Here is a 57671-nt window from a genome sequence, read left to right as displayed (position 1 = left end):
CACGAACTTGATGAACTGCTGGCCGAGCGCGAACGGCTGAACATCGACATACAGCAAGTACTCGACGCCCAGACCGACGCCTGGGGCATCAAAGTCGCCAATGTCGAAATCAAGCACGTGGACCTCAACGAATCGATGGTCCGCGCCATTGCCAAACAGGCAGAAGCGGAACGCGAACGCCGGGCCAAAGTGATCCACGCTGAAGGCGAATTGCAGGCTTCGGAAAAACTCATGCAGGCCGCCGAAATGCTCGGCCGCCAGCCCGGCGCCATGCAGCTGCGCTATATGCAGACGCTGAGTTCGATCGCCGGGGACAAGAGTTCGACCATCGTCTTTCCGTTACCGATCGAATTGCTCAAGGGCATGGCGGATCTATCGGCCAAACCGTGAGTCGGGGCGACACTACAACAGGGCGTAGAAAACCAGAATCGCCACGCCCCAACAACACAAGCCAAATGTAAACCAGACACCATTGGCACAAGTCAGTGTCGAGTTCGCCGTCCCGGCCACATCGTTCTCCAGATAATTGATTGCTTCTTGTACACGCAGAAAGGAGCAGACCTGCAAGAGTAGTATCAGAAGACTCAGCGCAAAGCTGATGTGCACATCCGGCAACCACATCAGCCCCATGCTCGCTGCAGCAGCCATGATCACGCTAATCGCCAGCAAGCGTGGGTACCAACGATAGTCCCGACCTGAAGCGCGTAATCGCCGATCAATGCTGGTGAACAGCGAGTACATAAAAAACACGCCCAAAAGTGCTCGGGCTATAGGTATCACTTTGTTGCCCGTAGCGGCGCGGTAAAGCTTCCAGTTTTTATACAGCCAATACGTGACGTACAAACCAAAGGTCGAAACAATCATCAGCGCGAACTTGCTTGTACCCACAACAAAAAAGACCCCGCGGGGTGGTTCCGTGCGATCCAGTTCGGCCACTGGAGGCTCATAGGGATTGGCATTCATAGCGATGCATAACCAGGGTCATGAAGTGGACCAAAATGCTAACCCCTGATGGACATCGTGAGTGCCCACACAAATAAATCAGGACGCGTCCTACATCCAGCTTCACGATTTCACTCAATGTTTCGCCGTCAGCGGATACACCGACTCCCATCCGCCACCCAGCGCCTTGTACAACCCGACCGCTGCCAGCGAAACGCCGGTGGAACTCTCCACCCATTGCTCCTGGGTCGCCAGCAATGCGCCTTGCACGGTGAGTACGTTAACGAAGTCCACCACGCCCTCGACGTATTGCTGTTGTGCGGTTTGCAGGGCAATCCGGTTCTGCCGCACCGCTTCGGCGAGACTGTCGCGGCGTAGTTGGCTGGCGTTGTAGGCGCTCAATTGGTCGTCGATTTCATGCCAGGCGCGCAACACGGTTTGCTGGTAGGCGATGGCCGCTTCCTGTTGCTGGGCTTCGCGCAGGTTCAGCACACCGCGCAGGCGGCCGCCGTCGAACAGTGGCAGGCTGAACTGCGGACCGATGCCGAACGTGCGTGAACCCCAGGAACCGAAATCGCTCAGTTGCATGGCTTGCGAACCGACACTGCCTGACAGGGTAATCCGTGGATAAAAATCACCCTTGGCCACGCCGATGCTCGCGGTTGCGGCATGCAGGCGGGCTTCGGCCTGGCGGATGTCCGGGCGGCGCTCGGCCAGATGCGACGGCAGGCCGATGGCGACCTGGCGCGGGGTTTGCGGCACCGGCGCGTCGGTGGACAACTCGGCTGTCAGCGCCTGGGGCGGCTCGCCCATCAACAGGCTCAAGGCGTTGATCAGCCGGGCCTGGCGTTGCTCCAGTGCTGGCAGGCGTGATTCGATGGCCGCGACCTGGGCGGCGGCTTCGGCGACATCAAGGTCCGTTGCGACACCGTCAGCCAGGCGCAGCTGCGAAAGCTTCAGACTGTGCCGGGCGACGTCGAGGTTCTGCTCGGTGACTGCGCGGGTGTTCTGCACTCCGCGCAGTTGAATGTAGTCCTGGGCGGTTTCGGCAAGCACCGACAACAGCACACCGCGACGGTCGTCTTCCGCCACTTCCAGAGTGGCATCGGCGGCTTCGGTTTCGCGGCGTACGCGGCCCCAGAAATCCAGCTCCCAGGAGGCAGAGAAGCCGGCATCCCAGAGATTGAACGCCGAATTGCCGTTGTGCCCCGACGGGTCGCTCAGGCCTTCGCCGCTGTTGCGTTTGCGTGAGTAACTGCCGCCGACGGCGGTGGAAGGATAACGATCAGCTGTTATCACCTGACGCACCGCACGGCTTTGTTGCAAGCGGCTGCTGGCGAGCTTCAGGTCGAGGTTGTCGGTCAGGGTACGTTGAGTGAGGGCCGAGAGTTTCGGATCGTTGAACACTTGCCACCAGCGTTCGTTCATCGCTTCGGCGCTGGCCTGGCTGGTGGCTGCTTTTGCTGGTTTCGACCATTCGGCGATTGGCTGTGCCTCAGGTTTCTGGAAATCGGGGCCGACGGTGCAGGCTGACAGGCCCATGACAAGCAAGGCGCAAAAAGTAAGTTGAGGCAAGCACCCTCTTCGCGAGCAGGCTCGCACCCACAGGGGATTTTTTCTGAAACTGAAACTTTGAAAAGACCTCAATTCCCTTGTGGGAGCGAGCCTGCTCGCGAAGACGTCGGCACGATCAACAAATATCTTCATCGCTGCGCAACCTCATGCGCGCCAGCACCAACCGTATCGATACTCGCCTCCACCGACATCCCCACCCGCAACCGCTCCGCCAACGGCTGACCCGGCTCCAGCACAATTTTCACCGGAATCCGCTGTACCACCTTGGTGAAATTGCCAGTCGCGTTATCCGGCTTGATTGAAGCAAAGGTCACGCCGGTGGCCGGTGCGATGCTCTCGACCCGCCCGTTCAACGCTGCGCCGCCAAAGGTGTCGACACGCACCTGCACGTCCTGCCCCGGTTGCACATTTGTCAGTTGGGTTTCCTGGAAGTTGGCCACCACATAGGCCTGCGCCAAAGGCACCACTGCCAGCAACTTGCTGCCCGGCGTGACATACGCGCCGACCCGCACCGCGCGCTCACCGACCATGCCGTCCTGCGGCGCGGTGATCCGTGTGTAAGACAGCTCGTAACTGGCGATTTCCAGCTTCGCCTGCGCCCGTTTCAAACCACCTTCGGCCCCGTCACGCTGGGCTGCGAGTATGTCCACCTGCTTGCGCTCCGCCGCCAGCACGGCCGTCACATTGGTCAACTGGGCACTGGCCTGGTCGATGCGCGTGCGCGCTTGCTGAGCCTTCTGCACCGTGCCGGCACCGACCCCGGCCAAGTGGTCGTAGCGGTTCAGTTCATGTTGAGCGAAGGCCATTTCAGCCTTGGCGGACACCACCTGCGCCTGTGCCTGAGCGATTACCGAGACCTGACGCTCAAGCATCGCCCGGGCATTTTGCAGTTGTGCCTGGGCCACCAGGGCCTCGGCGGCGGCCGCTTCGGCGGCGGCGCGCAGGTCGCGGTCATCGATCAGGGCGAGCAGTTGCCCGGCCTTGACCTGTTGGTTGTCTTCCACCAGTACTTGCTTGATGAACCCGGCAACGCGGGGCACCACCAGCGTGTAGTCGGCCGAGACATAGGCATCATTGGTGCTCTGCTGCGTGCGCTGGCCGAACAGGCCGGGCGCCAGCAGATAAATCAGTACGCCCATCGCCATCACGACGCAGACGCCAACGGCTACTTTTTGCTTGGATTGAGTCGTCATGAAAACCTTCTGTTTCATTGATGCATTCAAGTCGGTGCACGTGGCGGATAGATCCGCGTCGGCAGCCAGAAAATCAGCAGGATCAGCGCCAATGCGACGCCGGCCATGCACAGGTAAAGATCCGATGCGGCCAGCACCACGGCCTGCTCATGCAAGCGGTGGGCAAGGCCCGGGGTATCGCTGTCGACCAGGGGAGAATTGCCGAGGCGGTCCACCAGCATGGTCGAGTGAAAGTGCAGGCGCTGCGTGGTCATGGCTTCCAGCACGCCGGTGGCGATCACCGCCGCCAGGCCTTTCACGGTGTTGAACCAGGACGACGCGAACGGTCCGTCCATGGGGTTGATGCTGCCGGTCGAGAGCATCAGCAACGGCAAGACAGACATGGGTTGACCGAAGATCTGCAGCAGTTGCAGGGCATAGAATTCATCGCGAATCCACACCGAGGTCAGCTGCGAACCGCCGATGCAGGACAACACCAGCATGCTCAGGCCGATCCCCAGCACCCAGCGGCAATCGACCCAGCGCAGATTGCACAGCGCCGCCACCAACGGCAGCGCTATCAACTGCGGGAGCGCCGCCAACAGGGTGATGGGTGCGGTCTGCACCGGGCGATAGCCCTGGACCTGCGCCAGATAGCTGGACGGAATAATCACCACCGCCAGCAACACCACCAGCACGCCGGCCAGGGTGATCAGCGCGAACGACAGGTTGCGGATGCCGAGCATCTGCATCTTGAAAAACGGAATCGGCTGCGACCACTCGTTGATCAGAAACAGCATCAGCAACAGCGTACCGCCCACCAGCAATCCACAAATCAGGCTCGACTCGAACCAGTCCAGCCGATTGCCCTGCAGGATGCCGATCACCAGCATGCAGATCGCCGGAAAACCCAACAGCAAACCACGCCAGTTGAACTGTTTGAAACGCTCCAGCCGCAGCGGGTCCTGAGGAATGCCGTAGCTCACCGCGACCATTGCAATCAGGCACGGCACGACGATCTGCCAGAAGGTCCACTGCCAGCCGACATACTCGGTCCAGAGCCCGGCCAGCGGCGTGCCCAGGCCCGGACCAAAGGTGGCGGTCAGGGCATAACCGGCCAGGCCGTAGAGTTTTACGTTGGCCGGGAGAAAACGCAGGGCGACGGTCATCAGCATTGGGGGCAGCGCGCCACCGGCCAGGCCTTGCAGGGTGCGCAGGACCAGCAGGCTTTCGTAGTTCGGCGCCAACGGGCACAACACCCCCAGCAGGGTGAAGGCACTGATGGCGCAAAGGGTGAAGCGCCGCAACGAGAACGTCACCGCACACCAGGGCGCAAACGCCATGGCAGCCACCGAGGTCGCGGCGTAGCTGGCGACCAGCCAGGTGCCTTCGTCGTAACCGATGGCCAACCCGCCACGGATATCGGCCAGGGCCACCTTGGTCACCATCTCGTTCAGGCCCGACACCAGCACCGCCAGCAACACGCCTACCAGGCCGATAATGATCCGCGGGCCGAAGACCGGGGGTGCGGCGGCCGTCGGGCTGGCCGCGGCGAGAGGTGCCGTGACCGTGAGGGAAGTCATTGCTGCAAGCTCCGGGATTTGAAGACCGAAGCATTCTAGGAAGGTCCAGACGTGACGAAAACTGACTTATCGTCAGGTTATAAGTGCGTTATACGCAACGATGCAAAAAACTGTGGGAGCGGGCCTTGTGGCGAGGGGATTTAGCGAAACGTCGCACCGCCCCGTTGGGTCGCGAAGCGGCCCCTAAAAATGGGACTGCTGCGCAGTCCAGCGGGGATAAATCCCCTCGCCACAAGGCCCACAGGTTCATTCGTTCAACCCAAGACCGGTTGCGCTGCCAGCCACGTCTCGTCACAACAGGTTTTCAGGGTTTCACGCAGCCAGCGGTGTGCGGGGTCATTGTCGAAACGAGGGTGCCAGGCCTGGCTGAGCACGATGGTCGGCAATGGAATGGGCAGGGTGAACGAGCGCAACTTCAGTCCCAGTCGGCGAACGCTCAATAGCGTCTCCCTGGGCACCGGCAGAATCAGGTCGGAATCGGGCAAGGCGAACATCGCCGCGTGGAAACTCGGCGCGATCACCGCTACTCGCCGCTCCAGGCCCAAGGCGTTGAGTGCCGCATCGATTGGCCCGCGAGCGATCCCGCGACGGGACATGCTGATATGCGAATACCCTGCAAAGCGTTCAGCGGTGATCTCTTGATCGAGCAAGGGATGATCCTCGCGCACCAGGCCGACAAACTGGGTGGAGAACAGATTCTGCACCTTCACTTCCGGCATCAGCGGCCGGTTGTTGCTGACGCTCAGATCGATGCGGCCCTCTCGCAACGCCTCATCATCGCCATCGCCCTCTGGCGCAAAACGCAATTCACAATGCGGGGCCTGACGCTCCATGGTGGCGAACAGCTTGCCGCCGTAGATGCCGATGAAAAAATCGTTGGCCCGGATACTGAAGCGTCGTCGCAAGCTGCCCAGATCCACAACACCGGCCGAGTGGAACAACTGCGCGGCCTGCTCCACCACGTCGCGCACCTGTTCACGCAACTCCAGAGCCTTCGGCGTCGGTACCAGACCACGGCCGGCCCGTACCAGGATCGGATCGCCGATGGCTTCGCGGATGCGCGTCAACGTGCGGCTCATGGCCGCCGGACTGAGGTTCATCCGCCGCGCAGCACCGACCACACTACCCTCGTCGAGTAAAGCGTCGAGGGCGACCAATAGGTTCATGTCCGGTAGTTGCATGGCGAGCACTCGTGCCTGATCAGGATTGATTCAGGCGCAATGCTAGCAGAACAAAAGATCGTCCGGACGCGATCCCAGGCGTGATGCGATGACCCTAGCAGTTCTGATAGTTCTCGATAGAGGACCTGAAGTGTAAAACTAAATCTCTCGTCCATACTTCAGTGAAGCCATTGGCATGACTCAACTCAAACCTGTTGATCAGAAATCTTCCACTTGGCAACGCACGACGCTGCTGGCAACCGACAATAGCCAGTCAATCATCGGCGAAATCGTCGATGGCAAACATAACTCCATCGCGTACAGCGCTTACGGCGAGCAATTCGCGAAGCAGGAAGACAAGATCCGACTGGGCTTCAATGGCCAATTACGCGAAGCGAAGGTCGGCTGGTATTTGCTGGGTAACGGCTACCGTGCTTACAACCCGAGATTGATGCGCTTCCACAGCCCCGATAGCTGGAGCCCATTTGGTCGGGGTGGTTTGAATGCATACATGTATTGCATTGGAGATCCGGTGAATCGCTCCGATCCAACGGGGCATGTTAATTGGCTGCGTTTTTTTGGATTTAATCAACACAAGAGTTGGAACGCTTGGAACCTGCCTGATGTGCCTGAGACAGCTTTAGATATAGAGAGAGGCATGCGACCTGAAAATTCTGGCGGGTTCGCATCATTAATGGGTGCAGGAGCGGTGATGGCTCCCAGGGCACCCGGGCCGGGGGGACTCAGTTCAACTCCCATTGGCAATAGCCCGGCAATAGGTGGCCCAGGGAGCGCGAGCTTAAGGAACTATCCGGCATTTGAAGGCGCCGCAACGATCACGACAACTGCCATCCTCTCATCACCTTCACCGGTAGAGGCTCGCAGGTTCAGTATTGACGAGAATATCTTTAGGCCACGTTCAAATACGTCGGATAGCTTCCACCAACGTAACTCATTGCCTAGTTATAACCAGGCAGTGCCACCTAATTATGAGCAAGCACAACGAAATGTAATAAAAGCACAGGAGCTTGTTGAATATACAATTCAATTTCGCAGTCGTTAGACTGAGTTAATTCGGTTCCTGCTTGTTCCAGTCCACAATACCAAGTCAGGTAATAACGATTTTGGATGCTGCTCCATCCCTAACGCTGCATCCCCCACCGTTTCACCGTCACCCGCTCCAACGAATCAAACACCAGATTTTCCACCAGCAACCCAATCAGAATCACCACCGCCAACCCGGCAAACACCTTGTCGGTGTACAGCTCATTGCGGTTCTGGAAGATGTACCACCCCAACCCGCCCTTGCCACTGGTCGCACCAAACACCAGCTCGGCAGCGATCAGCGTGCGCCACGCGAAAGCCCAGCCGATTTTCAATCCGGCGAGGATCGACGGCAGTGCCGCCGGGATCAGGATGAACAACACGAAGCGCATGCCCTTGAGGCCGTAATTGCGTCCGGCCATGCGCAGGGTTTCCGATACGCCGAGAAAGCCTGCGTAAGTATTGAGCGCCAAGGCCCAGAGCACCGAATGCACCAGCACGAAGATCAGGCTGTTCTGCCCGAGGCCGAACCACAGCAGCGCCAGCGGCAGCAGGGCAATCGCCGGCAATGGGTTGAACATCGAGGTCAGGGTGCTGAGCAGGTCGCGACCGAATCGCGTCGACACTGCCAAGGTCGTCAGGGTAAACGCCAGGACGATCCCGATCAGGTAGCCCTTGAGCAGCACCACCAGGGAAATCCACACCTTGCCCAACAATTCGCCGCTGAGCAGACCGTCGTACAGCGCATGAGTGGTCTGCACAAAACTCGGCAGCAGCAGGTCGTTGTTCTGATAACGGGCAACGGCTTCCCAGAGAACGGCGAGCAAAATCAGGATCACGCTTTTGCGCAGCCAACCCTGTTGCCACAGGCGTTGGCCAAGCGGTAATTCACGCTCCAGCGGAACGCTGGTCAGTGGCTGCAAAACGGTTTCGAATTCTTCACGCGGGGATGATAAATGGCTCATCGGGCCCTCCTCTCAAACTGGCTCAATAAGCGATGCGGATGTCGGCGAAATCCAGCTCGCGTTCGGTTTCCGGCGACTGGCCTTCATCGAACAACAACCGATGGATGCGCCGCGCCGACTCCTGGAACGCCACGCCGCCCAGGCTGTGCAAATCGTATTGATGACTGTGGACTTCGGCGCGCACCCGCCCCGGATGGGGCGACAACAACAAGATGCGATTGCCCACCACCAACGCCTCTTCGATGGAGTGCGTGACGAACAGCAGCGTGAAGCGCACCTCCTCCCAGAGCAGCAGCAATTCTTCCTGCATCTTGCGTCGGGTCAGGGCGTCGAGCGCGGCGAAGGGTTCGTCCATCAGGAGGATTTTCGGCTGCATCGCCAACGCCCGGGCGATGGCGACCCGCGCCTTCATGCCGCCCGACAGGGTATGCGGATAGGCATCGGCAAACGCCGCCAGACCGACCTTCTCCAGGTAGTGCAACGCTCGCTCTTCGGCCTCTTTACGCTTGAGGGTTTTCGAAGCCAGCAGCGGAAACATCACGTTCTGCTTGACGGTTTTCCACGGCGGCAGTTGATCGAACTCCTGGAACACCACGATCCGGTCAGGCCCTGGCGCATGGACGCGCTGATTTTGCAGTCGGATCTCGCCTTCGACTGGCTGGATGAATCCGGCGGCGGCCTTGAGCAATGTCGATTTGCCGCAACCGGACGGCCCGAGCAGGACAAAGCGATCCGCCGGATCGATCTCGAAGCTGACCTGGTGGGTGGCCCGCACCACCCGCTGGGGTGTGCGGTATTCCAGGCTGACGTTATCGACCGACAGTAGCGCTTGGGCTGCGACGATCGGTTTGCTGACCGTGTGGCCTTGCAAAGGGGCGTTCATGTCGGTCAGCTCCCTTGCAGCGGTTTGGCGTCCTGGAAGAAGTAGTCCTTCCAGGAATCCGGTTTGTTTTTGATCGCGCCCACACGGTAGAGGAACTCGGCCAGCGGGTAGGTATTTTTCGGCGTGACGCTGAATTCGAACTGCGGGTTGTCGATGATTTTCAGCAGCTCGGCGCGGTCGATCTTGGCCTTGGTAACGCGAATGTAAGTGTCCGCCGCCGCACCTTTATCGTTCTGCGCAAATTGCGCAGCTTCGGTCAGCGCGTCGATGAAGGCCTTGTAGGTTTTCGGGTTTTCGTCACGGAATTTCTCGGTAGCAAACAGCACCGTCGGCGAGTTCGGGCCGAGCAGGTCATAGGTGTTGAGCACCACATGCACGTTTGGATTGGCCAGCGCCTGATTCTGGAACGGCGGGTTGGAGAAGTGCCCGCTCAACTCGGTGCCGCCGGCGATCAACGCTGCCGTGGCATCCGGGTGCGGCACGGCGATGGTGTACTTGTCGAGACGATTGAATTCCTTGTCGCCCCACTGCTTGGCGGCCGCGTATTGCAGGAAGCGCGACTGCACCGACACGCCCACGGCCGGCACCGCAATGCGGTCCTTCTCGGTGAAATCGGCGATGGTCTTGACCTTGGGATTGTTGCTCACCAGGTAGTATGGGAAGTTACCCAGGGAAGCCACGGCCTTGACGTTCTGCTTGCCGTGGGTGCGGTCCCAGATGGTCAGCAGCGGACCGACGCCGGCACCGGCAATGTCGATTGAGCCTGCGAGCAGCGCATCGTTGACCGCCGCACCGCCGGAGAGCTGGGTCCAGTCGACCTTGATGTCGATGCCTTCCTGCTTGCCGTACTTCTCGATCAGGTTCTGATCGCGCACCACGTTGAGCAGCAGGTAAACGATGCCGAACTGTTCGGCGATGCGAATTTCACCTTCGGCCTGGGCCACGGTTGGGGCGACCAGGCTGCCGGCGATCAGGCTGAAACCCAGGCCGATAGCCGCGGCCAGCGGTGCAAAAGGAAGACGTTTGGACATGGTCAAATCTCCGACAAATCAGTAAGGCGCGTCGCCCTGGATGGTGGTGCGATACAGCTTGCGGCGCAGATGGCTGGGGCATCCGGCGGCGAGGTGGATCAGTGATCGGTTGTCCCAGAACACCAGGTCATGGGGCTGCCACTGATGGCGGTAGATGTTTTGCGGCAACACGCTGTGGGCGTAGAGCTCGTCGAGCAATTGTTTGCTCTCGTCTTCCGGCAAGCCAACGATGCGGGTGGTGAAACCCTCGCTGACGAACAACGCCTTACGCCCGTTTTCCGGGTGGGTGCGTACCACCAGGTGAATGACTTCGGCGACTTGCGCCAGTTGTTCCGGGGTCAGGGTCGGGCGCCAGTTTCCTTCGAATTTGGTCTCGCTGTAGCGCGCCGTGTAGGAGTGCGCCGCCGAGCGACCTTCGACGGCTTTACGCAACGCCTCAGGCAGGTTGTCCCAGGCTTTGTGCATGTCGGCGAACAGGGTATCGCCGCCTTCGGACGGCAGTTCCTGGGCATGCAGCATCGAGCCCAGGCTTGGCAGTTCTTTATAGGAAAGATCGGAGTGCCAGAACTTGCCGGCGTCACCCAGGCCGATGGATTGGCCGTTTTCGATGATGTTGGAAACGATGAGGATTTCCGGGTGCCCGGCCAGCAGGAATTGCTTGAGCACATGGATCTGCAACACGCCAAAACGGCGGCTGAAATCGATTTGCTGCTCGGGGATAATGCGTTGGTCGCGGAACACCACCACGTGATGATCCAGGTGTGCACGGTGAATGCGGGCGAAGTCCTGATCATTGATCGGGCGGGACAAATCGAGGCCGATGATTTCGGCACCGACGGCGCCACTGAACGGGCGGATTTCGAAAAATTGTGGCGCGATGCTTGGCGATGCTGAAGCTGCAGACATAAATCACTCCCACGCACGGCACGCTCAAGGGCGCGCGCGTCGATCAGAAACTCACGGAGGTCCCGTGTTGGTTCGTGTCGTGCGGCGCGCCGATTGGTCGGCAGGTACGCAGGGGTGACTTTATAGGTATAAGAATTGAAATTTAAATACCGTTAGCGAATAACGATATGGCTTTTGAGATTGGGTGAATTTCAGGCCTCTTCGCGAGCCGGCTCGCGAAGAGGCTATCAGCCTCACAAACGAATCACCGCTCGTGCAACGCCTCGGCGCGAGCCCGGATGATCGGCTTGAGCAGGTAGCTCAGAACGGTCTTCTTGCCCGTGATGATATCCACCGACGCCACCATGCCCGGGATGATCAGCAGTGGCTTTTCATCTGTTCCCAGGTGGCTGCGATCCGTGCGCAGCTTGATGATGTAGTAGGTGGTCTTCTTGTCTTCGTCGGTGATGGTGTCGGCACCGATCTGCTCGAGCCTGGCTTTGAGCCCACCGTAGATGGTGTAGTCATAGGCGGTGAATTTCACTATCGCTTCCTGTCCCGGGTGCAGGAAGGCGATGTCTTGCGGGCGGATTTTGGCTTCCACCAGCAGGGTGTCGTCCAGCGGCACGATTTCCACCAGGTCGCTGCCTGGCTGAATCACGCCACCAATGGTGTTCACCAGCAGCTTATTGACGATGCCACGAACCGGCGATGTCACCATTGTCCGGCTGACGCGATCCTCCAGCGCCTTGCCGGTGGCCTGGGCCTTGTTCAGGTCGGTGCGCGCTTCATTGAGCTGGGTCAGGGCCTCGCTGCGGAATTTTCCACGGGTCTCGTCGATCTTGCGCGCCACTTCCTTGATCGCCGACTCCGCACGCGGGATCGCCAGGGTGGTGGCATCCAGTTGCCCACGGGTTTCAACTTCGGCGCGCTTGAGTCGCAGCACTTCCACGGGCGAAACGGCACCCTGGGCCACCAGCGGCTCGGACATGTTGATTTCCTGGCGCTGCAACCCCAGCGCGGTGCGGTACTGGGACTGTTTGGAGGTAAATTCGCGCAGCTCTTGCTGACGCTGGATCAACTGCTCCTGCAACCCGCCGATTTCATCGTGCAGTTGCTGACGACGGCTGATGTACAGGGATTCTTCGCTCGCGGCCTGACCGGGGACCGCTTTCAAGACATCATCCGGGAAATTCAGCGGACGGTCATCGACTTCAGCACTCAAGCGCTCCACCCGAAGCAGCATCGACAGCCGGTCGGCTTCGGTTTCGCCGACGTTGGAGGCGAACCGCGTATCGTCCAGGCGAATCAGTGGCGCGCCGGCCTCGACGATCTGCCCTTCACTGACGAACATCTCGGCGACGATACCGCCTTCGAGGTTCTGGATCTTTTGAATCTTGGAGGAAGGAATCGCCTTGCCGTCGCCCTTGGTGACTTCGTCGATCACCGCAAAGTTGGCCCAGAGCATCAGGAAGACGAAGAAGCCGATAATTGCCCAGATGGTCAGCCGCACCACACGCGGGGCGTCTTCGATAAGCGCCTTGTTGACCTCGGGCAGGGGCTGGTCCCTGAGCGAGTCGGAGCCTTTGAAGTAACGGCGGATGGAGCCTTTGAGGCCGGACTTAAGCAACACTGATCTGCCCCTTCTTCAACGCTTCCATCACGACAGCTTTCGGGCCATCGGCGAGTATTTGCCCACGGTCGATGACGATCAGGCGATCGACCAGCGACAGCAGCGAAGCACGGTGCGTAACCAGCACCACGGTCTTGCTTTCAATTACCGCGGCGAGGCGTTGCTTGAGGCGTTCTTCACCGGTGTTGTCCATGGCGCTGGTCGGCTCATCGAGCAGCAGGACCGGCGGGTTGAGCAGCAATGCACGGGCCAGCGCCACGTTCTGGCGCTGACCGCCGGACAGGTTCTGCCCACGCTCGCCGACTTGCAGTTCGTAGCCTTGCGGGTGCAGACGGGCGAACTCATGGACGCCAGCCAGTTCTGCAGCTTGCAGCACCATTTCGTCTTCTACATAGCGTGCGCCCGAGACGAGGTTGTCGCGCAGCGTACCCGCGAGCAGCTGGATATCCTGAGGCACGTAGCCGATGTTGTGGCGCAGTTCGCTGACGTCGATCTGACGGATGTCGACACCGTCTACCAACAGCGCGCCGTCGTCCGGCTGATAGAGGCCCACGACCAGCTTGGCCAGGGAGCTCTTGCCCGAGCCGCTGCGGCCGATGATGCCAATCTTCTCGCCCGGCTTGATCGTGAGATTGATGTTTTTCAGCGCCGGGTTTTGCTGGTCGGGGTAGGTAAAATTCAGCTGGCGGCATTCGATGGCACCTTGCAGCACCTTGCGACTCAAGGGGCGCTCTTCGAAATTGCGCTCCTGGGGCAACTCCATCATCTGGTCGACCGAGGTCATGGTGACACGCGCCTGCTGGTAGCGGGTCAGCAGGCCGGACAACGAGGCCAGCGGACTGAGCGCGCGACCGCTGAGCATGTAGCAGGCAATCAGGCCGCCCATGCTCAGGTTGCCCGCGATGATCTGGTACACACCAAAGACGATCATGATCACCCCGGCCAGCTGCTGGATCAGCAAGGTGATATTCATCGCCAGGCCGGACAGCATTTTCACCCGCAGCTCGAGGCGGCTGAGGGTGCCGATGGTCTGCTCCCACTGATACTGGCGCTCGCTCTCCGCGTTGTTGACCTTCACCGCGTCAAGGCCTGCGAGGGTTTCGATCAGGCTCGACTGACGCTCGGCGCCCAGCGCCATGGTGCGCTCCATGGTTGCCACCAAGGGTTTCTGCAAGGCATAGCCGATCAACAAGGCAATCGGGAACGCCAATACCGGAATCCACACCAAGTGCCCGCCAATAATAGCGATGACCAGGAAGATCAGCAGCGTGAACGGCAGGTCGATCAGGCTGGTCAGGGTCAGCGACGCAAGAAAATCGCGCAGGCTCTGGAACTCATGGATGTTCTGGGCAAAGCTGCCGACCCGGGCCGGGCGATACTTCATGGCCATGCCGACGATGCGCTCGAACAACGTCGCCGAGATGATCAGGTCGGTTTTCTTGCCCGCCAGGTCCAGGCAGAGGCTGCGCAGGCTCTTGAGAATCAGGTCGAACACGTAGGCGCCGGTGATGCCGATGGCCAATACCCACAGGGTCGATTCGGCCTGGTTCGGTACCACGCGATCGTAGACGTTCATCACGAACAACGGCGCGGCCATGGCGATGATGTTGATCAGGAAGCTGGCGGCGATGGCATCGGCGTAAAGCCAGCGCGAGCGCATCAGTGTGTCGCGGAACCACGAGCGCGCGCGAGGGATCAGGGTGCCGTGATTGACGTCGAATTTATGCTGGGGTTGAGCGAAGAACACCTTGCCGCTGTAGTCGTCGTTCAGCAGTTCGCTACTGACCAGGCTTTCGCCGCCGTCACTTTCACTGAGCAACAGCCGAGCCTGGTCGTCGCCTTGCCAGCCAAGCAGCACGGCACTGCGACCGTCCTTGAGCAGCAGCAGCGCCGGCATCGCGATCGCCGGGATCTGTTCCAGCTTGCGCACCAGCACCCGCCCCTGCAGTCCGGCGCGAGCCGCTGCGCGTGGCAACAATTCGACGCTCAGGCGCTGCTTGGGTAGCGGCAGGCCCGTGGTCAACATCGCTGCGCTGGCGGGCTTTTGATGCAGCGTACAAAGGGTCAGCAAGCCGTCCAGCAATGGATCGTCATGCAACGTGCGTGGGTCATGGATGAGATGAACTCGACTGGCTTCTGATTCCACGCTCGGCACTCTTGGCTAACGGATGAACGATAAGATCCTGCTCAGTTCATACCGGGCAGTTGGACCTTTGGCTTCACGTCGTTCTGCACGACGGATGCCATCGGTGCGACTACACCTTGGCTCTTGAGCAACTCGCCCATGGTCGCCTTGATTCGATACTGAGTAAATAACTGAATGTTCTTGATCTCCGCCAACCGGCGCGAAGCGTTGAACAATTCGTTTTCACTGTCGAGCAAGTCCAGCAGGGTTCGTTCACCGAGGCTGAACTGGCGCTGATACGCCGTGCGTACGCTGGTGCTGTGGTCTACATATTGCTGGGCAATGGGCACTTGGGCATTGGCATTGTTCAGCGCGTTCCAGGCCAGGCCCAGTTCTTCGTTCAACTGGCGCAACGCGTTGTTGCGGATATCCAGTGCCTGGTTGGACAGGTACGACTTCGATTCCATGTCGGCCTTGTTGCTGCCGCCGGCATACAGGTTGAAACGCATGCGCAGCATGGCCTGCCATTCGTTGTTGTGGCCGTTCTGGCCATCGATGTCATTGTCGGCGGAACGACCCAATTCAGCATCGAAACGTGGGTAGAAGCTCGACTTGGCGGCTTCATACTGTTTTTCCGCCGCAGCGATATCGGACTCGGCGGAGCGCAGGATCGGGCTGTTGTCCAGCATCTGCGCACGGGCTTCGTTCAGGTTGGCTGGCAGCAGCGCCAGGAACGGGGCGGGACGCTCCAGTTGGTCCGGCATCTGCCCGACAGCGCTGAGGAAGTTGGTCTCGGCATCGGCCAGATTGGTCTGTTCGGTGATCAGGTTGTTGCGCGCCTGAGCCATGCGCGCCTCAGCCTGGTCCAGGTCCGCACCGCTGCCGACACCGCGCTGGGTGCGTAACTGGATCTGGTCGTAAATCCGTTGGTGGCTCTTGAGGTTCTCCTCGGCCAGGCGCACGAATTCGCGGCGCGTCAGCACATCCAGGTACACCTGCGCCACAGTGAGTGCAGTGCGCTCCGAGGTGCCCAGCAGGGAATAGGCGCGAGCATTCACGGTGGCTTGTTGACGCCCCACTTCGTTGGACGTCGCATAACCGTCAAAAACCATTTGCGAGAGGCGCAGGCTCGACTCGCTGCGGTTCATGGTTTCCCAGTGGTTGTTGCTGCCGTCACCTCGAGTGGTGACGCTGTCAGTGCCTTCGCGGCCATAACCGCCCAGCAGGTCGACCCGTGGCAGGTATCCCCCCTGGGCCGCTTTTAACTGATAATCCGCAGCCAATCGACTGTTAACACCTGCCTGGATTTCCGGATGGACATCCAGCGCCTGTTGCATGGCCTGCGGAAGGGTCTGAGCCTGAACAAAAGTAGCGGCAACGGCGAAGGGTAAAGCCTTGAACAGGTGCAAACGCATAGTTGGAATTTCCCGGGGAATGCTTGTCTTGAATCACTGCAGAACGCGGCGCTGCATCGGATGATGGCAACGGGAATGGCCGTATGTCGGAAAGTCAAAATCCAGAACTGGGGTCACATCCTGTGGGGGCACTCACCGCTTGAATATCAATGTGACATTAATGGGACGATTGTTTAGGATGCCCCCAGGAAGGTCAATAGTTTGGCATAAAGTTAATAGCGAAAAAATATAGTCAATAAATTGACCTTCCATTGCGTCAATATTTCACTCAAGTAGTTTTAAAAGTACGACCAGGCTGACTCGGCGATTGCCCCTCAGGTCATGGAAGTCAACAGAACGTGTCACCCGGAGAGTCTTCAATGAGCAGCGTTGTGGCCATCGTCAAAAGCATTGTTGGTCAGGTTTTCGTGGTGTCCCCAGAGGGCATCCGTCGTGTACTCGTTGAAGGCGACCGTTTGTTTGTCGGCGATCAGGTAGACACGGGAGCGGCCGGGGCCGTTACGCTCGAGCTGGCGGATGGCCGGACCATTGACCTGGGCCGCGACACTCAGTGGAGCGGCAGTGCTCCGGACTCCAGCACCGACCTGGCAGAAACCACCGCACAGGCCGCGCCCTCGGTTGAAGAACTGCAGCAAGCCATCGCCGCCGGCGCAGACCCGACCAAGGACCTTGAACCCACCGCGGCCGGCCCGGCGGCGGCAGGCACTGGCGGCGCGGCTGGCGGTGGCCATAGCTTCGTGATGCTGGACGCCACCGCTGGCCGGGTAGACCCGACCATTGGTTTCCCGACTGAAGGTCTCAATTTCGCGGCCCAGGTCACCCGGGAGACCACGGGCGGCCAGTCGACCAACAACAATGCCAATGCCGGCGACCCGCTCGAATCGACACTGAGCCTGAGCGCCACGCCGACCATCACCGAAGCCGGCGGCATGCTGGTCTACACCGCGACCCTGAGCCAGGCGCCACTGACCGACCTGACCGTCACGCTGTCCAATGGCGCAGTGATCATCATCGCCGCGGGTCAAACCACCGGCACCGTGAACGTTCCGCTCGCGCCGAACGACACTGTCTATAAGGATGCGACCCAGATCGCGGTCACTGTCACCGGCACCACCGGCGGCGCAGTAGTGGTCATACCTCCAACCGCTCCAGCCGTGACTCAAGTCACCGATACCGTCGACACGACCTCTATCAAGCTGACCGCGACCGGTGCTGTGGTTGAAGGCGGTTTGATCACTTATACCGCTACCTTGACCAACCCGGCCGGCACCCCGGTGACCGTGACCTTGAGCAATGGCTCGGTCATCACCATCGAAGCGGGTAAGACCAGCGGCACCGTGGTCGTTGATACGCCGGTCAATGATGTTTATGTGAATGGCAGTACTGTCAGCACAACGATTACCGGCGCTAGCGGCGGCAACTTTGAAAACCTGGTGCCAAGCACCGCGCCAGCCGTGACCACCATCACCGATTCGCCAGACACCACCGGCCTGACGCTCACCGCGACCGGTGCTGTGGTTGAAGGCGGTTTGATCACTTATACCGCTACCTTGACCAACCCGGCCGGCACCCCGGTGACCGTGACCTTGAGCAATGGCTCGGTCATCACCATCGAAGCGGGCAAGACCAGCGGCAGCGTGGTCGTTGATACGCCAGCCAATGATGTCTACGTAAATGGCAGCACTGTCAGCACAACGATTACCGGCGCTACCGGCGGCAATTTTGAGAACCTGGTGCCAAGCACCACGCCAGCCGTGACCACCATCACCGATTCGCCAGACAGCACTGGCCTGACGCTCACCGCGACCGGCACCGTGGTTGAAGGCGGTTCGATCACCTACACCGCGACCTTGACCAACCCGGCCGGCACCCCGGTGACCGTGACCTTGAGCAATGGCTCGGTCATCACCATCGAAGCGGGCAAGACCAGCGGCACCGTGGTCGTTGCTACACCGGTCAATGATGTTTACGTGAATGGCAGTACGGTCACTACCACCATCACGGGTGCTACCGGCGGCAATTTTGAAAACCTGGTGCCAAGCACCACGCCAGCCATGACCACCATCACCGATTCGCCAGACTCCACCGGCCTGACGCTCACCGCGACCGGCACCGTGGTTGAAGGCGGCTCGATCACCTACACCGCGACTTTGACCAACCCGGCCGGTACCCAGGTGACCGTGACCTTGAGCAATGGCTCGGTCATCACCATCGAAGCAGGTAAGACCAGCGGCACCGTCGTCGTTGATACGCCGGCCAATGATGTTTATGTAGATGGCAGCACTGTCAGCACCACCATCACGAGTGCTACCGGCGGCAACTTTGAAAACCTGGTGCCAAGCACCGCGCCAGCCGTGACCACCATCACCGATTCGCCAGACAGCACTGGCCTGACGCTCACCGCGACCGGCACCGTGGTTGAAGGCGGTTCGATCACCTACACCGCGACCTTGACCAACCCGGCCGGCACCCCGGTGACCGTGACCTTGAGCAATGGCTCGGTCATTACCATCGAAGCGGGCAAGACCAGCGGCACCGTGGTCGTTGCTACACCGGTCAATGATGTTTACGTGAATGGCAGCACTGTCACTACCACCATCACGGGCGCTACCGGCGGCAACTTTGAGAACGTGGTGCCAAATCCTGAGTCCGCTGTCACCCAGATTAACGACAGCGTTGACACGGTCACCGTCACCATCGAAAGCGCTGGCAATGTGCTGGAAAATGCCGCTCCGACCTTCATTATCAAAGTCGATCAGAAGCTTGATCATGATCTGACGGTGACATTGAGCAACGGCAAAGCCGTGACCATCGCGGCCGGCTCGACACAAATCACCTACACCCTGCCGGCTCAGGGTGATGATGTCTATAAAGATGGCGAGACCATCAAGCTGGGTATCACCAACGCCGCTGTGGATGGTCAAACGCTTGAAAACCTGGTGATTGGCAACGAAGCCGAAGTCAACGTCGGCGACATCACCAGCGAAGTGATCGCAACCCTGACCGTCGACAAGACGTCGGTCGTTGAGGGCGGCTCCGTCACTTACACCGTGACGCTGAGCAACGCTGCCGGCATGCCAATGGCGAGCCATGGTCCTCTGGAGTTCACGCTCACCGACGGCACCGTGGTGAAAATCCCGGCCAATGGCACCAGCGGTACTGCAGTCGTTACCGCCAAAGACGACATCTTCACTGGCGGTCAGGATGCCATCGTCAACAAACTCGAGTCGGTCTCCTCGAACAACTTCGAGAAGCTGACCCTCGGCCAGGACCAATACACCACCACCGTCACCGACGAACCAGGTTCGGGCGATCCAAAAGACCCAGCCAACCAAGGCGACAAGATCACCGTCACCATCGAAAGCAACGGCGACGTGTTGGAAAACGCCGCACCGAAATTCACGGTAAAAGTGGATCAGGAGCTGAAACAAGACCTGACCGTGACCTTGAGCAATGGCGATACCGTGGTGATCAAGGCCGGTACCACCAGCGCTCCGTACGAGCTGAAAGCCCAAGGCGACGACGTCTACAAAGACGGTCAGGTCGTGGAAGTCGGTGTCAGCAACGCCACCGTCGACGGCAAGTCGTTCGAAAATCTGGTGCTGGGCGACAAAGCCCCAGTCACCATCGACGACACCCTCACCGAAGTGAAGGCCACCCTGACTGTGGATAAAACCACCGTCGCCGAAGGCGGCTCGGTCACTTACACCGTGACGCTGACCAACGCTGCCGGCATGCCGATGGCGAGCCATGGTCCTCTGCAGTTCACGCTCACCGACGGCACCGTGGTGAAAATCCCGGCTAACGGCACCAGCGGTACTGCAGTCGTCACCGCCAAAAACGACATCTTCACCGGTGGCCAGGATGCCATCGTCAACAAACTGGAGTCGGTCTCCTCGAACAACTTCGAGAAACTGACCCTCGGCCAGGACCAATACACCACCACCGTCACCGACGAACCAGCGGGCCAAGGCGACAAGATCACCGTCACCATCGAAAGCAACGGCGACGTACTGGAAAACGCTGCACCGAAGTTCACGGTGAAAGTCGATCAGGAACTGAAACAGGACCTGACCGTGACCTTGAGCAACGGCGATACCGTGGTGATCAAGGCTGGCACCACCAGCGTGCCATACGAGCTGAAAGCCCAAGGTGACGACGTCTATAAAGACGGTCAGATCGTGGAAGTCGGTGTCAGCAACGCCACCGTCGACGGCAAGTCGTTCGAGAACCTGGTGCTGGGCGACAAAGCCCAAGTCACCATCGACGACACCCTCACCGAAGTGAAGGCCACTCTGACTGTGGATAAAACCACTGTCGCCGAAGGCGGCTCCGTCACCTACACCGTCACCCTGAGCAACGCCGCCGGCATGCCAATGGCGAGCCATGGTCCTCTGGAGTTCACGCTCACCGACGGCACCGTGGTGAAAATCCCGGCTAACGGCACCACCGGCTCTGCGGTCGTCACCGCCAAAAACGACATCTTCACCGGTGGCCAGGATGCCATCGTCAACAAACTGGAGTCGGTCTCGGCCAACAACTTCGAGAAACTGACCCTCGGCCAGGACCAATACACCACCACCGTCACCGACGAACCAGCGGGCCAAGGCGACAAGATCACCGTCACCATCGAAAGCAACGGCGATGTCTTGGAAAACGCCGCTCCGAAGTTCACCGTCAAGGTCGATCAGGAGCTCAAGCAAGACCTGACCGTCACCCTGAGCAACGGTGCGACCGTCGTGATCAAGGCCGGTACCACCAGCGTGCCATACGAGCTGAAAGCCCAAGGCGACGACGTCTACAAAGACGGTCAAGTTGTGGAAGTGGGTGTCAGCAACGCCACCGTCGATGGCCAGTCGTTCGAAAACCTGGTCCTGGGCGACAAAGCCCCAGTCACCATCGACGACACCCTCACCGAAGTGAAGGCCACTCTGACTGTGGATAAAACCACTGTCGCCGAAGGCGGCTCGGTCACCTACACCGTGACCCTGACCAACGCCGCCGGCCTGCCAATGGCGAGCCATGGTCCTCTGGAGTTCACGCTGACCGACGGCACCGTGGTGAAAATCCCGGCCAACGGCACCAGCGGCTCTGCGGTCGTTACCGCCAAAAACGACATCTTCACCGGTGGCCAGGATGCCATCGTCAACAAACTGGAGTCGGTCTCGGCCAACAACTTCGAGAAACTGACCCTCGGCCAGGACCAATACACCACCACCGTCACCGACGAACCAGCGGGCCAAGGCGACAAGATCACCGTCACCATCGAAAGCAACGGCGACGTACTGGAAAACGCTGCACCGAAGTTCACGGTAAAAGTGGATCAGGAGCTGAAACAAGACCTGACCGTAACCCTGAGCAACGGTGCGACCGTCGTGATCAAGGCCGGCACCACCAGCGTGCCGTACGAGCTGAAAGCCCAAGGCGACGACGTCTACAAAGACGGCGAAACCATCAAACTCAGCGTCACCGGCGCTTCGGTTCCGGGCAAGTCGTTCGAGAACCTGGCGCTCGGCGGCGAAGCCGTGGTGAAAGTTGGCGACACCCTCACTGAGGTGAAGGCCACCCTGAGCGTGGATAAAACCACCGTCGCCGAAGGCGGCCAGATCACCTACACCGTGACCCTGACCAACGCCGCCGGCATGCCAATGGCCAGCCACGGCGAGTTGACCTTCAAACTCACCGACGGTACCGAGATCAAGATCCCGGCCAACGGCACCAGCGGCACTGCAGTCGTTACCGCCAAAGACGACATCTTCACTGGCGGTCAGGATGCAATCGTCAACAAACTCGAGTCGGTCTCCTCGAACAACTTCGAGAAGCTGACCCTCGGCCAGGACCAATACACCACCACCGTCACCGACGAACCATCGGGCCAAGGCGACAAGATCACCGTCACCATCGAAAGCAACGGCGACGTGCTGGAAAACGCTGCACCGAAGTTCACGGTGAAAGTCGATCAGGAACTGAAACAGGACCTGACCGTCACCCTGAGCAACGGTGCGATCGTCGTGATCAAAGCCGGCACCACCAGCGCTCCATACGAACTGAAAGCCCAAGGCGACGACGTCTACAAAGACGGCGAAACCATCAAGCTCAGCGTGACTGACGCCACTGTGGACGGTAAGTCGTTCGAAAACCTCGCTCTCGGCAACGAAGCTGTGGTGAAAATCGACGACACCCTCACCGAAGTAAAGGCCACCCTGACCGTGGATAAAACCACCGTCGCCGAAGGCGGCTCCGTCACCTACACCGTGACCCTGACCAACGCCGCCGGCATGCCAATGGCCAGCCACGGCGAGTTGACCTTCAAACTCACCGACGGTACCGAGATCAAGATCCCGGCCAATGGCACCAGCGGCTCTGCTGTGGTGGTGGCCAAGGACGACATCTTCACCGGTGGCCAGGATGCGATCATCAACAAGCTCGAGTCGGTCTCGGCCAACAACTTCGAGAAGCTGACTCTCGGCCAGGACCAATACACCACCACCGTCACCGACGAACCAGGCTCGGGCGATCCTAAAGACCCAGCCAACCAAGGCGACAAGATCACTGTCACCATCGAAAGTAACGGCGATGTCCTGGAAAACGCCGCTCCGAAGTTCACCGTCAAGGTCGATCAGGTACTCAAGCAAGACCTGACCGTCACCCTGAGCAACGGTGCGATCGTCGTGATCAAGGCCGGCACCACCAGCGTGCCATACGAGCTGAAAGCCCAAGGCGACGACGTCTATAAAGACGGTCAGATCGTGGAAGTCGGTGTCAGCAACGCCACCGTCGACGGCCAGTCGTTCGAGAACCTGGTGCTGGGCGACAAAGCCCAAGTCACCATCGACGACACCCTCACCGAAGTGAAGGCCACCCTGACTGTGGATAAAACCACTGTCGCCGAAGGCGGCTCCGTCACCTACACCGTCACCCTGACCAACGCCGCCGGCATGCCGATGGCCAGCCACGGCGAGCTGACCTTCAAGCTCACCGACGGCACCGAGATCAAGATCCCGGCCAATGGCACCAGCGGCTCTGCTGTGGTGGTTGCCAAGGACGACATCTTCACCGGCGGCCAGGATGCAATCGTCAACAAACTCGAGTCGGTCTCCTCGAACAACTTCGAGAAGCTGACCCTCGGCCAGGACCAATACACCACCACCGTCACCGACGAACCAGGTTCGGGCGATCCAAAAGACCCAGCCAACCAAGGCGACAAGATCACCGTCACCATCGAAAGCAACGGCGACGTACTGGAAAACGCTGCACCGACGTTCACCGTCAAGGTCGATCAGGTACTCAAGCAAGACCTGACCGTCACCCTGAGCAACGGCGATACCGTCGTGATCAAGGCTGGCACCACCAGCGTGCCGTACGAGCTGAAAGCCCAAGGTGACGACGTCTATAAAGACGGTCAGATCGTGGAAGTCGGTGTCAGCAACGCCACCGTCGACGGCAAGTCGTTCGAAAACCTGGTGCTAGGCGACAAAGCCCAAGTCACCATCGACGACACCCTCACCGAAGTGAAGGCCACCCTGACCGTGGATAAAACCACCGTCGCCGAAGGCGGCTCGGTCACCTACACCGTCACCCTGAGCAACGCCGCCGGCATGCCAATGGCGAGCCATGGTCCTCTGGAGTTCACGCTGACCGACGGCACCGTGGTGAAAATCCCGGCTAACGGCACCAGCGGTACTGCAGTCGTCACCGCCAAAGACGACATCTTCACTGGCGGTCAGGATGCCATCGTCAACAAGCTGGAGTCGGTCTCGGCCAACAACTTCGAGAAACTGACTCTCGGCCAAGACCAATACACCACCACCGTCACCGACGAACCAGCGGGCCAAGGCGACAAGATCACCGTCACCATCGAAAGCAACGGCGACGTACTGGAAAACGCCGCTCCGAGGTTCACCGTCAAGGTCGATCAGGAGCTCAAGCAAGACCTGACCGTCACCCTGAGCAACGGTGCGACCGTCGTGATCAAGGCCGGTACCACCAGCGTGCCATACGAGCTGAAAGCCCAAGGCGACGACGTCTACAAAGACGGTCAAGTTGTGGAAGTGGGTGTCAGCAACGCCACCGTCGATGGCCAGTCGTTCGAAAACCTGGTCCTGGGCGACAAAGCCCCAGTCACCATCGACGACACCCTCACCGAAGTGAAGGCCACTCTGACTGTGGATAAAACCACTGTCGCCGAAGGCGGCTCGGTCACCTACACCGTGACCCTGACCAACGCCGCCGGCCTGCCAATGGCGAGCCATGGTCCTCTGGAGTTCACGCTGACCGACGGCACCGTGGTGAAAATCCCGGCCAACGGCACCAGCGGCTCTGCGGTCGTCACCGCCAAAAACGACATCTTCACCGGTGGCCAGGATGCCATCGTCAACAAACTGGAGTCGGTCTCGGCCAACAACTTCGAGAAACTGACCCTCGGCCAGGACCAATACACCACCACCGTCACCGACGAACCAGCGGGCCAAGGCGACAAGATCACCGTCACCATCGAAAGTAACGGCGATGTCCTGGAAAACGCCGCTCCGAAGTTCACCGTCAAGGTCGATCAGGTACTCAAGCAAGACCTGACCGTCACCCTGAGCAACGGTGCGATCGTCGTGATCAAGGCCGGCACCACCAGCGCTCCGTACGAGCTGAAAGCCCAAGGTGACGACGTCTATAAAGACGGCCAGGTCGTTGAAGTCGGTGTCAGCAACGCCACCGTCGACGGTAAGTCGTTCGAAAACCTGGTCCTGGGCGACAAAGCCCCAGTCACCATCGACGACACCCTCACCGAAGTGAAGGCCACTCTGACTGTGGATAAAACCACTGTCGCCGAAGGCGGTTCCGTCACTTACACCGTGACCCTGACCAACGCCGCCGGCATGCCAATGGCGAGCCATGGTCCTCTGGAGTTCACGCTGACCGACGGCACCGTGGTGAAAATCCCGGCCAACGGCACCAGCGGCACTGCAGTCGTCACCGCCAAAGACGACATCTTCACCGGCGGTCAGGATGCCATCGTCAACAAACTCGAGTCGGTCTCCTCGAACAACTTCGAGAAACTGACCCTCGGCCAAGACCAATACACCACCACCGTCACCGACGAACCAGCGGGCCAAGGCGACAAGATCACCGTCACCATCGAAAGCAACGGCGACGTACTGGAAAACGCTGCACCGAAGTTCACCGTCAAGGTCGATCAGGTACTCAAGCAAGACCTGACCGTCACCCTGAGCAACGGTGCGATCGTCGTGATCAAGGCTGGCACCACCAGCGTGCCGTACGAGCTGAAAGCCCAAGGCGACGACGTCTACAAAGACGGCGAAACCATCAAGCTCAGCGTCACCGGTGCTTCGGTTCCGGGCAAATCCTTCGAGAACCTGGCGCTCGGCGGCGAAGCCGTGGTGAAAGTCGACGACACCCTCACCGAAGTGAAGGCCACCCTGACCGTGGATAAAACCACTGTCGCCGAAGGCGGCTCCGTCACTTACACCGTGACGCTGACCAACGCCGCCGGCATGCCGATGGCCAGCCACGGCGAGCTGATCTTCAAACTCACCGACGGCACCGAGATCAAGATCCCGGCCAACGGCACCAGCGGCACTGCAGTCGTTACCGCCAAAGACGACATCTTCACTGGCGGTCAGGATGCCATCGTCAACAAACTCGAGTCGGTCTCCTCGAACAACTTCGAGAAGCTGACCCTCGGCCAGGACCAATACACCACCACCGTCACCGACGAACCAGGTTCGGGCGATCCAAAAGACCCAGCCAACCAAGGCGACAAGATCACTGTCACCATCGAAAGCAACGGCGACGTGCTGGAAAACGCTGCACCGACGTTCACCGTCAAGGTCGATCAGGTACTCAAGCAAGACCTGACCGTCACCCTGAGCAACGGTGCGATCGTCGTGATCAAAGCTGGCACCACCAGCGTGCCATACGAGCTGAAAGCCCAAGGCGACGACGTCTATAAAGACGGTCAAGTTGTGGAAGTCGGTGTCAGCAACGCCACCGTCGACGGCAAGTCGTTCGAAAATCTGGTGCTGGGCGACAAAGCCCAAGTCACCATCGACGACACCCTCACCGAAGTAAAAGCCAACCTGACTGTGGATAAAACCACCGTCGCCGAAGGCGGCTCGGTCACTTACACCGTGACGCTGACCAACGCTGCCGGCATGCCGATGGCGAGCCATGGTCCTCTGCAGTTCACGCTCACCGACGGCACCGTGGTGAAAATCCCGGCTAACGGCACCAGCGGTACTGCAGTCGTCACCGCCAAAAACGACATCTTCACCGGTGGCCAGGATGCCATCGTCAACAAACTGGAGTCGGTCTCCTCGAACAACTTCGAGAAACTGACCCTCGGCCAGGACCAATACACCACCACCGTCACCGACGAACCAGCGGGCCAAGGCGACAAGATCACCGTCACCATCGAAAGCAACGGCGACGTACTGGAAAACGCTGCACCGAAGTTCACGGTGAAAGTCGATCAGGAACTGAAACAGGACCTGACCGTGACCTTGAGCAACGGCGATACCGTGGTGATCAAGGCTGGCACCACCAGCGTGCCGTACGAGCTGAAAGCCCAAGGCGACGACGTCTATAAAGACGGTCAAGTTGTGGAAGTCGGTGTCAGCAACGCCACCGTCGACGGCAAGTCGTTCGAAAATCTGGTGCTGGGCGACAAAGCCCAAGTCACCATCGACGACACCCTCACCGAAGTAAAAGCCAACCTGACTGTGGATAAAACCACCGTCGCCGAAGGCGGCTCGGTCACTTACACCGTGACCCTGACCAACGCCGCCGGCATGCCAATGGCGAGCCATGGTCCTCTGGAGTTCACGCTGACCGACGGCACCGTGGTGAAAATCCCGGCCAACGGCACCAGCGGCACTGCAGTCGTCACCGCCAAAGACGACATCTTCACCGGCGGTCAGGATGCCATCGTCAACAAACTCGAGTCGGTCTCCTCGAACAACTTCGAGAAACTGACTCTCGGCCAGGACCAATACACCACCACCGTCACCGACGAGCCATCGGGCCAAGACGACAAGATCACCGTCACCATCGAAAGCAACGGCGACGTACTGGAAAACGCCGCACCGAAATTCACGGTAAAAGTGGATCAGGAGCTGAAACAAGACCTGACCGTGACCTTGAGCAACGGCGATACCGTGGTGATCAAGGCCGGCACCACCAGCGTGCCGTACGAGCTGAAAGCCCAAGGTGACGACGTCTATAAAGACGGTCAGATCGTGGAAGTCGGTGTCAGCAACGCCACCGTCGACGGCAAGTCGTTCGAGAACCTGGTGCTGGGCGACAAAGCCCAAGTCACCATCGACGACACCCTAACCGAAGTGAAGGCCACTCTGACTGTGGATAAAACCACTGTCGCCGAAGGCGGCTCCGTCACCTACACCGTCACCCTGACCAACGCCGCCGGCCTGCCGATGGCGAGCCATGGTCCTCTGGAGTTCACGCTGACCGACGGCACCGTGGTGAAAATCCCGGCTAACGGCACCACCGGCTCTGCGGTCGTCACCGCCAAAAACGACATCTTCACCGGTGGCCAGGATGCAATCGTCAACAAGTTGGAGTCGGTCTCGGCCAACAACTTCGAGAAACTGACCCTCGGCCAGGACCAATACACCACCACCGTCACCGACGAACCAGCGGGCCAAGGCGACAAGATCACCGTCACCATCGAAAGCAACGGCGATGTCTTGGAAAACGCCGCTCCGAAGTTCACCGTCAAGGTCGATCAGGAGCTCAAGCAAGACCTGACCGTCACCCTGAGCAACGGTGCGACCGTGGTGATCAAGGCCGGTACCACCAGCGTGCCATACGAGCTGAAAGCCCAAGGCGACGACGTCTACAAAGACGGTCAAGTTGTGGAAGTGAGTGTCAGCAACGCCACCGTCGACGGCCAGTCGTTCGAAAACCTGGTCCTGGGCGACAAAGCCCAAGTCACCATCGACGACACCCTCACCGAAGTGAAGGCCACTCTGACTGTGGATAAAACCACTGTCGCCGAAGGCGGTTCGGTCACTTACACCGTGACCCTGACCAACGCCGCCGGCCTGCCGATGGCGAGCCATGGTCCTCTGGAGTTCACGCTGACCGACGGCACCGTGGTGAAAATCCCGGCTAACGGCACCACCGGCTCTGCGGTCGTCACCGCCAAAAACGACATCTTCACCGGTGGCCAGGATGCAATCGTCAACAAGTTGGAGTCGGTCTCGGCCAACAACTTCGAGAAACTGACCCTCGGCCAGGACCAATACACCACCACCGTCACCGACGAACCAGCGGGCCAAGGCGACAAGATCACCGTCACCATCGAAAGCAACGGCGATGTCTTGGAAAACGCCGCTCCGAAGTTCACCGTCAAGGTCGATCAGGAGCTCAAGCAAGACCTGACCGTCACCCTGAGCAACGGTGCGACCGTGGTGATCAAGGCCGGTACCACCAGCGTGCCATACGAGCTGAAAGCCCAAGGCGACGACGTCTACAAAGACGGTCAAGTTGTGGAAGTGAGTGTCAGCAACGCCACCGTCGACGGCCAGTCGTTCGAAAACCTGGTCCTGGGCGACAAAGCCCAAGTCACCATCGACGACACCCTCACCGAAGTGAAGGCCACTCTGACTGTGGATAAAACCACTGTCGCCGAAGGCGGTTCGGTCACTTACACCGTGACCCTGACCAACGCCGCCGGCATGCCGATGGCCAGCCACGGCGAGTTGACCTTCAAACTCACCGACGGTACCGAGATCAAGATCCCGGCCAATAGCACCACCGGCTCTGCTGTGGTGGTTGCGAAGGACGACATCTTCACCGGCGGCCAGGATGCAATCGTCAACAAACTCGAGTCGGTCTCCTCGAACAACTTCGAGAAGCTGACTCTCGGCCAGGACCAATACACCACCACCGTCACCGACGAGCCATCGGGCCAAGGCGACAAGATCACTGTCACCATCGAAAGCAACGGCGACGTGCTGGAAAACGCTGCACCGACGTTCACCGTCAAGGTCGATCAGGTACTCAAGCAAGACCTGACCGTCACCCTGAGCAACGGTGCGATCGTCGTGATCAAAGCTGGCACCACCAGCGTGCCATACGAGCTGAAAGCCCAAGGCGACGACGTCTATAAAGACGGTCAAGTTGTGGAAGTCGGTGTCAGCAACGCCACCGTCGACGGCAAGTCGTTCGAAAATCTGGTGCTGGGCGACAAAGCCCAAGTCACCATCGACGACACCCTCACCGAAGTAAAAGCCAACCTGACTGTGGATAAAACCACCGTCGCCGAAGGCGGCTCGGTCACTTACACCGTGACCCTGACCAACGCCGCCGGCATGCCAATGGCGAGCCATGGTCCTCTGGAGTTCACGCTGACCGACGGCACCGTGGTGAAAATCCCGGCCAACGGCACCAGCGGCACTGCAGTCGTCACCGCCAAGGACGACATCTTCACCGGCGGTCAGGATGCCATCGTCAACAAACTCGAGTCGGTCTCCTCGAACAACTTCGAGAAACTGACTCTCGGCCAGGACCAATACACCACCACCGTCACCGACGAGCCATCGGGCCAAGACGACAAGATCACCGTCACCATCGAAAGCAACGGCGACGTACTGGAAAACGCCGCACCGAAATTCACGGTAAAAGTGGATCAGGAGCTGAAACAAGACCTGACCGTGACCTTGAGCAACGGCGATACCGTGGTGATCAAGGCTGGCACCACCAGCGTGCCATACGAGCTGAAAGCCCAAGGTGACGACGTCTATAAAGACGGTCAGATCGTGGAAGTCGGTGTCAGCAACGCCACCGTCGACGGCAAGTCGTTCGAGAACCTGGTGCTGGGCGACAAAGCCCAAGTCACCATCGACGACACCCTCACCGAAGTAAAAGCCAACCTGACTGTGGATAAAACCACCGTCGCCGAAGGCGGCTCGGTCACTTACACCGTGACCCTGACCAACGCCGCCGGCATGCCAATGGCGAGCCATGGTCCTCTGGAGTTCACGCTGACCGACGGCACCGTGGTGAAAATCCCGGCTAACGGCACCACCGGCTCTGCGGTCGTCACCGCCAAAAACGACATCTTCACCGGTGGCCAGGATGCCATCGTCAACAAACTGGAGTCGGTCTCGGCCAACAACTTCGAGAAACTGACCCTCGGCCAGGACCAATACACCACCACCGTCACCGACGAACCAGCGGGCCAAGGCGACAAGATCACCGTCACCATCGAAAGCAACGGCGATGTCTTGGAAAACGCCGCTCCGAAGTTCACCGTCAAGGTCGATCAGGAGCTCAAGCAAGACCTGACCGTCACCCTGAGCAACGGTGCGACCGTGGTGATCAAGGCCGGTACCACCAGCGTGCCATACGAGCTGAAAGCCCAAGGCGACGACGTCTACAAAGACGGTCAAGTTGTGGAAGTGAGTGTCAGCAACGCCACCGTCGACGGCCAGTCGTTCGAAAACCTGGTCCTGGGCGACAAAGCCCAAGTCACCATCGACGACACCCTCACCGAAGTGAAGGCCACTCTGACTGTGGATAAAACCACTGTCGCCGAAGGCGGTTCGGTCACTTACACCGTGACCCTGACCAACGCCGCCGGCATGCCGATGGCCAGCCACGGCGAGTTGACCTTCAAACTCACCGACGGTACCGAGATCAAGATCCCGGCCAATAGCACCACCGGCTCTGCTGTGGTGGTTGCGAAGGACGACATCTTCACCGGCGGCCAGGATGCAATCGTCAACAAACTCGAGTCGGTCTCCTCGAACAACTTCGAGAAGCTGACTCTCGGCCAGGACCAATACACCACCACCGTCACCGACGAGCCATCGGGCCAAGGCGACAAGATCACTGTCACCATCGAAAGCAACGGCGACGTGCTGGAAAACGCCGCACCGAAATTCACGGTAAAAGTGGATCAGGAGCTGAAACAAGACCTGACCGTGACCTTGAGCAACGGCGATACCGTGGTGATCAAGGCTGGCACCACCAGCGTGCCATACGAGCTGAAAGCCCAAGGCGACGACGTCTACAAAGACGGTCAAGTTGTGGAAGTCGGTGTCAGCAACGCCACCGTCGACGGCAAGTCGTTCGAAAATCTGGTGCTGGGCGACAAAGCCCAAGTCACCATCGACGACACCCTTACCGAAGTAAAAGCCACCCTGACCGTGGATAAAACCACCGTCGCCGAAGGCGGCTCGGTCACTTACACCGTGACCCTGAGCAACGCTGCCGGCATGCCAATGGCGAGCCATGGTCCTCTGGAGTTCACGCTCACCGACGGCACCGTGGTGAAAATCCCGGCCAATGGCACCAGCGGTACTGCAGTCGTTACCGCCAAAGACGACATCTTCACTGGCGGTCAGGATGCCATCGTCAACAAGCTGGAGTCGGTCTCGGCCAACAACTTCGAGAAACTGACCCTCGGCCAGGACCAATACACCACCACCGTCACCGACGAACCAGGTTCGGGCGATCCAAAAGACCCAGCCAACCAAGGCGACAAGATCACCGTCACCATCGAAAGCAACGGCGATGTCTTGGAAAACGCCGCTCCGAAGTTCACCGTCAAGGTCGATCAGATACTCAAGCAAGACCTGACCGTCACCCTGAGCAACGGTGCGACCGTCGTGATCAAGGCCGGCACCACCAGCGCTCCATACGAGCTGAAAGCCCAAGGCGACGACGTCTACAAAGACGGCGAAACCATCAAGCTCAGCGTCACCGGTGCTTCGGTTCCGGGCAAGTCCTTCGAGAACCTGGCGCTCGGCGGCGAAGCCGTGGTGAAAGTCGACGACACCCTCACCGAAGTAAAAGCCACCCTGACCGTGGATAAAACCACCGTCGCCGAAGGCGGCTCGGTCACCTACACCGTGACCCTGACCAACGCCGCCGGCCTGCCGATGGCGAGCCATGGTCCTCTGGAGTTCACGCTGACCGACGGCACCGTGGTGAAAATTCCGGCTAACGGCACCAGCGGCACTGCAGTCGTTACCGCCAAAGACGACATCTTCACCGGCGGCCAGGATGCAATCGTCAACAAGTTGGAGTCGGTCTCGGCCAACAACTTCGAGAAACTGACTCTCGGCCAAGACCAATACACCACCACCGTCACCGACGAGCCAGGTTCGGGCGACCCAAAAGACCCAGCCAACCAAGGCGACAAGATCACCGTCACCATCGAAAGCAACGGCGACGTGCTGGAAAACGCTGCACCTAAGTTCACCGTCAAGGTCGATCAGGTACTCAAGCAAGACCTGACCGTCACCCTGAGCAACGGTGCGACCGTGGTGATCAAGGCCGGTACCACCAGCGTGCCGTACGAGCTGAAAGCCCAAGGCGATGACGTCTATAAAGACGGTCAAGTTGTGGAAGTCGGTGTCAGCAACGCCACCGTCGACGGCCAGTCGTTCGAAAACCTGGTGCTGGGCGACAAAGCCCAAGTCACCATCGACGACACCCTTACCGAAGTAAAGGCCACCCTGACCGTGGATAAAACCACCGTCGCCGAAGGCGGTTCGGTCACTTACACCGTGACCCTGACCAACGCCGCCGGCATGCCGATGGCCAGCCACGGCGAGTTGACCTTCAAACTCACCGACGGTACCGAGATCAAGATCCCGGCCAATAGCACCACCGGCTCTGCTGTGGTGGTTGCGAAGGACGACATCTTCACCGGCGGCCAGGATGCAATCGTCAACAAACTCGAGTCGGTCTCCTCGAACAACTTCGAGAAGCTGACTCTCGGCCAGGACCAATACACCACCACCGTCACCGACGAGCCATCGGGCCAAGGCGACAAGATCACTGTCACCATCGAAAGCAACGGCGACGTGCTGGAAAACGCTGCACCGACGTTCACCGTCAAGGTCGATCAGGTACTCAAGCAAGACCTGACCGTCACCTTGAGCAACGGCGATACCGTCGTGATCAAGGCTGGCACCACCAGCGTGCCATACGAGCTGAAAGCCCAAGGCGACGACGTCTATAAAGACGGTCAAGTTGTGGAAGTCGGTGTCAGCAACGCCACCGTCGACGGCAAGTCGTTCGAGAATCTGGTGCTGGGCGACAAAGCCCAAGTCACCATCGACGACACCCTTACCGAAGTAAAAGCCACCCTGACCGTGGATAAAACCACCGTCGCCGAAGGCGGTTCGGTCACTTACACCGTGACCCTGACCAACGCCGCCGGCCTGCCAATGGCCAGCCATGGTCCTCTGGAGTTCACGCTGACCGACGGCACCGTGGTGAAAATCCCGGCTAACGGCACCAGCGGTACTGCAGTCGTCACCGCCAAGGACGACATCTTCACCAGTGGCCAGGACGCGATCGTCAACAAACTCGAGTCGGTCTCGGCCAACAACTTCGAGAAACTGACCCTCGGCCAGGACCAATACACCACCACCGTCACCGACGAGCCAGGTTCAGGCGATCCAAAAGACCCAGCCAACCAAGGCGACAAGATCACCGTCACCATCGAAAGCAACGGCGACGTACTGGAAAACGCTGCACCGAAGTTCACCGTCAAGGTCGATCAGGTACTCAAGCAAGACCTGACCGTCACCCTGAGCAACGGTGCGACCGTCGTGATCAAAGCTGGCACCACCAGCGTGCCGTACGAGCTGAAAGCCCAAGGCGACGACGTCTATAAAGACGGTCAAGTTGTGGAAGTCGGTGTCAGCAACGCCACCGTCGACGGCAAGTCGTTCGAAAATCTGGTGCTGGGCGACAAAGCCCAAGTCACCATCGACGACACCCTCACCGAAGTAAAAGCCAACCTGACTGTGGATAAAACCACCGTCGCCGAAGGCGGCTCGGTCACTTACACCGTGACCCTGACCAACGCCGCCGGCATGCCAATGGCGAGCCATGGTCCTCTGGAGTTCACGCTGACCGACGGCACCGTGGTGAAAATCCCGGCCAACGGCACCAGCGGCACTGCAGTCGTCACCGCCAAAGACGACATCTTCACCGGCGGTCAGGATGCCATCGTCAACAAACTCGAGTCGGTCTCCTCGAACAACTTCGAGAAACTGACTCTCGGCCAGGACCAATACACCACCACCGTCACCGACGAGCCATCGGGCCAAGACGACAAGATCACCGTCACCATCGAAAGCAACGGCGACGTACTGGAAAACGCTGCACCGACGTTCACCGTCAAGGTCGATCAGGTACTCAAGCAAGACCTGACCGTGACCTTGAGCAACGGCGATACCGTGGTGATCAAGGCCGGCACCACCAGCGTGCCGTACGAGCTGAAAGCCCAAGGCGACGACGTCTACAAAGACGGCGAAACCATCAAGCTCAGCGTCACCGGTGCTTCGGTTCCGGGCAAATCCTTCGAGAACCTGGCGCTCGGCGGCGAAGCCGTGGTGAAAGTCGACGACACCCTCACCGAAGTGAAGGCCACCCTGACCGTGGATAAAACCACCGTCGCCGAAGGCGGCTCCGTCACTTACACCGTGACGCTGACCAACGCCGCCGGCATGCCGATGGCCAGCCACGGCGAGCTGATCTTCAAACTCACCGACGGCACCGAGATCAAGATCCCGGCCAACGGCACCAGCGGCACTGCAGTCGTTACCGCCAAAGACGACATCTTCACTGGCGGTCAGGATGCCATCGTCAACAAACTGGAGTCGGTCTCCTCGAACAACTTCGAGAAACTGACTCTCGGCCAGGACCAATACACCACCACCGTCACCGACGAGCCATCGGGCCAAGACGACAAGATCACCGTCACCATCGAAAGCAACGGCGACGTGCTGGAAAACGCTGCACCGAAGTTCACCGTCAAGGTCGATCAGGTACTCAAGCAAGACCTGACCGTCACCCTGAGCAACGGTGCGACCGTGGTGATCAAAGCTGGCACCACCAGCGTGCCATACGAGCTGAAAGCCCAAGGCGACGACGTCTACAAAGACGGTCAGGTCGTTGAAGTCGGTGTCAGCAACGCCACCGTCGACGGCAAGTCGTTCGAAAACCTCGCTCTCGGCAACGAAGCTGTGGTGAAAGTCGACGACACCCTCACCGACGTAAAGGCCACCCTGACCGTGGATAAAACCACCGTCGCCGAAGGCGGCTCCGTCACCTACACCGTGACCCTGACCAACGCCGCCGGCATGCCAATGGCCAGCCACGGCGAGTTGACCTTCAAACTCACCGACGGTACCGAGATCAAGATCCCGGCCAATGGCACCAGCGGCTCTGCTGTGGTGGTGGCCAAGGACGACATCTTCACCGGTGGCCAGGATGCGATCATCAACAAGCTCGAGTCGGTCTCGGCCAACAACTTCGAGAAGCTGACTCTCGGCCAGGACCAATACACCACCACCGTCACCGACGAACCATCGGGCCAAGGCGACAAGATCACCGTCACCATCGAAAGCAACGGCGACGTGCTGGAAAACGCTGCACCGAAGTTCACGGTGAAAGTCGATCAGGAACTGAAACAGGACCTGACCGTCACCCTGAGCAACGGTGCGATCGTCGTGATCAAAGCCGGCACCACCAGCGCTCCATACGAACTGAAAGCCCAAGGCGACGACGTCTACAAAGACGGCGAAACCATCAAGCTCAGCGTGACTGACGCCACTGTGGACGGTAAGTCGTTCGAAAACCTTGCTCTCGGCAACGAAGCTGTGGTGAAAGTCGACGACACCCTCACCGAAGTGAAGGCCACTCTGACTGTGGATAAAACCACTGTCGCCGAAGGCGGCTCCGTCACCTACACCGTCACCCTGAGCAACGCCGCCGGCCTGCCGATGGCGAGCCATGGTCCTCTGGAGTTCACGCTGACCGACGGCACCGTGGTGAAAATCCCGGCTAACGGCACCAGCGGTACTGCAGTCGTCACCGCCAAGGAGGACATCTTCACCGGTGGCCAGGACGCGATCGTCAACAAGTTGGAGTCGGTCTCCTCGAACAACTTCGAGAAACTGACCCTCGGCCAGGACCAATACACCACCACCGTCACCGACGAGCCATCAGGCCAAGGCGACAAGATCACCGTCACCATCGAAAGCAACGGCGACGTACTGGAAAACGCCGCACCGAAATTCACGGTAAAAGTGGATCAGGAGCTGAAACAAGACCTGACCGTGACCTTGAGCAACGGCGATACCGTGGTGATCAAGGCTGGCACCACCAGCGTGCCGTACGAGTTGAAAGCCCAAGGCGACGACGTCTATAAAGACGGTCAAGTTGTGGAAGTCGGTGTCAGCAACGCCACCGTCGACGGCAAGTCGTTCGAAAATCTGGTGCTGGGCGACAAAGCCCAAGTCACCATCGACGACACCCTCACCGAAGTGAAGGCCACCCTGACTGTGGATAAAACCACCGTCGCCGAAGGCGGTTCCGTCACTTACACCGTGACCCTGACCAACGCCGCCGGCATGCCAATGGCGAGCCATGGTCCTCTGGAGTTCACGCTCACCGACGGCACCGTGGTGAAAATCCCGGCTAACGGCACCAGCGGTACTGCAGTCGTCACCGCCAAAGACGACATCTTCACTGGCGGTCAGGATGCCATCGTCAACAAGCTGGAGTCGGTCTCGGCCAACAACTTCGAGAAACTGACTCTCGGCCAAGACCAATACACCACCACCGTCACCGACGAGCCAGGTTCGGGCGACCCAAAAGACCCAGCCAACCAAGGCGACAAGATCACTGTCACCATCGAAAGCAACGGCGATGTCTTGGAAAACGCTGCACCGAAGTTCACGGTGAAAGTGGATCAGGAACTGAAACAGGACCTGACCGTCACTTTGAGCAACGGCGATACCGTCGTGATCAAAGCTGGCACCACCAGCATTCCATACGAGCTGAAAGCCCAGGGCGACGACGTCTATAAAGACGGTCAAGTTGTGGAAGTCGGTGTCAGCAACGCCACCGTCGACGGTAAGTCGTTCGAGAACCTGGTGCTGGGCGACAAAGCCGTGGTGAAAGTCGACGACACCCTCACCGAAGTGAAGGCCATTCTGACTGTGGATAAACCCACCGTCGCCGAAGGCGGCTCCGTCACTTACACCGTGACCCTGACCAACGCCGCCGGCATGCCGATGGCCAGCCACGGCGAGCTGACCTTCAAACTCACCGACGGCACCGAGATCAAGATCCCTGCCAACGGCACCACCGGTACTGCAGTCGTCACCGCCAAGGACGACATCTTCACCGGCGGTCAGGATGCCATCATCAACAAACTGGAGTCGGTCTCGGCCAACAACTTCGAGAAACTGACTCTCGGCCAGGACCAATACACCACCACCGTCACCGACGAACCATCGGGCCAAGGCGACAAGATCACCGTCACCATCGAAAGCAACGGCGACGTGCTGGAAAACGCTGCACCGAAGTTCACGGTGAAAGTCGATCAGGAACTGAAACAGGACCTGACCGTCACCCTGAGCAACGGTGCGATCGTCGTGATCAAAGCCGGCACCACCAGCGCTCCATACGAGCTGAAAGCCCAAGGCGACGACGTCTACAAAGACGGCGAAACCATCAAGCTCAGCGTCACCGGCGCTTCGGTTCCGGGCAAATCCTTCGAGAACTTGGCGCTCGGCGGCGAAGCCGTGGTGAAAGTTGGCGACACCCTCACCGAAGTGAAGGCCACCCTGACTGTGGATAAAACCACTGTCGCCGAAGGCGGCTCCGTCACTTACACCGTCACCCTGACCAACGCCGCCGGCCTGCCGATGGCCAGCCACGGCGAGCTGACCTTCAAACTCACCGACGGCACAGAGATCAAGATCCCTGCCAACGGCACCACCGGCTCTGCAGTCGTTACCGCCAAAGACGACATCTTCACCGGCGGCCAGGATGCCATCGTCAACAAGCTGGAGTCGGTCTCCTCGAACAACTTCGAGAAGCTGACCCTCGGCCAGGACCAGTTCACTACCAAGGTCACCGACGAGCCATCGGGCCAAGGCGACAAGATCACCGTCACCATCGAAAGCAACGGCGACGTACTGGAAAACGCTGCACCGAAGTTCACGGTAAAAGTGGATCAGGAGCTGAAACAAGACCTGACCGTAACCCTGAGCAACGGTGCGACCGTCGTGATCAAAGCCGGCACCACCAGCGTGCCGTACGAGCTGAAAGCCCAAGGCGACGACGTCTACAAAGACGGCGAAACCATCAAGCTCAGCGTCACCGGCGCTTCGGTTCCGGGCAAGTCGTTCGAGAACCTGGCGCTCGGCGGCGAAGCCGTGGTGAAAGTTGGCGACACCCTCACTGAGGTGAAGGCCACCCTGAGCGTGGATAAAACCACCGTCGCCGAAGGCGGCCAGATCACCTACACCGTGACCCTGACCAACACCGCTGGCCTGCCGATGGCCAGCCACGGCGAGCTGACCTTCAAACTCAGCGACGGCACCGAGATCAAGATCCCTGCCAACGGCACCACCGGCTCTGCGGTCGTCACCGCCAAAGACGACATCTTCACCGGCGGCCAGGATGCAATCGTCAACAAGCTGGAGTCGGTCTCCTCGAACAACTTCGAGAAGCTGACCCTCGGCCAAGACCAGTTCACTACCAAGGTCACCGACGAGCCATCGGGCCAAGGCGACAAGATCACCGTCACCATCGAAAGCAACGGCGACGTCTTGGAAAACGCCGCACCGAAATTCACGGTAAAAGTGGATCAGGAGCTGAAACAAGACCTGACCGTAACCCTGAGCAACGGTGCGACCGTCGTGATCAAGGCCGGCACCACCAGCATTCCATACGAACTGAAAGCCCAAGGCGACGACGTCTACAAAGACGGCGAAACCATCAAGCTCAGCGTCACCGGTGCTTCGGTTCCGGGCAAGTCCTTCGAGAACCTGGCGCTCGGCGGCGAAGCCGTGGTGAAAGTTGGCGACACCCTCACTGAGGTGAAGGCCACCCTGACTGTGGATAAAACCACCGTCGCCGAAGGCGGCCAGATCACCTACACCGTGACCCTGACCAACACCGCTGGCCTGCCAATGGCCAGCCACGGTGAGCTGACCTTCAAGCTCAGCGACGGTACAACGGTCAAGATCCCGGCCAATGGCACCACGGGCACTGCAGTCATCACCGCCAAGGACGACTTCTTCACCGGCGGCCAGGCCCCGATCATCAACAAGTTGGTGTCGGTCACCGGTGCTGACAACTTTGAAAAACTGACGCTCAAGGACACCACCCTGACCACCACCGTCACCGACGAGCCTACGGGCCAAGGCGACGTAACCACCGTGGGTATCAGTGGCGCCACATCGGTCATCGAAGGCCAGTCCGCGCACTACACGTTGAACCTGAGCAATACCTCTCAAGCTGAAGTCACGGTGACCCTGAAGTACAGTGGTACAGCGGTCGACGGTTCGGACTTCAATGGTGTCGTGACAGTCAAGATTCCGGCCAACAGCAGCAGCGTCGGTTTCGACATCAGCACCATCGATGACAAGCTGGTCGAAGGCTCCGAGAACTTCATCATCACCATCGACAAAGCCACCGGCGGCAACTTCGAGAACCTGGTGATCGACCCGAGCAAAACCTATGTCACCACCACCATCGTCGACAACGACCATGCACCGGTGACCACTGGCGGCGCAGTTACCGGCCTCGAAGACACGACCCTGACCCTGACCTGGGACAACTTCAAGGTCACCGATGTCGATAACGACAGCCAGCTGGGCATCACCATCACCCAGGTAACGGGCGGTGGCGATTTGTTGTTCAACGGCGTGAAGGTGGTGGTCGGGCAGACCATCAGCCAGACGGATATCGCCCTGGGCAAACTGACCTTCGTGCCGGCACGCAACGAGTCGGGTGCCGATGGTTATGGCGGCACCGGGGTCGGCAACAAGGCAGCGGACTACGCGCAGATCAAGTTCAAGCCTACCGACGGCTTCAACCTGGGCATCGAAGCGAGTCTGAAAGTCGACATCACCCCGCAAGCCGACGCACCCACCCTGAGTATCGCGGGCAACACCGTGAACTCGACAGGCCTGATCAAGGAGATCTGGACTGGCCTGACCGCCCTCAACACGGGCTACAACGGTGCGGGCAGCGGTGCGCCGACCAACACCCTGAAGTCGGTGATCGATGCGGCTGGCACTGCCAACAGCAAAGGCACCGTGACCGATGTGCAGGAAAGCAGTGTGACGGCGGGTATCGCCTCGAAAACCTCCGGCCTGATCTACCTCGAAGCCGGCAAGGTCTACACCTTCAGCGGCACCGCGGACGACAGCCTGCTGGTGACGATTGGTGGCAAAAACGTGGCCAGCGCCCTGTGGGGTACCGGCGGGACGATCAGCGGCTCGTTCACGCCGACCACCAGCGGCTACTACACGCTGGACATCTACCACCACAACCAGAACGGCCCGGGCAGCTACGACGTCAACCTCAAGGTGGACAACGGTCCGGTGCTCAACCTGAACAATGCTGGCGTGCCGATCTACACCGGCGTCAACGACCTGATCAATGCCGGCGTGACGGTCTCCGACCTGCATGGCAGCGATGGCGAAGGCTACTACGACGGCTACAAGCTCAACACCGGGCCAGAAGGCGGCAGCATCAAACTGTCGGCCATCAGCACCGAACTGACCGACCGCGACGGCTCCGAAAGCCTGAGCGTGAAGATCGGCGGGATTCCGGCGGGCTCCGTGCTCAGCGATGGCGCGGGACATACCTTCACGGCCACCGCGAGCAATGGCGAGGCGAATGTCACCGGCTGGAAACTTGGCTCGCTGACCATCACCCCGCCGCCGTACTACAGCAACTCGTTCAACCTGACGGTGACTTCGACCTCCACCGAACTGCTGGGCGGCTCTGCACCATCGTCGGCCGTGCTTCCAGTGACCATCTACCCAGCGACCTACAACCCGGATATGGGCACGACCAAGGACGACAATATCGTCGGCACCGACAGCAACGACATCATCGTTGCCGACGTCGCTGGCCTGAACGTGGTTCAGGGCAAGAATTACAACATCGCGTTCATGGTCGACACTTCCGGCAGTATGGACACCTCGATCCAAGCGGCGAAGAACTCGCTGAGCCTGATGTTCAGCACCCTCAAGCAAAGCCTGGGTGCGAACACTTCGGGGACGGTCAACATTTTCCTGGCGACCTTCGATGACACCGTGAACACCACCGTTACGGTCAACCTGAATGACTCCGGCGCGCTGGATCAACTGCAGGCCATCGTCAGATCGATGGCATCTGGCGGTGGCACCAACTACGAGGACGTGTTCAAAACCACGGCTAACTTCTTCCAGAGTACTCAAGCCAAGGGCAATATCGGCGCCACCAACCTGACCTACTTCATCACTGACGGGGTGCCCACCTACTACCAATCCGGCGAATCGACCGACCCGATAGTGGCTGACTACAAAAACTCCAAAGCAGTTGATGGCAGGCTGGATGACTACCTGAACGTCAATAACTACAAGCTGGGCGATACCGCCTATATCACCCTGGGTGGAATCAGCCGCCAGCTGATTACCAGCAGCGGCAAGGTCAACAGGTGGTCCGAAGACTCGCAGGGCAATTGGACCAGGGACGGCACCATCGGCACGATCCGTGCGCAGGGTGACGGCACCTATGAGATCTCGTCCACCGCCGGCAGAGGCAACTACACCGACGACGATACGGCCGATAACGCCAGCAGCAGCTTCCTGTTGCTCAGTAAGTTGTCGCAGGTCGAAGCGATCGGTCTGAACGGCGCGATCAGGCCGGCCGACCTGATTCCGTTCGACACGGACAACAAGCCACAAACCAACATCGATCCGAGCAACCTGGCCAATGCCATCCTCGGCCACACCGAGGCGACCCTTCCGGGTGCCGACACGGTCAATGCGGGCGATGGCAATGACATCATCTTCGGTGACCTGGTCAGCTTCAATGGTATTGCCGGCGAGGGTTACCAGGCCATGCAGGAGTTCGTTGCCCGGGAAACCGGCGTAGAGGTCAGCAAAGTCACGACCAGCAACGTGCACCAGTACGTTACCGAGCATTCCAGCCTGTTCGACGTGTCTGGCGCTCACGACGGGGACGACAGTCTGTTGGGTGGTGCCGGCAACGACATCATTTTCGGTCTTGGCGGCGACGACAAACTCTATGGCGGCAGCGGCAATGACCTCTTGCTCGGTGGCACCGGCAAAGACCTGCTTGATGGTGGCGACGGCAATGACACCCTCCTGGGTGGCAAGGGCGACGACACACTGATTGGCGGTCTGGGCGGCGATACCTTCGTCTGGAAGGCTGGCGACACCGGCACCGACGTGATCAAGGACTTCAATGCCAGCCAGGGCGACCGCATCGACCTGCGTGATCTGTTGCAGGGTGAAAGTGGCAGCACCATCGACAATTACCTGAAGATCACCACGGTGGACGGCGTATCGTCCCTGCAGGTCAATTCCGCCGGCAACTTCAACAGTGCCAACACTGCAGCGGCCAAGCCGGACGTAACGATCAAGCTCGAAGGTAACAACTGGTCCAGCGCCAACCTGCACAATTTGATTGCCGGTAGCGATCCGACGATCAAGATCGACCACAACAACAGCTGATGGCTAACGGACGGTCGCCCAAAGCGGGCGACCGTCACGTTTGCAACAATCACCCCGGTGACGATTTCGTCAGCACACCGCATACTCGCCTGCACTTGGCCTATGCTGCTGACAGCATGATGCTGGTCCATTTCTGAGGGATGCCCAATGTTTTACGTGCAACGCGATGCGCAAGGCCAATTGGTTCGCGTGGAAGCTGCCGCCTATGCCGAAGCCACGGAAACGCTGCCGGCCGACCATCATGAAATCCAGGCCTGGTACGCCAACGAAACGATGGAGGTCAGCCTCAAGCAGCTCAAGCAAAGCGACCTGGAAATGATCCGGGTACTCGACGACTTGATCCAGGTGCTGACCAGCAAAGGCGTGATCCGTGTGACCGACCTGCCGCCGGCCGCACAGGCCAAGCTGATGGATCGGACCCAGGCCCGTGAGGCGTTGGGCGGATTAAGCCATTTGATCGATGATGATGAGGCAGGACTGATCTAAGCCTGCCGTACCCCCCTGTAGGAGCGAGCATGCTCGCGAAAAACCTGAGGCCGCCGCGGGGCGTCAGATGCCCCGTGTCATCGTTGCCCTCCATCGCGAGCAAGCTTGCTCCTGCACCAAGGCTTGGGCGCACCAAACAATTGCCCCTGAACCCCATAAAGCCCCATCTCGCGAATCACCGACAACTCCCCTTCTGTCTCGACTCGCTCGGCAATCAACGGCAGGTCAATGCTGTGCGCCGCCCGCTGGATGGCCTCGATAAACAAACGCTTGTCACTCTCCTGATCAATCGCCCGGAAGTAGCTGCCATCGACCTTCAGATACGCCAACCCTAGCCGCGCCAGGTTGCCGATCATGCTGAAGCGTCCGCCGAAACGTTGCAGGCTCAGCGAGAACCCCAGCTCGCGCAGGCGCCGCGTCAGCTCCTCGAGCACCGTTTGCTCAGGCAATTGTTCCTCGCCGATCTCCAGCGTCAGCCGCGATCCCAGGTTGGAATGCGAACGCAATAGGTCGAAGACTTTATTCAGCGCCTGCGGGTCAGCCAGGGTTGCCGACGACAGGTTCAGCGCCAGCGACTCTTCATGGCCAGCCATCTGCTCGAGCACCAACTCCAGCATCAAGCGGTCCAGCCGCGCAGTCCAGCCAAAACGCTCCAGCCACGGCAAGAAGCGCCCAGCGGGAATGATCTGGCCCTCGGTATCAGTCAAACGCGAAAGCACTTTGTAGTGCAGCACCAACTGGGTGTCCTGGGCGGCAACCACCGGCTGGAAGAACAATTCGAAACGCCGTTGAGTCATGGCCTGATCAAGCAGGTTGTGCCACGCATGATGGTCATCACCCACACGAGGCGACGTGCCCTGGTCCAGGCAAGCCCAGCTCGGCTCACCCTGGCTCTGCGCCTGAGCCAGTGCCTGATCCGCCAACCCGAGCACTGCTTGCGGTGAGTCGCCATGGGCAAAGGGGGCCAGTCCAATTGAGGCCACCGAAGCAACGTCCGTGGCGCCGGTGGCGTGCAGGCTCGCCAAGGCACTGTCGAGGCTGCGTGCCAGTTGCAACGCTTCATCGCGAACCAGCCCTGGCGCCAAAACGGCAAATTCACCGCCCCGAATTCGCGTGACCAGGTTTTGCGTTTCCGGGTACTTGGCGCACTCGCGAGACAACTGCAGCCCGACCGCCTTCAACAACTCATCGGTCCGTTGACCACCCAGGCGCTGATTCAAACCCGCCAGATCATTGACCCGCAGCAACAGCAGATAACCCGAGCTGGCCTGCTCGGTATTGCTCACCCGTGCGTTCAACTGCATCTCGAAATAACGACGGTTCGCCAGCCCTGTCAGGTTGTCCTGATAAGACTCGGCCCGCAGTTTTTCACTACGCTCAGCCTGTTCCTGAAACAGTGCCTTGAGCTTCTCGACCATCTGGTTCATCGCTTGAACGACACGGCGCAATTCAGGCGTACGCGGCAAATCCGGCAGGCTGAGGAATTCGCGGCGGGCAATGGCGTGGGATTGCTTGACCATGTAGTCCAGGGGCTTCAATTGCCGGCGCAACAGCAATGCACCCAATGCGGCGCTCACCGCGCCACACAGCAGCAGCCAACCGAGACTGCCCAGCGCACTCTGCCAAAGCTTGGCCAAGGCAAACATCGGGTGGCTGACCACCTCGACCCGCGCGGCCTGCTCCCAACCACGGCTGACGATCGCATCGCCACCGGCCGCTTCCAGGCCGATCAGCTTGATGAACCAGTCCGGTACGTTGTTGACCGTCGGAATACCGCTGCGCTCGACGATGACTTTGTCGTCGCTCACGTCGACCACGCGGATACTCGCATAATAGCCGCTGTCGAACAGCGAGCTGACCAGCAACTCGACCATCGCCGGATCGTCGATGTTCGGTGTCAGGGACACCGCCAATGCCGTCGCGCCATCCTGGGCGTGAGAACGCAACTGGTTGACGTACTGGGTGCGCGAACTTTCCAGGCTGACCATGAAGCTGCCGGTAAAGGCGACCACCAGGAACAGACAGATAGCGATCAACAGCTGTTTGAACAAAGACATCTGAGCGTGAGCTCCTAGTTAGTCGTCTCGACCGGAAAACCTTCGGCCTGCATTTTTTTCAGCACATCCTGCCAACGGGACAGGCGTTTGGTATCACCGACCTTCTTGTTACCCTTGGCGCCGGGCAAGTACAGACCTGCTGCATTAAAGGAATAGACCGGAAGCAAATCCGTTCGTTGGCTGGCGGGCTGGATGGTGTCGATCAGGCTGTCGAGGATCAACGGCATCGCCTCTGGACTCGAATAGTAGGTCAACACCATGTGCGCCCGGTTCAGACGCAGGGCCTTGACGTAGGTAATGCGCAGTTTGTCACTGGAAACGCCAAGGTGGCGCAGGCTGAAATACTTGGCGATAGCGTAATCTTCGCAGTCGCCGGCACCTTTCCACAGGGCTTCGATTGGAGTCTCCCAATAATCGACCTGCTGCCACAAGTCGATGTCTTCAACGTAGCGCACCTGCTTGTTGACGAACCGGTTGACCACGTTCAACTGTTCCAGCTCGCCAAGCTGCTTCTGGCTGGCCAGCAAATGCTGCCAATCATCTATGCGCTGCTGGCCTGCGCCCAAAGGTCCGTACAATGCCTGCGCCCGACGACTGATCAGGGAAAAATCCCAATCGGCATGCAGCCCGCCCACCGTCACGCCGGCCAGCAGCAATGCGCAGGACAGCCAGCGCAGCATCCGTGAAATCGGGAAAAAACGTGCCGCCAATGCGAGGCATCCAGGGTAGGCAGTTGGAAGTCGGTTGATGGTGTAGGTTAGTACGGCAAAAAACAATGGCACAGTGAGATCAGCGATGGCGCGCTAAACTGGAACATGGGCACTGTGCTGATCGTTTGACAAGATTTCAGGCAGTCACTAGTGTCAGTTGGATCCAAAAATAACTCAGTCAATCAGGGTGCGTCGTAGTGACACAAAAACCCAACCCTCTCAGCACCATCAAGGTCAACGGTCCCATTGCGGCTCACTTGGCGCGCGGGGTTATCGAAGAAACCTTGCGCGCGGCCATCCTGGACGGTCGCCTACCGTGTGGCTTCGCCCTGCGCCAGCAAGACCTGGCCGATCTCTTCGGTGTCAGCCGCATGCCTGTGCGCGAAGCGTTGCGCCAACTGGAAGCCCAGGCATTGCTCAACGTGGTCGCCCATAAAGGCGCTGTGGTTGCCCCACTGGTCCAGGGTGATGCAGCGGAAACCTATGCCCTGCGGATCTTGCTGGAGTCCGAAGCCCTGCGCCTGTCGGTGCCGTTGCTTGAGCCAGCGGATCTCGAACAGGCCGCGCGTTATATCGACCAGCTGGAGACGGAACAGGACTACACCGAAATCGGCCGGCTCAATCGCCTCTTCCATATGTCGCTCTACAGCAAGGCACCCAATCGCCGGTTGCTGAAACTGGTAGAGGACGGGCTGAACGAAGAGGAGCGCTTCCTGCGCTTCAACCTCGAAGCCATGGGCCTGGGCAAGTTGTCCCAGGAAGATCACCGGGCCATGTGGCGGGCCGCCGACGCGCGGGATGCCGAAGGATCGGTGAGGTTGCTGGTAAACCATCTCAATCGCGGGGTTGAGGTCATCACCCGGTACCTCGACAGTCCGGAAGCCAAGAACAGAAAAACCTCGTAGCAAAGGCAGCGGCAGGCCTGAGGGCGAACCGACTTCGCTTGCCGCAACGTTTCGCCATTCATCACTGCGCATAATCTGCTTACAAAATCCCCCTGCCCCGGCTTCAGCCCGTTGTAGCCACGCCCGAGCCCTTCGGCTGTCGCCCCATCATCGCTCCGACTTCTCGATGTCTCGGTGATAGCGGCTGCCTTGAATTACGCTCACTCCTGGGTTGCCAATACACAATTCACGGGCGACGCACCGCCAGCGTGGAGCAGTCCCCGCATCAAGAACCTACGGAAGGAGTCTTGCCCCGGGAATGGAAGAATCGGCGCCAACCCTCGTCAAACTTCCCCCCCAGATCACCTCAAAAATCCCGGTTGGAAAGTTGCTTCGAGTGAGGCATTCACTCTTTATTAAAATTCTGACACCTATAAGACAGAAGGAGTAACTACACCTGAATAAAACTTTCAATGGAAGTTTTATCGCAACTTCTCGCGCCCTACAAAGTTGAACTTTAAAATATTAACAAAACAACTTGCTCGATACTTTATTTGTGTATTAGTTTTTCCACGCCCCAGCCAACAATGGCTGCGACGGCGCAACACAAAAACTGGATGTACAAACCAATCAATTGGATTCAGGTATTCGCTCGCCTACAGAAAACTTCAAACAGCTGTTATTCATTGATCACAGCACATGCCCGACTATGGAGAGACCTGCAAATGGAACCAACTAAAGACCGACTTGACCAAAAGAAAGCTGAACTAGGTGCACACCCGATATTCTCCGAAATCAATTCCCTGGCGGTCTTGCAACGCTTCATGGAAACCCATGTATTTGCCGTCTGGGATTTCATGTCGTTGACCAAGCGCCTGCAGCAGGAACTGACCTGCCTGCAATTGCCTTGGCTGCCACCGAGAGACCCGCAAGCTGCTCGGTTGATCAACGAAATCGTCTTGTGTGAAGAGTCCGATGCCCGACCTGTCCAGGGTCACTACAGCCATTTCGAGTTGTACCTGGATGCGATGCGTGAAGTCGGTGCGAACACCGTCGCCGTCGAACGCTTCGTGGCACTGCAACAGGAAGGCGTGAGCTACGACGTGGCGCTGCAAAGCGTGGACGTCGATCCGGCGGCCGCCCGGTTCGTTCGGCAAACGTTGCACACGGCTCTGCATGCGCCAGGCCACAGTGTCGCGGCGGCGTTTGTGCATGGTCGCGAGAGCGTCATCCCGCAGATGTTCCAGCGCATTCTCGATGACTGGGGCATCGGTATCGAACAGGCACCGACCTTTCGCTATTACCTCGAACGGCACATTGAGGTCGATTCTGAAGACCATGGCCCGGCCGCCGAAAAACTGCTCGCCCGCCTGGTCGATGGCGATCCGCAACGTGCCGAAGATGCCTATGCCTGCGCCATCGCTGCCATGGAAAGTCGCATCGCCCTGTGGGACGGCCTGCGCCAGAGCATGAGCGAACCCCTGGTGGAGGTGGACGCATGAACGCCAGCGACTACCAGTCCTTCGCCGACGCCTGGGAGAGCCGCGCAACCATCCGCACACGCCCGCGTCGCGTGCTCGAGAACGACGACAAGCTCATCTACCCGTTGAGCCGCCAACCGCTGGTGCTCAGCGACACCTTCCTGCGCGAGTGCCCTGAGCAGCGGGATTTTGCCCTGGTGCAAACGCTCTACAAATTCATTAACGACGTGGTGATTTTCGAAACCGAGATCGTCGACAAGGCTGCCCGCAACATCGCCAAGAATCGCTTCGCCATTGAGTTTCCGTTCGCCTGCCGCTACGACGCGATGACGGTGGTGGTGGACGAGGATTACCACGCACTGGTGGCCATGGATTTCATGCAGCAGACCGTCGCCATGACGGGGATCACACCGATCGATCTGCCGCACGAAATCGAGCTGAGCCGGGCCATTCCAGCAGCCGTCGCGCTTGCGCCGCCACACCTGCGCAGCGCTATCGAACTGATCTGCGTGGCCATCGCCGAAAACACCGTGACCGGCGATGTCGCGGCGTTCGCCAAGGACGACACCATCAAACAGTCGATCAAGGGATTGATGGCCGACCATCTGCTGGACGAAGGCCGGCATTCCGGTTTCTGGTCGCGGATGGTGCGCATTTACTGGCACACCGCGTGCGAAGACGACCGTCAGTGCATCGCGCAAATCCTGCCGGTGTTCATCGAGCATTACCTGACCAATGACATCCAGAAGTCTTTCGACTTCTGCTTGATCGACGCCTTGCAGATCGGCGATGCCGCGCGCAACGCCCTCAAGAGCGAGGTAGCCGGGCTGGCCTTCCCGATCAACCGCCATCACCCACTGGTCGCCAACATCGTGCGGTTTTTTCGCAGCAGTTCGCTGCTCGACTCGCCGTGCGTGCAAAACGCCTTGAGCGACTACCTGATCTGACAAGGAGCCCATCATGAGACGTATCGACATTCTGCTCGTTGGACAAAGCCAGGCCTTGGATGCCCTGGCGCTGGAGCTCGAACAACAGGGTCATGCACCGACGAAGGTAGCGGCGCTCGACGAACGGGCCCCGGGGCATCCGGACCTTGTAATCGATGACGCCACCCTGGACGGGCCGGGTTGCAATGATACGCCGCGCCTGACGCTGCAGATGGGTATCAACCTGCCGGGCGCTTCGGGCCTGCCGTCGCTGGAGCTGTTGTGCACTGTCGGTTCGACATTGCTCACGCGCGTGCCAATCGCCGATGAACCTTCGGGCAACGGCCAGGTGCTGCGTCAGCGCGCGGTAACGGAACTGGTGGATCACGCAGCTCTGTTGGTCAGCCGCTACTCCCGGGACCCCGAGTATTTTCTGCTGGCCGAAGTGACGGCCCCCGCTCACTTGGGGACCGTCGAAAATCTGCAGTTTCTCGACAGCCTGGCCTTCGTCCATCGGCGCAATGCGACCGTCGATCCCCGCCTGCTGAAACTCGCTCAGGTGCCGATCATCGAGCGGCTTGAGCAGCGCTTCATTCAGTGCGCCGAACGACCAGCCTTGAACGTGGCAGGCACCACCCTCGACTACGGTCAATTGCATGCACTGAGCCGCGCGATCCAGCAGCGATTGCTGCCCTTGCTCGATCAGCATGATGGTCCGGTGGTGGTAGGCATTTGCCTGCCCAAATGCAACGCGCTGTATGCGGGAATCCTCGCAATACTGGGCTGCGGCGCGGTGTACCTGCCGCTGGAGCCAAGCCACCCGCTGCAACGTCAGCAGTACATCCTGTCGAACGCCGGCGCGGTGTTGCTGCTGCATGACGGGCAGCATCCCCTCGCGCCTGACATGCCGAACCTCGATATCACCGACATCGACCCCGAAGAAGTGGATCTCGATCACCCCTTGGTGCGCCACTCAACCGCTCCAGACTCGCCGTGCATGGCGCTCTATACGTCGGGCACCACTGGCCAGCCCAAAGGTGTTCTGCTCAGCCAGGCCAACCTCGCGCACTTCACTGCCTGGTACGCCGACTACGTGCAACTGACCGAGCAGAGCCGGGTGCTGCAATTTTCGTCGCTGGGTTTCGATTCGTCGCTGATCGATATCTTCCCCACCCTGTTACAGGGTGCCGAGTTGATCGTGCCCAGCGATGATCAACGCCGCGACCCGCTGCAAATGGTGGAGTTTATCCGCGGCCAGCAACTGAGCCATGCCTTTTTACCGCCGGCCTTGTTAAGCATCCTGCCGCTGGAGCAGTTGAAATACCTCGATCACATAATGACCGGGGGCGATGTCTGCGAGCCTTGGGTCATCCAGCAGCTGACGCGCCAGGGCAAACTCTACAACCTCTATGGCCCCACCGAAGCCACGGTGCTGATCACCGCCAGGCATCTGCAGGCCGGTGACAACAATCGGACACTGGGTGGCCCGATCGCCAACAGTCAGGTGCTGATTCTCGATGACGACCTGCGACCGGTGATCGACCAGACCGTCGGCGAGTTGTACATCGCAGGTCCTGGGGTGTGCCTGGGCTATCTGAACAACCCGCAACAGACCGCCGAGCGCTACCTGAATCTGACCCTGCCGGATGGCCGAACCCTGCGTGTCTATCGCACCGGCGACATGGCGAAGTGGACCAAGGATGGCGTCGAGTTGTGCGGACGGCGCGACAACCAGGTGAAGATCCGTGGCTTTCGCGTCGAACCGCAAGAGATCGGATGTTGCCTGCGCGACAGCCAGTTGTACCGCCAGGTGGCGGTAGTCATCGACAGCCATCGACGGATTCTGGTGTTCCTCGCCCAGCCTCGGGAAGACCGGCCCGGCGAGGCTCGCCAGGCCCTCAAGGCTCATGCCCTACAGTCCTTGCCGGACTATATGCAACCTGTTGCGTGGACGGAATTGACCAGCATGCCGTTCGCCAGTAACGGTAAGGTCGATCGCAAGGCGTTGCTGGACCTGCCGGTCAACGTGAGCGAGAACCCCCGCCGACGCCTGCCCGCGAACGCCGACGAGGCCTTGTTGCTCAAGATCTGGGCCGAACTGCTGGAGTTGCCAGCCCACGACATTTCCACCGACGAAAGTTTCTTCAACCTGGGCGGCCATTCCATCCTGCTGTCGCGCATGCTCCTGCGCTTGCGTGAGGCGTTTGGCCGCAGCATCTCGATCAACCGCTTCATCGAGCTGCCCACCATCAGCAAACTGGCGACCCTAGTGCGCGGCTGCGGGACTGAAGAGGTACTCAGCGCACAAGCCTTGGCCGATGCAGGGCGCGAACTGCATGTGCAGCCCCTGGCCTCTCGTCGCATGGGCGATGTGCGTAAAGTGATCGTCACCGGCGCCAACAGTTTTGTCGGTGTGCACATCGTCGAAGCGCTACTGGCCTGGGGTGCCAGCGAAGTCGCCTGCCTGGTTCGCGATGGCAATGGCCAATCGGCTGGCGAACGTTTCACCCACGCACTGCGGGAGAACCGTCTGGAACATCTGGATATGAGTCGGGTGCGGGTTTACCCGGCGATCATCACGCGTCCGGCGCTAGGGCTGCCTGGGGAGGTCTACGAGCGCCTGGATCGAGAGTTCGGAGTCTTGGTGCATAACGCCGCCAACGTCAATCACGTACTCGATTACGAGTCGCTGGCAGGGGACAACGTCGAACCGATTTTCGAATGCCTACAGCTGTGTGAAGGACGCAGCAAGAAGATCTTCAACTTCGTCTCGACACTCTCGGCCTCCAGCACGATGACCGCCGATGGCCAGGTTCTTGAACTGCCCGCCGCGCAGACTCCGCCGATCTACATCAAGAACGGTTACAACCTGTCCAAATGGGTCGGCGAACGCATCCTCGAACGCGCCCGGGAACAGGGCGTGCTGGTCAATCTCTACCGCCCCGGCAACGTCAGCTTCAACAGCCTGACGGGTGTGTGCCAGCCCCACAAGAACCGTTTAATGCTGATGCTCAAAGGCTCGATCCAGCTTGGCCAGGTGCCGGAGTTTGCGCTGAATTTCGACTTGATGCCCGTGGACTTCCTCGCCCGTTTCATCGCCTTCCATGCCGGCCGTTATCAGCCAGACAAAGCCGTATTCAACCTGCACAACCCCGAGCCGCTGGACTGGGAAACCTACGTGGCTTCGTTTCGCGAAGCCGGCCGGGAGTTTTCCCTGGTCAGTGTCGCCGACTGGCAACAACAGCTGGGCCGGGTCGACAGCGACAACGCGCTGTTCGGCGTACTCGGTTTCTACCTCAACGGCTTCGAGGAAGACATCGGAGACATCTCGATGATCGGCCACGCCAACGCCCAGGCCGGCGTGCAGCAGATGGGCGCGCGCTACCCAGAGAAATCCCCGGCGCTGCTGCGCCGAGGCTGCGATTACCTCAAGGAAATCAATTTCATCTGATTCACCCCCACCAAACGGAGCAAAACCATGAACACACTGCAACCCGATACCCTGATCAAAAACCCACAAGGCTGCCACGTCGTTTCCTCGGTGGAAGTGCCCGCCGATGCCGCGCAAGTCTGGGCGGTGGTGGGCAATTTCTCCGGCTTCGACCGGTTCATCCCGGCGCTGTCGCACATCGAGATGACCGGCGAAGGCGTGTCGTCCCTGCGCAAGAAGTTCTTCAAGGATGGCAACCTGGTGGTGGAGCAACTCAACTCCAGGGATGATGAAGCGCTGAGCATGACCTGGACCACGATCTATAACACCCTGGGTGTGGCCAACCTGTGGGCGGCGATGCAGGTGAAACCTGTGGATGCGGGCAAGTCCGTGGCTACCTGGACCATCATCGCCGAACCGGCGCAGGACGGTTCCGTAGCATTGGCGGGGTTCAAGGACTTCGTACAGGGCTTTGCCGATGACTCGATGAGCAATGTACTGAAGCTATTTTCGTAACAATTTGGTTCGGCGGTGGCTGGTCCACCGCTTTCGGGAGCAGGCTCCGGGCGGCGCTCCGACGAATGAACGCTTACTCGGTCCAATTGAGTTGAGCTCAGCAGCAGTTGCAAATTCCCCGTCGCTTGATAACAATGCGAGCAATTATCATTTGTGACATTCTTGCGTTCATGCCCTCATCTGAGTTTGCAGTGCCTGTGGACAACCTGTCGCCGAGCCGACGCGGTGAGCCGCACCAGCAAGTGGTCAAACAGGCCATTCACTGGTTGCTGCGCCTGCGCAACAACGCCGCCAACGCCAAACTGCGGCAGCAATGCGATATCTGGCGCGCTGCACAGCCTGATCACGAGCTGGCTTGGCAGCGGGTGCTGTCGCTGCACTCTGAGCTGAGCAACAACTTGCGGGCGGTACCCGATGCACAGGTCGCCCTCAATACATTGGAAAACAGCCCCCCGGGATTGGGTCGCCGCCAGGCGATGAAGTGGCTGTCGGGTGCATTGCTGATGGGCTCGGCTACGTGGCTGGGCAAGGATGTCATCGGCTGGCAGAAATGGAGCGCCGACTTCGCCACCTCCACGGGTGAGCGCCGCTTCTTCCAGCTACCGGATGGCACCCGGCTTGAGCTCAACACGGACAGCGCGGTAGATCTGGGCTACACGCCACAACAGCGCCTGATCAAATTGACCCGTGGTGAAATCATCGTCACCTGCGGCGGCATCGATGAAGGTGCTTCATTCGACCGGCCATTGCGGGTTCACAGTCGCCACGGCGTGTATGAAGGCGTGGGCGCGCGTTTTATCCTGCGACATGATGAAGGTGACTGCACGCGGCTCAGTGTCACCAATGGCTTGGTAGTGATTCATTCGCCATTGGGTGCCGATGGCCAGCCGACTCTCGTGCAGGCAGGGCACAGTTACCTGGTCGATCACCAGCAGGCTCGGCCGACGCCGTCGCTGGACATGGATGTCGGCGCCTGGGCGGATGGTTTGATCGTGACCCGCAACATGCGGCTGGTGGATTTCATCAAGGAAGTCGGGCGCTATCGCCACGGGTATCTGAAGTGCGCGGCCGACATTGCCGACTTGCGACTGTCGGGGATTTACCGCCTGGAGGACACCGACAAGCTGCTGGCCATGCTGCCGCAGGCTCTGCCGGTGCAACTGCGCTATCACACGCGTTGGTGGGTGATGCTGGAACGGCAGGTCTGAACAGCTTGGTTACGTCTACGCCTTTGGCAAGCCCAGAACGACAAAACCCCTGTCTGCGCAAGCAGACAGGGGTTTCGGAATTCAATCTTGACGATGACCTACTCTCACATGGGGAAACCCCACACTACCATCGGCGATGCATCGTTTCACTTCTGAGTTCGGGATGGGATCAGGTGGTTCCAACGCTCTATGGTCGTCAAGAAATTCTGTGTGCCGGTCCGTCCGTAACGACGTGCCAGCGAATTCTTGATGTTTCTACTAATAAGACAAAACCCCTACCTGCATGCGCAGATAGGGGTTTTGGAATTTAATCTTGACGATGACCTACTCTCACATGGGGAAACCCCACACTACCATCGGCGATGCATCGTTTCACTGCTGAGTTCGGGATGGGATCAGGTGGTTCCAATGCTCTATGGTCGTCAAGAAATTCGGGTACTGAGTCGTGGCCAGTTGGCCTCGCTTCAGCAAATTGGGTATGTGATAGCTTCGGTGTTTTGTGAGCATCTCGAACTTTCGGTTCGTTTCGTCTTCACACACCGCAATCTGGTCTCTTTCGTCTTTTCAACGAGGAGCATCAAATTGCTTGGGTGTTATATGGTCAAGCCTCACGGGCAATTAGTATTGGTTAGCTCAACGCCTCACAGCGCTTACACACCCAACCTATCAACGTCGTAGTCTTCGACGGCCCTTCAGGGGACTCAAGGTCCCAGTGAGATCTCATCTTGAGGCTAGTTTCCCGCTTAGATGCTTTCAGCGGTTATCTATTCCGAACATAGCTACCCGGCAATGCCACTGGCGTGACAACCGGAACACCAGAGGTTCGTCCACTCCGGTCCTCTCGTACTAGGAGCAGCCCCTCTCAAATCTCAAACGTCCACGGCAGATAGGGACCGAACTGTCTCACGACGTTCTAAACCCAGCTCGCGTACCACTTTAAATGGCGAACAGCCATACCCTTGGGACCGGCTTCAGCCCCAGGATGTGATGAGCCGACATCGAGGTGCCAAACACCGCCGTCGATATGAACTCTTGGGCGGTATCAGCCTGTTATCCCCGGAGTACCTTTTATCCGTTGAGCGATGGCCCTTCCATACAGAACCACCGGATCACTAAGACCTACTTTCGTACCTGCTCGACGTGTCTGTCTCGCAGTCAAGCGCGCTTTTGCCTTTATACTCTACGACCGATTTCCGACCGGTCTGAGCGCACCTTCGTACTCCTCCGTTACTCTTTAGGAGGAGACCGCCCCAGTCAAACTACCCACCATACACTGTCCTCGATCCGGATAACGGACCTGAGTTAGAACCTCAAAGTTGCCAGGGTGGTATTTCAAGGTTGGCTCCACGCGAACTGGCGTCCACGCTTCAAAGCCTCCCACCTATCCTACACAAGCAAATTCAAAGTCCAGTGCAAAGCTATAGTAAAGGTTCACGGGGTCTTTCCGTCTAGCCGCGGATACACTGCATCTTCACAGCGATTTCAATTTCACTGAGTCTCGGGTGGAGACAGCGCCGCCATCGTTACGCCATTCGTGCAGGTCGGAACTTACCCGACAAGGAATTTCGCTACCTTAGGACCGTTATAGTTACGGCCGCCGTTTACCGGGGCTTCGATCAAGAGCTTCGCGTTAGCTAACCCCATCAATTAACCTTCCGGCACCGGGCAGGCGTCACACCCTATACGTCCACTTTCGTGTTTGCAGAGTGCTGTGTTTTTAATAAACAGTCGCAGCGGCCTGGTATCTTCGACCGGCGTGGGCTTACGCAGTAAATGCTTCACCCTCACCGGCGCACCTTCTCCCGAAGTTACGGTGCCATTTTGCCTAGTTCCTTCACCCGAGTTCTCTCAAGCGCCTTGGTATTCTCTACCCAACCACCTGTGTCGGTTTGGGGTACGGTTCCTGGTTACCTGAAGCTTAGAAGCTTTTCTTGGAAGCATGGCATCAACCACTTCGTGTTCCAAAGGAACACTCGTCATCAGCTCTCGGCCTTAAGATCCCGGATTTACCTAAGATCTCAGCCTACCACCTTAAACTTGGACAACCAACGCCAAGCTGGCCTAGCCTTCTCCGTCCCTCCATCGCAATAACCAGAAGTACAGGAATATTAACCTGTTTTCCATCGACTACGCTTTTCAGCCTCGCCTTAGGGACCGACTAACCCTGCGTCGATTAACGTTGCGCAGGAAACCTTGGTCTTTCGGCGTGGGTGTTTTTCACACCCATTGTCGTTACTCATGTCAGCATTCGCACTTCTGATACCTCCAGCAAGCTTCTCAACTCACCTTCACAGGCTTACAGAACGCTCCTCTACCGCATCACCTAAGTGATACCCGTAGCTTCGGTGTATGGTTTGAGCCCCGTTACATCTTCCGCGCAGGCCGACTCGACTAGTGAGCTATTACGCTTTCTTTAAAGGGTGGCTGCTTCTAAGCCAACCTCCTAGCTGTCTAAGCCTTCCCACATCGTTTCCCACTTAACCATAACTTTGGGACCTTAGCTGACGGTCTGGGTTGTTTCCCTTTTCACGACGGACGTTAGCACCCGCCGTGTGTCTCCCATGCTCGGCACTTGTAGGTATTCGGAGTTTGCATCGGTTTGGTAAGTCGGGATGACCCCCTAGCCGAAACAGTGCTCTACCCCCTACAGTGATACATGAGGCGCTACCTAAATAGCTTTCGAGGAGAACCAGCTATCTCCGAGCTTGATTAGCCTTTCACTCCGATCCACAGGTCATCCGCTAACTTTTCAACGGTAGTCGGTTCGGTCCTCCAGTTAGTGTTACCCAACCTTCAACCTGCCCATGGATAGATCGCCCGGTTTCGGGTCTATTCCCAGCGACTAGACGCCCTATTAAGACTCGCTTTCGCTACGCCTCCCCTATTCGGTTAAGCTCGCCACTGAAAATAAGTCGCTGACCCATTATACAAAAGGTACGCAGTCACCCAACAAAGTGGGCTCCCACTGCTTGTACGCATACGGTTTCAGGATCTATTTCACTCCCCTC

At 59.2% G+C, this 57671-nt stretch carries 24 protein-coding genes and 3 rRNA genes (2 of these 27 running past the window's edge); 10 read left to right on the top strand and 17 right to left on the bottom strand.

The features are described from left to right. Nucleotides 1–390, top strand: partial view of a slipin family protein gene (locus ACA058_RS00700; RefSeq protein ID WP_497637394.1) — the 3' portion only. Its footprint begins 369 nt before the window's first position; 390 of the gene's 759 nt are visible here — the last part of the coding sequence; its start codon lies off the left edge, out of view; it ends in the stop codon at nt 388–390. 12 nt (nt 391–402) lie between these two features. Here the strand turns inward: ACA058_RS00700 and ACA058_RS00695 are convergent, their stop codons facing one another. The 5 genes from ACA058_RS00695 to ACA058_RS00675 form a co-directional block, all read right to left on the bottom strand. Beyond that, entirely contained in the window at nt 403–963 is a 561-nt protein-coding gene (locus ACA058_RS00695) for a hypothetical protein (protein ID WP_497637393.1), read from the bottom strand. A gap of 114 nt (nt 964–1077) precedes the next feature. Beyond that, entirely contained in the window at nt 1078–2649 is a 1572-nt protein-coding gene (locus tag ACA058_RS00690) for an efflux transporter outer membrane subunit (RefSeq protein ID WP_497637392.1), read from the bottom strand. Then, the gene (locus ACA058_RS00685) at nt 2646–3710 is read right to left on the bottom strand and encodes an HlyD family secretion protein (RefSeq protein WP_497637391.1); all 1065 of its coding nucleotides are present in this window, start codon (nt 3708–3710) and stop codon (nt 2646–2648) included. Before ACA058_RS00685 ends, ACA058_RS00690 begins: the two co-directional genes overlap by 4 nt. Nucleotides 3711–3736: 26 nt before the next feature. Beyond that, nucleotides 3737–5272 (bottom strand): MFS transporter, encoded by a 1536-nt coding sequence (locus tag ACA058_RS00680; protein WP_497637390.1) that lies wholly within the window; start codon nt 5270–5272, stop codon nt 3737–3739. Nucleotides 5273–5526: 254 nt separating this feature from the next. Next, the gene (locus ACA058_RS00675; protein WP_497637389.1) at nt 5527–6453 is read right to left on the bottom strand and encodes a LysR family transcriptional regulator; all 927 of its coding nucleotides are present in this window, start codon (nt 6451–6453) and stop codon (nt 5527–5529) included. A 175-nt stretch (nt 6454–6628) separates the two neighbouring features. Here ACA058_RS00675 and ACA058_RS00670 point away from each other — a divergent pair, with 175 nt between their 5' ends. Further along, nucleotides 6629–7495, top strand: coding sequence for an RHS repeat-associated core domain-containing protein (locus ACA058_RS00670; protein ID WP_497637388.1), 867 nt, complete (start codon nt 6629–6631; stop codon nt 7493–7495). Between the two features lie 79 nt (nt 7496–7574). On the opposite strand, the gene ACA058_RS00665 is transcribed toward ACA058_RS00670, so the two are convergent. From ACA058_RS00665 to ACA058_RS00635, 7 genes are all read right to left on the bottom strand, one after another. After that, a complete protein-coding gene (locus ACA058_RS00665; protein WP_497637387.1) occupies nt 7575–8441 on the bottom strand; it encodes an ABC transporter permease in 867 nt (288 codons plus the stop codon). Nucleotides 8442–8463: 22 nt separating this feature from the next. Beyond that, nucleotides 8464–9324, bottom strand: coding sequence for an ABC transporter ATP-binding protein (locus ACA058_RS00660; RefSeq protein ID WP_497637386.1), 861 nt, complete (start codon nt 9322–9324; stop codon nt 8464–8466). A 5-nt stretch (nt 9325–9329) separates the two neighbouring features. Further along, entirely contained in the window at nt 9330–10355 is a 1026-nt protein-coding gene (locus ACA058_RS00655; protein ID WP_497637385.1) for an ABC transporter substrate-binding protein, read from the bottom strand. 18 nt (nt 10356–10373) lie between these two features. Beyond that, nucleotides 10374–11261, bottom strand: coding sequence for a TauD/TfdA dioxygenase family protein (locus ACA058_RS00650; protein WP_497637384.1), 888 nt, complete (start codon nt 11259–11261; stop codon nt 10374–10376). Nucleotides 11262–11505: 244 nt separating this feature from the next. Next, a complete protein-coding gene (locus ACA058_RS00645; protein ID WP_497637383.1) occupies nt 11506–12873 on the bottom strand; it encodes an HlyD family type I secretion periplasmic adaptor subunit in 1368 nt (455 codons plus the stop codon). Beyond that, nucleotides 12863–15019, bottom strand: coding sequence for a type I secretion system permease/ATPase (locus ACA058_RS00640; RefSeq protein ID WP_497637382.1), 2157 nt, complete (start codon nt 15017–15019; stop codon nt 12863–12865). The genes ACA058_RS00645 and ACA058_RS00640 overlap by 11 nt, the downstream gene beginning before the upstream one ends. Before the next feature lie 41 nt (nt 15020–15060). Then, nucleotides 15061–16413, bottom strand: a complete 1353-nt coding sequence (locus ACA058_RS00635; protein ID WP_497637381.1) for a TolC family outer membrane protein — start codon at nt 16411–16413, stop codon at nt 15061–15063. Between the two features lie 359 nt (nt 16414–16772). On the opposite strand from ACA058_RS00635, the gene ACA058_RS00630 reads away from it, so the two are divergent. Both ACA058_RS00630 and ACA058_RS00625 read left to right on the top strand, forming a co-directional pair. Next, nucleotides 16773–42965: a retention module-containing protein gene (locus tag ACA058_RS00630; RefSeq protein ID WP_497637380.1), complete on the top strand. Its 26193-nt coding sequence runs from the start codon at nt 16773–16775 to the stop codon at nt 42963–42965. Nucleotides 42966–43112: 147 nt separating this feature from the next. Beyond that, entirely contained in the window at nt 43113–43451 is a 339-nt protein-coding gene (locus ACA058_RS00625) for a hypothetical protein (protein WP_008064081.1), read from the top strand. A 77-nt stretch (nt 43452–43528) separates the two neighbouring features. On the opposite strand, the gene lapD is transcribed toward ACA058_RS00625, so the two are convergent. Both lapD and lapG read right to left on the bottom strand, forming a co-directional pair. Further along, nucleotides 43529–45508 carry a cyclic di-GMP receptor LapD gene (gene lapD, locus ACA058_RS00620; protein ID WP_497637379.1) on the bottom strand — a complete coding sequence of 660 codons (1980 nt, stop codon included), beginning with the start codon at nt 45506–45508 and terminating at the stop codon, nt 43529–43531. A gap of 14 nt (nt 45509–45522) precedes the next feature. Next, entirely contained in the window at nt 45523–46218 is a 696-nt protein-coding gene (gene lapG / locus ACA058_RS00615) for a cysteine protease LapG (protein WP_497637378.1), read from the bottom strand. Between the two features lie 197 nt (nt 46219–46415). On the opposite strand from lapG, the gene ACA058_RS00610 reads away from it, so the two are divergent. The 6 genes from ACA058_RS00610 to ACA058_RS00585 all read left to right on the top strand — a co-directional run bounded on the left by ACA058_RS00610 (nt 46416) and on the right by ACA058_RS00585 (nt 54663). Next, entirely contained in the window at nt 46416–47123 is a 708-nt protein-coding gene (locus ACA058_RS00610; RefSeq protein WP_497637377.1) for a GntR family transcriptional regulator, read from the top strand. A 704-nt stretch (nt 47124–47827) separates the two neighbouring features. After that, the gene (locus tag ACA058_RS00605; protein WP_497637376.1) at nt 47828–48604 is read left to right on the top strand and encodes a DUF3050 domain-containing protein; all 777 of its coding nucleotides are present in this window, start codon (nt 47828–47830) and stop codon (nt 48602–48604) included. Continuing rightward, entirely contained in the window at nt 48601–49530 is a 930-nt protein-coding gene (locus tag ACA058_RS00600) for a diiron oxygenase (protein ID WP_497637375.1), read from the top strand. Before ACA058_RS00605 ends, ACA058_RS00600 begins: the two co-directional genes overlap by 4 nt. Before the next feature lie 13 nt (nt 49531–49543). Next, a complete protein-coding gene (locus tag ACA058_RS00595) occupies nt 49544–52960 on the top strand; it encodes an amino acid adenylation domain-containing protein (RefSeq protein WP_497637374.1) in 3417 nt (1138 codons plus the stop codon). A gap of 27 nt (nt 52961–52987) precedes the next feature. Next, nucleotides 52988–53455, top strand: coding sequence for an SRPBCC family protein (locus ACA058_RS00590; RefSeq protein ID WP_497637373.1), 468 nt, complete (start codon nt 52988–52990; stop codon nt 53453–53455). 191 nt (nt 53456–53646) lie between these two features. Continuing rightward, nucleotides 53647–54663 (top strand): DUF4880 domain-containing protein, encoded by a 1017-nt coding sequence (locus tag ACA058_RS00585; RefSeq protein WP_497637372.1) that lies wholly within the window; start codon nt 53647–53649, stop codon nt 54661–54663. Nucleotides 54664–54748: 85 nt separating this feature from the next. Here the strand turns inward: ACA058_RS00585 and rrf (ACA058_RS00580) are convergent. The 3 genes from rrf (ACA058_RS00580) to ACA058_RS00570 form a co-directional block, all read right to left on the bottom strand. Next, nucleotides 54749–54864 (bottom strand): 5S ribosomal RNA (rrf, locus tag ACA058_RS00580). Between the two features lie 110 nt (nt 54865–54974). Next, nucleotides 54975–55090: ribosomal RNA gene (gene rrf / locus ACA058_RS00575) — 5S ribosomal RNA — on the bottom strand. A 170-nt stretch (nt 55091–55260) separates the two neighbouring features. Continuing rightward, nucleotides 55261–57671 (bottom strand): 23S ribosomal RNA (locus tag ACA058_RS00570) (it continues 481 nt past the right edge of the window).

This window comes from Pseudomonas sp. LBUM1649 (assembly GCF_059716155.1).
The sequence above is the reverse complement of the archived record's forward strand: the minus strand, read 5'-3'. Positions and strand labels throughout refer to the sequence as shown.

Excerpts from the sequence above, each read along its gene's own strand:
- ACA058_RS00605 (WP_497637376.1), top strand. The coding sequence starts at position 47,828 with ATGGAACCAACTAAAGACCGACTTGACCAAAAGAAAGCTGAACTAGGT.
- ACA058_RS00630 (WP_497637380.1), top strand. The coding sequence starts at position 16,773 with ATGAGCAGCGTTGTGGCCATCGTCAAAAGCATTGTTGGTCAGGTTTTC.
- ACA058_RS00660 (WP_497637386.1), bottom strand. The coding sequence starts at position 9,324 with ATGAACGCCCCTTTGCAAGGCCACACGGTCAGCAAACCGATCGTCGCA.
- lapD (WP_497637379.1), bottom strand. The coding sequence starts at position 45,508 with ATGTCTTTGTTCAAACAGCTGTTGATCGCTATCTGTCTGTTCCTGGTG.
- ACA058_RS00635 (WP_497637381.1), bottom strand. The coding sequence starts at position 16,413 with ATGCGTTTGCACCTGTTCAAGGCTTTACCCTTCGCCGTTGCCGCTACT.
- ACA058_RS00695 (WP_497637393.1), bottom strand. The coding sequence starts at position 963 with ATGAATGCCAATCCCTATGAGCCTCCAGTGGCCGAACTGGATCGCACG.
- ACA058_RS00650 (WP_497637384.1), bottom strand. The coding sequence starts at position 11,261 with ATGTCTGCAGCTTCAGCATCGCCAAGCATCGCGCCACAATTTTTCGAA.
- ACA058_RS00665 (WP_497637387.1), bottom strand. The coding sequence starts at position 8,441 with ATGAGCCATTTATCATCCCCGCGTGAAGAATTCGAAACCGTTTTGCAG.
- ACA058_RS00685 (WP_497637391.1), bottom strand. The coding sequence starts at position 3,710 with ATGACGACTCAATCCAAGCAAAAAGTAGCCGTTGGCGTCTGCGTCGTG.
- ACA058_RS00595 (WP_497637374.1), top strand. The coding sequence starts at position 49,544 with ATGAGACGTATCGACATTCTGCTCGTTGGACAAAGCCAGGCCTTGGAT.
- ACA058_RS00600 (WP_497637375.1), top strand. The coding sequence starts at position 48,601 with ATGAACGCCAGCGACTACCAGTCCTTCGCCGACGCCTGGGAGAGCCGC.
- ACA058_RS00675 (WP_497637389.1), bottom strand. The coding sequence starts at position 6,453 with ATGCAACTACCGGACATGAACCTATTGGTCGCCCTCGACGCTTTACTC.
- ACA058_RS00590 (WP_497637373.1), top strand. The coding sequence starts at position 52,988 with ATGAACACACTGCAACCCGATACCCTGATCAAAAACCCACAAGGCTGC.
- ACA058_RS00670 (WP_497637388.1), top strand. The coding sequence starts at position 6,629 with ATGACTCAACTCAAACCTGTTGATCAGAAATCTTCCACTTGGCAACGC.
- ACA058_RS00655 (WP_497637385.1), bottom strand. The coding sequence starts at position 10,355 with ATGTCCAAACGTCTTCCTTTTGCACCGCTGGCCGCGGCTATCGGCCTG.
- ACA058_RS00680 (WP_497637390.1), bottom strand. The coding sequence starts at position 5,272 with ATGACTTCCCTCACGGTCACGGCACCTCTCGCCGCGGCCAGCCCGACG.
- ACA058_RS00690 (WP_497637392.1), bottom strand. The coding sequence starts at position 2,649 with ATGAAGATATTTGTTGATCGTGCCGACGTCTTCGCGAGCAGGCTCGCT.
- ACA058_RS00625 (WP_008064081.1), top strand. The coding sequence starts at position 43,113 with ATGTTTTACGTGCAACGCGATGCGCAAGGCCAATTGGTTCGCGTGGAA.